General features: G+C 30.1%; 56 protein-coding genes and 2 pseudogenes (1 of these 58 running past the window's edge). 50 read left to right on the top strand and 8 right to left on the bottom strand.

Going from position 1 to position 57,671, the window contains the following annotated elements; translation table 11 throughout:
- Positions 1-311 precede the first annotated feature (311 nt).
- The 16 genes from NSA23_RS02890 to NSA23_RS02815 all read left to right on the top strand — a co-directional run bounded on the left by NSA23_RS02890 (position 312) and on the right by NSA23_RS02815 (position 17,886).
- Positions 312-1,658, top strand: coding sequence for a beta/alpha barrel domain-containing protein (locus tag NSA23_RS02890; RefSeq protein WP_042681197.1), 1,347 nt, complete (start codon positions 312-314; stop codon positions 1,656-1,658).
- 20 nt (positions 1,659-1,678) lie between these two features.
- The gene (locus NSA23_RS02885; protein ID WP_042681199.1) at positions 1,679-3,604 is read left to right on the top strand and encodes an aconitate hydratase; all 1,926 of its coding nucleotides are present in this window, start codon (positions 1,679-1,681) and stop codon (positions 3,602-3,604) included.
- A 36-nt stretch (positions 3,605-3,640) separates the two neighbouring features.
- Positions 3,641-4,642, top strand: a complete 1,002-nt coding sequence (locus NSA23_RS02880) for an isocitrate/isopropylmalate dehydrogenase family protein (protein WP_042681201.1) — start codon at positions 3,641-3,643, stop codon at positions 4,640-4,642.
- A 36-nt stretch (positions 4,643-4,678) separates the two neighbouring features.
- On the top strand, positions 4,679-8,110 hold the full coding sequence (locus tag NSA23_RS02875; RefSeq protein ID WP_042681204.1) for a pyruvate carboxylase: 3,432 nt from the start codon (positions 4,679-4,681) through the stop codon (positions 8,108-8,110).
- 159 nt (positions 8,111-8,269) lie between these two features.
- Positions 8,270-10,099, top strand: a complete 1,830-nt coding sequence (gene ftsH, locus NSA23_RS02870) for an ATP-dependent zinc metalloprotease FtsH (RefSeq protein WP_042681206.1) — start codon at positions 8,270-8,272, stop codon at positions 10,097-10,099.
- 155 nt (positions 10,100-10,254) lie between these two features.
- Positions 10,255-10,920, top strand: coding sequence for a rhomboid family intramembrane serine protease (locus NSA23_RS02865; protein WP_257490097.1), 666 nt, complete (start codon positions 10,255-10,257; stop codon positions 10,918-10,920).
- A gap of 394 nt (positions 10,921-11,314) precedes the next feature.
- Positions 11,315-11,611 (top strand): IS3 family transposase, encoded by a 297-nt coding sequence (locus NSA23_RS02860; protein ID WP_050069777.1) that lies wholly within the window; start codon positions 11,315-11,317, stop codon positions 11,609-11,611.
- Entirely contained in the window at positions 11,604-11,813 is a 210-nt protein-coding gene (locus tag NSA23_RS02855) for a hypothetical protein (RefSeq protein ID WP_257490096.1), read from the top strand. The genes NSA23_RS02860 and NSA23_RS02855 overlap by 8 nt, the downstream gene beginning before the upstream one ends.
- Before the next feature lie 427 nt (positions 11,814-12,240).
- Positions 12,241-13,311 (top strand): methylcobamide--CoM methyltransferase, encoded by a 1,071-nt coding sequence (locus NSA23_RS02850; protein ID WP_042681210.1) that lies wholly within the window; start codon positions 12,241-12,243, stop codon positions 13,309-13,311.
- A gap of 64 nt (positions 13,312-13,375) precedes the next feature.
- Positions 13,376-13,855 (top strand): Na+/H+ antiporter NhaC family protein, encoded by a 480-nt coding sequence (locus NSA23_RS02845; protein WP_042681212.1) that lies wholly within the window; start codon positions 13,376-13,378, stop codon positions 13,853-13,855.
- Positions 13,856-14,945: 1,090 nt separating this feature from the next.
- Positions 14,946-15,773: a TraX family protein gene (locus NSA23_RS02840; protein ID WP_042681216.1), complete on the top strand. Its 828-nt coding sequence runs from the start codon at positions 14,946-14,948 to the stop codon at positions 15,771-15,773.
- A 147-nt stretch (positions 15,774-15,920) separates the two neighbouring features.
- Positions 15,921-16,064: a hypothetical protein gene (locus NSA23_RS02835; protein WP_246119196.1), complete on the top strand. Its 144-nt coding sequence runs from the start codon at positions 15,921-15,923 to the stop codon at positions 16,062-16,064.
- Between the two features lie 277 nt (positions 16,065-16,341).
- Positions 16,342-16,620 (top strand): winged helix-turn-helix domain-containing protein, encoded by a 279-nt coding sequence (locus tag NSA23_RS16580; protein ID WP_338080853.1) that lies wholly within the window; start codon positions 16,342-16,344, stop codon positions 16,618-16,620.
- A 78-nt stretch (positions 16,621-16,698) separates the two neighbouring features.
- Positions 16,699-17,064 (top strand): transposase, encoded by a 366-nt coding sequence (locus NSA23_RS02825; protein ID WP_050069778.1) that lies wholly within the window; start codon positions 16,699-16,701, stop codon positions 17,062-17,064.
- Positions 17,065-17,213: 149 nt separating this feature from the next.
- Positions 17,214-17,573 (top strand): helix-turn-helix domain-containing protein, encoded by a 360-nt coding sequence (locus NSA23_RS02820; RefSeq protein ID WP_050069779.1) that lies wholly within the window; start codon positions 17,214-17,216, stop codon positions 17,571-17,573.
- 94 nt (positions 17,574-17,667) lie between these two features.
- Positions 17,668-17,886: a transposase family protein gene (locus tag NSA23_RS02815; RefSeq protein WP_257490107.1), complete on the top strand. Its 219-nt coding sequence runs from the start codon at positions 17,668-17,670 to the stop codon at positions 17,884-17,886.
- Between the two features lie 239 nt (positions 17,887-18,125).
- Here NSA23_RS02815 and NSA23_RS02810 read toward each other — a convergent pair whose 3' ends face one another.
- Entirely contained in the window at positions 18,126-19,028 is a 903-nt protein-coding gene (locus NSA23_RS02810; protein WP_042681217.1) for an AraC family transcriptional regulator, read from the bottom strand.
- A 128-nt stretch (positions 19,029-19,156) separates the two neighbouring features.
- On the opposite strand from NSA23_RS02810, the gene NSA23_RS02805 reads away from it, so the two are divergent.
- From NSA23_RS02805 to NSA23_RS02735, 17 genes are all read left to right on the top strand, one after another.
- Entirely contained in the window at positions 19,157-20,347 is a 1,191-nt protein-coding gene (locus NSA23_RS02805; protein ID WP_042681219.1) for a diaminopropionate ammonia-lyase, read from the top strand.
- A gap of 21 nt (positions 20,348-20,368) precedes the next feature.
- A complete protein-coding gene (locus NSA23_RS02800; RefSeq protein WP_042681221.1) occupies positions 20,369-21,541 on the top strand; it encodes a YgeY family selenium metabolism-linked hydrolase in 1,173 nt (390 codons plus the stop codon).
- Positions 21,542-21,688: 147 nt separating this feature from the next.
- A complete protein-coding gene (locus tag NSA23_RS02795; RefSeq protein ID WP_081915216.1) occupies positions 21,689-22,363 on the top strand; it encodes an IS3 family transposase in 675 nt (224 codons plus the stop codon).
- The gene (locus tag NSA23_RS16695; protein ID WP_081915239.1) at positions 22,315-22,503 is read left to right on the top strand and encodes an IS3 family transposase; all 189 of its coding nucleotides are present in this window, start codon (positions 22,315-22,317) and stop codon (positions 22,501-22,503) included. Before NSA23_RS02795 ends, NSA23_RS16695 begins: the two co-directional genes overlap by 49 nt.
- A 47-nt stretch (positions 22,504-22,550) precedes the next feature.
- A complete protein-coding gene (locus NSA23_RS02790; protein WP_257490106.1) occupies positions 22,551-22,802 on the top strand; it encodes a dihydrofolate reductase family protein in 252 nt (83 codons plus the stop codon).
- A gap of 150 nt (positions 22,803-22,952) precedes the next feature.
- Positions 22,953-23,798 carry a GNAT family N-acetyltransferase gene (locus tag NSA23_RS02785; protein WP_042681223.1) on the top strand — a complete coding sequence of 282 codons (846 nt, stop codon included), beginning with the start codon at positions 22,953-22,955 and terminating at the stop codon, positions 23,796-23,798.
- A gap of 304 nt (positions 23,799-24,102) precedes the next feature.
- Positions 24,103-24,504, top strand: coding sequence for a GNAT family N-acetyltransferase (locus tag NSA23_RS02780; protein ID WP_042681225.1), 402 nt, complete (start codon positions 24,103-24,105; stop codon positions 24,502-24,504).
- Between the two features lie 315 nt (positions 24,505-24,819).
- Positions 24,820-25,074, top strand: coding sequence for a hypothetical protein (locus tag NSA23_RS02775; RefSeq protein WP_147524982.1), 255 nt, complete (start codon positions 24,820-24,822; stop codon positions 25,072-25,074).
- A 169-nt stretch (positions 25,075-25,243) separates the two neighbouring features.
- On the top strand, positions 25,244-25,369 hold the full coding sequence (locus NSA23_RS02770) for a zinc ribbon domain-containing protein (protein WP_147524983.1): 126 nt from the start codon (positions 25,244-25,246) through the stop codon (positions 25,367-25,369).
- Between the two features lie 11 nt (positions 25,370-25,380).
- On the top strand, positions 25,381-25,488 hold the full coding sequence (locus NSA23_RS16690) for a zinc ribbon domain-containing protein (protein WP_147524992.1): 108 nt from the start codon (positions 25,381-25,383) through the stop codon (positions 25,486-25,488).
- Positions 25,489-25,825: 337 nt separating this feature from the next.
- Entirely contained in the window at positions 25,826-26,359 is a 534-nt protein-coding gene (locus tag NSA23_RS02765; RefSeq protein WP_042681227.1) for an RNA polymerase sigma factor, read from the top strand.
- Complete coding sequence (locus NSA23_RS02760; protein WP_050069783.1) at positions 26,346-27,443, top strand: DUF4179 domain-containing protein; 1,098 nt, start codon at positions 26,346-26,348, stop codon at positions 27,441-27,443. Before NSA23_RS02765 ends, NSA23_RS02760 begins: the two co-directional genes overlap by 14 nt.
- Positions 27,444-27,755: 312 nt before the next feature.
- Entirely contained in the window at positions 27,756-28,772 is a 1,017-nt protein-coding gene (locus tag NSA23_RS02755) for an excinuclease ABC subunit UvrA (RefSeq protein WP_257490095.1), read from the top strand.
- 109 nt (positions 28,773-28,881) lie between these two features.
- The gene (locus NSA23_RS02750; protein ID WP_257490094.1) at positions 28,882-29,913 is read left to right on the top strand and encodes an ATP-binding cassette domain-containing protein; all 1,032 of its coding nucleotides are present in this window, start codon (positions 28,882-28,884) and stop codon (positions 29,911-29,913) included.
- An 11-nt stretch (positions 29,914-29,924) separates the two neighbouring features.
- Entirely contained in the window at positions 29,925-30,344 is a 420-nt protein-coding gene (locus NSA23_RS02745; protein ID WP_042681230.1) for a MarR family winged helix-turn-helix transcriptional regulator, read from the top strand.
- 310 nt (positions 30,345-30,654) lie between these two features.
- Positions 30,655-30,777 (top strand): hypothetical protein, encoded by a 123-nt coding sequence (locus tag NSA23_RS02740; RefSeq protein ID WP_257490093.1) that lies wholly within the window; start codon positions 30,655-30,657, stop codon positions 30,775-30,777.
- A gap of 1,077 nt (positions 30,778-31,854) precedes the next feature.
- Positions 31,855-32,187, top strand: a complete 333-nt coding sequence (locus NSA23_RS02735; RefSeq protein ID WP_042681232.1) for a histidine kinase dimerization/phospho-acceptor domain-containing protein — start codon at positions 31,855-31,857, stop codon at positions 32,185-32,187.
- Positions 32,188-32,226: 39 nt separating this feature from the next.
- Here the strand turns inward: NSA23_RS02735 and NSA23_RS02730 are convergent, their stop codons facing one another.
- Positions 32,227-32,676, bottom strand: a complete 450-nt coding sequence (locus NSA23_RS02730) for a zinc ribbon domain-containing protein (protein ID WP_042681234.1) — start codon at positions 32,674-32,676, stop codon at positions 32,227-32,229.
- Positions 32,677-33,140: 464 nt separating this feature from the next.
- Between NSA23_RS02730 and abc-f the strand changes: the two genes are divergently transcribed.
- Positions 33,141-34,610 carry a ribosomal protection-like ABC-F family protein gene (abc-f, locus tag NSA23_RS02725; protein WP_042681236.1) on the top strand — a complete coding sequence of 490 codons (1,470 nt, stop codon included), beginning with the start codon at positions 33,141-33,143 and terminating at the stop codon, positions 34,608-34,610.
- Between the two features lie 396 nt (positions 34,611-35,006).
- On the opposite strand, the gene NSA23_RS02720 is transcribed toward abc-f, so the two are convergent.
- Entirely contained in the window at positions 35,007-35,417 is a 411-nt protein-coding gene (locus tag NSA23_RS02720) for a cupin domain-containing protein (protein ID WP_246119197.1), read from the bottom strand.
- A 559-nt stretch (positions 35,418-35,976) separates the two neighbouring features.
- Between NSA23_RS02720 and NSA23_RS02715 the strand changes: the two genes are divergently transcribed.
- Both NSA23_RS02715 and NSA23_RS02710 read left to right on the top strand, forming a co-directional pair.
- A complete protein-coding gene (locus NSA23_RS02715) occupies positions 35,977-36,435 on the top strand; it encodes a PDC sensor domain-containing protein (protein ID WP_042681240.1) in 459 nt (152 codons plus the stop codon).
- A gap of 60 nt (positions 36,436-36,495) precedes the next feature.
- Positions 36,496-36,645 (top strand): hypothetical protein, encoded by a 150-nt coding sequence (locus NSA23_RS02710; protein ID WP_147524984.1) that lies wholly within the window; start codon positions 36,496-36,498, stop codon positions 36,643-36,645.
- Between the two features lie 683 nt (positions 36,646-37,328).
- On the opposite strand, the gene NSA23_RS02705 is transcribed toward NSA23_RS02710, so the two are convergent.
- Positions 37,329-38,045 (bottom strand): hypothetical protein, encoded by a 717-nt coding sequence (locus tag NSA23_RS02705; protein ID WP_042681244.1) that lies wholly within the window; start codon positions 38,043-38,045, stop codon positions 37,329-37,331.
- 204 nt (positions 38,046-38,249) lie between these two features.
- Positions 38,250-38,432 (bottom strand): annotated as a pseudogene (locus NSA23_RS16685) (hypothetical protein); the annotation flags it as partial.
- A gap of 1,038 nt (positions 38,433-39,470) precedes the next feature.
- On the opposite strand from NSA23_RS16685, the gene NSA23_RS02700 reads away from it, so the two are divergent.
- The 3 genes and pseudogenes from NSA23_RS02700 to NSA23_RS16680 form a co-directional block, all read left to right on the top strand.
- Positions 39,471-39,773: a hypothetical protein gene (locus tag NSA23_RS02700; protein WP_042681246.1), complete on the top strand. Its 303-nt coding sequence runs from the start codon at positions 39,471-39,473 to the stop codon at positions 39,771-39,773.
- Between the two features lie 99 nt (positions 39,774-39,872).
- Positions 39,873-40,100: a hypothetical protein gene (locus NSA23_RS02695; protein WP_257490092.1), complete on the top strand. Its 228-nt coding sequence runs from the start codon at positions 39,873-39,875 to the stop codon at positions 40,098-40,100.
- A gap of 1,453 nt (positions 40,101-41,553) precedes the next feature.
- A pseudogene (locus NSA23_RS16680) lies at positions 41,554-41,730 on the top strand (transposase); the annotation flags it as partial.
- A 222-nt stretch (positions 41,731-41,952) separates the two neighbouring features.
- On the opposite strand, the gene NSA23_RS02690 reads toward NSA23_RS16680, so the two are convergent.
- Both NSA23_RS02690 and NSA23_RS02685 read right to left on the bottom strand, forming a co-directional pair.
- On the bottom strand, positions 41,953-42,618 hold the full coding sequence (locus tag NSA23_RS02690) for a P-II family nitrogen regulator (RefSeq protein WP_050069827.1): 666 nt from the start codon (positions 42,616-42,618) through the stop codon (positions 41,953-41,955).
- Positions 42,602-44,095 carry a DUF1538 domain-containing protein gene (locus NSA23_RS02685; protein ID WP_042681252.1) on the bottom strand — a complete coding sequence of 498 codons (1,494 nt, stop codon included), beginning with the start codon at positions 44,093-44,095 and terminating at the stop codon, positions 42,602-42,604. Before NSA23_RS02685 ends, NSA23_RS02690 begins: the two co-directional genes overlap by 17 nt.
- Before the next feature lie 557 nt (positions 44,096-44,652).
- On the opposite strand from NSA23_RS02685, the gene NSA23_RS02680 reads away from it, so the two are divergent.
- From NSA23_RS02680 to NSA23_RS02660, 5 genes are all read left to right on the top strand, one after another.
- A complete protein-coding gene (locus tag NSA23_RS02680) occupies positions 44,653-45,204 on the top strand; it encodes a GNAT family N-acetyltransferase (RefSeq protein WP_246119198.1) in 552 nt (183 codons plus the stop codon).
- Between the two features lie 140 nt (positions 45,205-45,344).
- The gene (locus tag NSA23_RS02675) at positions 45,345-46,670 is read left to right on the top strand and encodes a glycine/sarcosine/betaine reductase component B subunit (RefSeq protein ID WP_042681253.1); all 1,326 of its coding nucleotides are present in this window, start codon (positions 45,345-45,347) and stop codon (positions 46,668-46,670) included.
- Positions 46,671-46,682: 12 nt separating this feature from the next.
- Entirely contained in the window at positions 46,683-47,993 is a 1,311-nt protein-coding gene (grdH, locus tag NSA23_RS02670) for a betaine reductase selenoprotein B (protein WP_081915217.1), read from the top strand.
- Between the two features lie 52 nt (positions 47,994-48,045).
- Entirely contained in the window at positions 48,046-49,548 is a 1,503-nt protein-coding gene (locus NSA23_RS02665; RefSeq protein ID WP_042681260.1) for a glycine betaine uptake BCCT transporter, read from the top strand.
- Positions 49,549-49,893: 345 nt separating this feature from the next.
- Complete coding sequence (locus tag NSA23_RS02660) at positions 49,894-50,748, top strand: 4Fe-4S binding protein (RefSeq protein ID WP_042681262.1); 855 nt, start codon at positions 49,894-49,896, stop codon at positions 50,746-50,748.
- Positions 50,749-50,827: 79 nt separating this feature from the next.
- Here NSA23_RS02660 and rocF read toward each other — a convergent pair whose 3' ends face one another.
- A complete protein-coding gene (rocF, locus tag NSA23_RS02655; protein ID WP_042681264.1) occupies positions 50,828-51,748 on the bottom strand; it encodes an arginase in 921 nt (306 codons plus the stop codon).
- A gap of 856 nt (positions 51,749-52,604) precedes the next feature.
- Here rocF and hydA point away from each other — a divergent pair.
- The 6 genes in view from hydA to NSA23_RS02625 are tightly spaced (at most 59 nt apart) and all read left to right on the top strand, a layout consistent with a single transcriptional unit that may run on beyond the window.
- Complete coding sequence (gene hydA, locus NSA23_RS02650) at positions 52,605-53,990, top strand: dihydropyrimidinase (protein ID WP_042681265.1); 1,386 nt, start codon at positions 52,605-52,607, stop codon at positions 53,988-53,990.
- Between the two features lie 14 nt (positions 53,991-54,004).
- Positions 54,005-54,478: a DUF1097 domain-containing protein gene (locus NSA23_RS02645; RefSeq protein ID WP_042681267.1), complete on the top strand. Its 474-nt coding sequence runs from the start codon at positions 54,005-54,007 to the stop codon at positions 54,476-54,478.
- A gap of 43 nt (positions 54,479-54,521) precedes the next feature.
- Positions 54,522-55,751 carry a Zn-dependent hydrolase gene (locus NSA23_RS02640; protein ID WP_042681269.1) on the top strand — a complete coding sequence of 410 codons (1,230 nt, stop codon included), beginning with the start codon at positions 54,522-54,524 and terminating at the stop codon, positions 55,749-55,751.
- 18 nt (positions 55,752-55,769) lie between these two features.
- A complete protein-coding gene (locus NSA23_RS02635; RefSeq protein WP_042681271.1) occupies positions 55,770-56,219 on the top strand; it encodes a hotdog family protein in 450 nt (149 codons plus the stop codon).
- A gap of 27 nt (positions 56,220-56,246) precedes the next feature.
- Positions 56,247-56,648, top strand: coding sequence for a hotdog fold domain-containing protein (locus NSA23_RS02630; protein ID WP_042681274.1), 402 nt, complete (start codon positions 56,247-56,249; stop codon positions 56,646-56,648).
- 59 nt (positions 56,649-56,707) lie between these two features.
- Positions 56,708-57,671, top strand: the 5' portion of a protein-coding gene (locus NSA23_RS02625; protein ID WP_042681276.1) for an FAD-dependent oxidoreductase. It continues 269 nt past the right edge of the window; 964 of the gene's 1,233 nt are visible here — the first part of the coding sequence; its start codon is at positions 56,708-56,710; the stop codon falls past the right edge of the window.

Below are 57,671 nucleotides of genomic sequence, written 5' to 3'. Positions count from 1 at the left end.
AAATTTATAAAAAAGATAAAAATGCAAGTTTTAAATTAAAACTTGCATTTTTGCTTGCAAAATATAAATATATATGTTAAAATCATCTCAAGTCTTAAAAAGGATATAAGAATAAAAAATAATATACACACACTAAATAGCTATAATAACTTAAATGCTTGCATAAAAATAAAAAAGTCATATCTATAGAAATATCCATAGCATCTCATAATAAAATTTAAAAATTAAAATTATAAAAAAAGTGAAGGTTGAAGTAAATATACTTGCAATATATAGGAAATTAAAACAATAATGAATAAGGAGGAAAATTTATGAATTATTCAGGAGTGGATACTTTAAGACCAAATCTTTTCAAGGAGGTTTTTCCTTATGAAGAGATTCCAAAGGTTTTATTTAACAATATTCAACAACCAATGGAAATTCCAGAGGATATATGGATTACTGACACTACATTTAGGGATGGGCAACAATCTATATCATCTATGACGGTAGAACAAATTGTTAAAATCTATGATTATTTACATGAGCTTGACAATGGTTCAGGGATTATAAAACAAACGGAGTTTTTTTTATATTCAGATAAAGATAGGAAGGCAGTAGAGAAATGTATTGAAAAAGGATATGATTTTCCAGAAATAACATCATGGATTAGAGCCAATAAAGAAGATTTTAAGTTAGTTAAAGAAATGGGAATTAAAGAAACAGGAATACTTATGTCTTGTTCTGATTATCATATATTTCACAAATTAAATATGACCAGAAAGGAAGCAATGCAAAATTATCTTTCCATAGCAGAAGCTGCATTGGAAAATGGCATAATTCCTAGATGTCATTTTGAGGATATAACAAGGGCAGATTTCTTTGGATTTGTTGTACCATTAGCAAAAAATCTCATGAGATTATCAGAAGAGTCTAATATACCAGTGAAAATAAGAGCTTGTGATACATTAGGATTGGGAGTTCCACATCCTGGGGTAGAGCTTCCTAGAAGCGTACCAGCTATTATTCATGGATTAAGATATTATTCAAATGTACCTTCTAAATCAATTGAATGGCATGGACACAATGATTATTATTCAGTAGTTACAAATTCAGCTACAACTTGGCTTTATGGTGGGTCATCTGTAAATACTACGTTGTTTGGGATTGGAGAAAGGGTTGGAAACTGTCCTTTAGAGGCTATGATAATTGAGTATGCACAAATAAAAGGAAATACTAAAAATATGAATCTTAAGATAATATCTGAAATAGCAGATTATTTTGAGAAAGAATTAAAACATGAAATACCACCACGTACCCCTTTTGTTGGCAGTGAATTCAATACTACTAGAGCAGGAGTTCATGCAGATGGACTTTTAAAAAATGAAGAAATATATAATAGTTTTGATACTAGGAAAATATTAGGCAAACCAGCAACAGTAGCAGTAAATTCTTATTCTGGAATAGCTGGTATAGCAGCTTGGATAAATAGTTATTTTAATTTAGATGAAAGTGAAAGAATAGATAAAAAAGATAAAAGAATACTTCCAATTAAAAAATGGATAGATCTTGAATATGAAAACGGAAGAATTTCAAATATAAGAAATGAAGAACTTAAAGAATTAGTATATAGATATATACCAAATATTTTAGAAAATGAAAATGTAAAAGTTATATAGTAAAGATTGGAGGAAAAAACATGGGATTTACAGTAGCAGAAAAAATCATAAGAAATCATTTAAAAACTGGACAATTGGAAAGAGGAAGAGAAATAGGTTTGAAAATAGATCAGACTCTTACTCAAGATTCTACTGGTACCATGGCTTATTTGCAATTTGAAGCCATGGGTGTAGATAGGGTAAAGACTAAAAAATCTGTAGCATATATTGATCACAATATGTTGCAAGCTGGCCCAGAAAACGCAGATGATCACCTTTATATACAAAGAGTAGCAAAGAAACATGGTATATACTTTTCAAAACCAGGGAATGGAATCTGCCATCAAGTCCATTTAGAAAGATTTGGAGTACCTGGCGAAACTCTTCTAGGATCGGATAGTCATACTCCTACTTGTGGAGGTATAGGTATGTTGGCTATAGGGGCTGGTGGATTAGATGTAGCAGTAGCTATGGCGGGAGGAGAGTATTTTATAACTATGCCTAGAATAGTTAAAGTAGAGCTAAAAGGTAGATTAAATCCTGGAGTTTCAGCTAAAGATATCATATTGGAAGTTTTAAGGATATATGGAGTAAAGGGTGGAATAAATAAAATATTTGAATACTGTGGAGATGGAATTAAAAGTTTGACTGTACCGGAAAGAGGGACTATAACTAACATGGGGGCAGAACTAGGAGCTACTACTTCAATATTCCCTTCTGAGGAAAATACTTATAGGTTTTTAAAGGCTCAAGGAAGGGAGAAAGATTTCATAGAATTAATTCCAGATAAAGATGCATATTATGATGAAGAAATCATTATAGATCTTAATAAATTAGAACCACTAATAGCTTGTCCTCATAGTCCTGATAATGTAGTAAATGTAACTAGTATAGAAGGTACTAAGGTAAATCAAGTGGCTATAGGTAGTTGCACTAATTCGTCTTATATGGATTTGATGAAAGTAGCTGAAATTTTAGATGGGAAAACTATAGCAGAAGATGTATCTCTAGTTATTTCTCCAGGCTCAAAACAAGTACTAAATATGCTTGCACAAAATGGAGTTTTAGGAAAACTTATATCATCGGGAGCTAGAATATTAGAATGCGGATGTGGTCCATGTATAGGTATGGGACAAGCTCCAAATACTAATGGCATTTCATTAAGAACTTTTAATAGGAATTTTAAAGGTAGATCTGGAACAGTCTCAGCTAATGTGTATTTAGCCAGTCCAGAAGTAGCAGCAGTTTCTGCTCTTACAGGATGTATTACAGATCCAAGAAAATATGTTAATAAATTAAGCATAGATATGCCAGAGATATTCATTGTAAATGATAATTTAATAGTAGAACCAGCAGAAGTAGACAATAATATTGAAATCATACGAGGACCAAATATTAGGCCATTTCCTAAAAATAAACCATTAGGAAGAAGAATAAGGGAAAAAGTTCTTATAAAAGTTGAAGATAATATAACTACAGACCATATAATGCCTTCAAATGCAAAACTTCTACCTTATAGATCTAATATTCCTTATTTAGCAGATTATTGTTTAACACCTTGTGACTCGGAATTTCCAAAGAGAGCTAAAGAATATAATGGAGGCATTATTATAGGAGGTCATAATTATGGTCAAGGTTCTAGTCGTGAACACGCAGCATTAGCACCATTGTATTTAGGAATAAAAGCTGTTATGGCAAAATCTTTTGCAAGAATACACAAACAAAATTTAATCAACAATGGAATACTTCCATTAGTATTTCAAGATGAAAGTAATTATGATGACATAGATTTATTAGATGAATTAATTATAGAAGATATTTTAAATCAAATAAAAAAAGATATGGTAATCGTAAAAAATAAAACAAAGGCTACAGAATATAAATTATTATTAGATGTAAAAGATAGACAAAGGAAAATATTAGAATTAGGAGGACTATTAAATTTGATGAATTTTCAAAATAAATAAGGAAACAACACTATTTTACTTGAAAGGAAGGTTTAAATGGCGTATAACATAACATTAATTCCAGGAGACGGTATAGGACCAGAAGTAATAGAATCTGCACGAAAGGTTATTGACGCAACAGGTGTAAATATTAGTTGGGAATCTGTAGAGGCTGGTGCAATTGCTAAAAAAAATCTTGGCACTCCTCTACCTAATTATGCTATAAATAGTATAAAGAAAAATAAAATAGTATTAAAAGGGCCTATAACAACACCTATTGGAGAGGGATTTAGAAGTGTTAATGTGACTCTAAGGCAAAAATTAGATCTCTTTGCCAATATAAGACCAATAAAATCTTACGAAGGAATAAAAAGTCTTCATGATGATGTTGATTTTATAATTGTGAGAGAAAATACTGAAGATCTATATAGTGGTATAGAACATATGGTAGGTGAAGATGCTGCAGAAAGTATTAAAATTATAACTAGAAAAGCTAGCGAAAGGATATGCAGATTTGCTTTTGAATTAGCTAGAAAGGAAGGAAGAAAGAAAGTTACTTTAGTTCATAAAGCAAATATTATGAAACTTTCTGACGGTCTTTTTCTAAAATGTGGTAAAAAAATAGCGGAAGAATATACAGATATAGAATTTGAAGACATAATAGTAGATGCAATGAGCATGAAATTAGTTCAAAATCCACAAGATTATGATTTGATAGTGGCGCCAAATCTATACGGAGATATATTATCAGATTTATCAGCAGGTCTTGTAGGAGGACTTGGATTAGCTCCAGGGGCAAATATAGGAGAAGATATAGCTATATTTGAATCAGTTCATGGTTCAGCGCCAGATATTGCTGGAAAAAACATTGCTAATCCTATATCAGCGATACTATCAGGAGCAATGATGTTAAAATATATTGGAGAACTAGAAGCTGCAAGTAAGGTGGAAAGGGCTCTAGCTAATACAATCAAAGATGAAAGAAAATTAACTGCAGATTTAGGTGGTACTTTTGGGACAGAACAGTTTACAGAAGAGATTATTAGTAATATAATATAATATTAATATTTAGTCCTTTTAAATGGAGGTATGTTTATGAAAAGAAAAATAAAAAAAGTCTTAGTTGCAAATAGAGGAGAAATTGCTATAAGAATATTTAGGGCTTGCAGTGAACTTGGAATAAGGACTGTAGCTATATATTCTGATGAAGATAAGAATTCCCTTTTTAGAACAAAAGCTGATGAATCTTATTTAGTAGGAAAAAATAAAAGTCCTATAGAAGCGTATTTAAGTATAGATGAAATCGTAAATTTAGCATTAAATAAAGGGGTAGATGCCATCCATCCTGGCTATGGATTTTTATCTGAAAACCCAGAGTTTGCAAGGAAATGTAAGGAAGTGGGCATTGAATTTATAGGACCTGATTACAAAGTAATGGAAAAATTAGGAGATAAGATTCAGTCTAAACTAGTAGCAAATAGTGTTGGAGTGCCAACTATTCCAGGAGTGGAAAAAGCAGTTACTTCTGAAAAAGAAGCTATAGAATTTGCTAATTATTGTGGATATCCTGTTATATTAAAGGCTGCTGCTGGTGGTGGTGGCAGAGGTATGAGGGTAGTAGAAGATGAAAAAGATTTATTAGATGAATACCATAGTGCTAAAAATGAAGCTAAAAAGGCTTTTGGTATAGATGATATATTTATAGAAAAATATTTGGAAAAGCCAAAGCATATAGAAGTTCAAATACTTGGAGATAAATATGGAAATATAGTCCATCTCCATGAAAGAGATTGTTCAATTCAAAGAAGGCATCAAAAGGTTATTGAATATACCCCCGCTTTTTCTATTACAGAAGAAGAAAGAGAAAAAATATCTAATGATGCAATTAAAATAGCAAAAGCTGTTAATTATAGTAGTGTAGGAACTGTTGAATTTTTACTTGATAAACATGGAAATCATTATTTCATAGAGGTAAATCCAAGGCTTCAAGTGGAACATACTGTTACAGAAATGGTAACAGGAATTGATATAGTTCAAAGCCAAATATTAGTTGCTGAAGGACATACCCTAGATTCAAAAGAAATAGGTATAAAAAATCAAGATGATGTAAATATAAGGGGATATGCAATTCAATGTAGAGTTACTACAGAGGATCCATTGAACAATTTTGCACCAGATACAGGAATGATAGATATTTATAGAACTGGTTCTGGTTTTGGAATAAGACTTGATGGAGGGAACGGATTTACTGGAGCAAATATAAGTCCCTACTATGACAGTCTATTAGTAAAAATAACTGCTTGGTCTAGAACTTTTGAAGATGCTACAAGGAAAGTTAGCAGAGCACTGAGAGAACAGAAAATAAGAGGAGTAAAGACAAATATACCATTTTTAATAAATGTATTAAATCATGAAGATTTTACAAATGGAAAATGTCATACTGGATTTATAGCGGACAATCCAGAACTATTTGATATTAGAACTAAGAAAGATAAAGAACTTAAAGTACTCACATTTTTAGGTGAAAAAGTTGTAAATGAAACAAAAGGTCAGAAGCCAGATTTAGATATTCCTAAAGTTCCAGAAGTAGAAAGACCAGAAAAGTTGTATGGAACTAAGCAAATATTAGATGAAAAAGGTCCTGAAGGTCTTGTAAAGTGGATTAACGGAAGAAAAAATCTATTGTTAACTGATACAACTATGAGGGATGCTCATCAATCTTTAATGGCTACTAGAATGAGAACTATAGATATGTTAAGAATAGCAGAAGCTACATCGGTATTAGGAAAAGATTTATTTTCATTAGAAATGTGGGGAGGAGCTACTTTTGACGTATCCTATAGATTTTTAAAGGAATCTCCATGGGAAAGATTAGAACTATTAAGGAAAGAAATACCTAATGTATTATTTCAAATGCTAATTAGGGGAGCCAATGGCGTTGGATATAAAAACTATCCAGACAATGTTATTAGAGAATTTGTAAAAGAATCTGCTAAAAGTGGAATAGATATTTTTAGAGTGTTTGATTCATTAAATTGGATAAAGGGAATGGAAGTAGCTATAGATGAAGTATTAAAAGCAGGAAAAGTAGCAGAAGCCTGTATATGCTATACTGGTGATATATTAGATGATAAGAAAGATAAATATACTTTAGATTATTATGTAAAAACTGCAAAGGAAATTGAAAAAACAGGAGCCCATATATTAGGAATAAAAGATATGTCATCTCTTTTAAAACCACAGGCTGCATATAAATTAATAAAAGCATTGAAAAATGAGATAAGTATTCCAATCCATCTTCATACCCATGATACTAGTGGAAATGGAATAGCTACAGTCCTTATGGCTAGTATGGCAGGAGTAGATATAGTAGATACAGCCTTTAATAGTATGGCAGGATTAACTAGTCAGCCAGCTTTAAACTCTGTAGTTGCAGCCCTTGAGCATACAGACAGAAGTACAGGATTAGATTTAGGTAATTTACAAAAAATATCTGATTATTGGTCAACTATAAGGCCAATATATAATCAATTTGAATCAGAGTTAAAGTCAGGTACTACAGAAATATATAAATATGAAATACCAGGCGGACAGTATTCAAACCTTAAGCCACAAGTTGAAAGTTTTGGATTAGGTCATAGATTTGAAGAAGTAAAAGAAATGTATAAAACAGTAAATGAAATGCTTGGAGATATAGTGAAGGTAACACCTTCTTCTAAAGTGGTGGGAGATATGGCTATATTCATGGTTCAAAATAATTTAACTCCTCAAAATATATATGATAAAGGTAAGGATATGGCTTTTCCAGATTCAGTAGTTTCATATTTTCAAGGTATGATGGGTCAACCTATGGGAGGATTTCCTGAAAGACTTCAAAATTTAGTTTTAAAGGGAGAAAAACCTATTACATGCAGACCAGGAGAATTGCTAGAACCTGAAGATTTTGGAAAGATTGAAAAACATTTAAGGGAAGATTGTGAAATAGAACCTACAAATAAGGATATTTTATCTTATGCTCTATATCCAAAAGTATTTGAAGACTATTTAAAAGATGTTGAAGAGCATGGAGATTTTAGTAGGATGAGTAGTGATATATTTTTCCATGGAATAAAAGAGGGAGAAACTTGTGAAGTTGAAATAGCTGAAGGTAAAATATTAGTTATAAAACTTCTTGAAATAGGTAGGCTAGATAATGAAGGCAATAGAACATTATATTTTGAAGTAAATGATAGTAGAAGAGCTATCAAGATTCATGATGAGGCAAGTATAGTAACAAATGAAGCAGTATATACTCAAATGGCAGATCCAGAAAATAAAAAGGAAATTGGAGCTAGTATTCCAGGTACTGTAGCTAAAATATTAGTAGAACCTGGAGATAAAGTAAAGGCAAAAGAAACAGTAGCTATTATAGAAGCTATGAAAATGGAGACAAATGTAACTAGTCCTATTGACGGTATAGTAAATTCAATAGTTGTAAAAGAAGGACAAAATGTGGAGAGTGGAGAATTATTAATAAGATTAGATTAAAAGGAGCTGAAAAGCTCCTTTTAGTCATGGTTTCAAAAAATATAGATTAAAAATCATGAAAAATTGGTAAACATTAATATACATGATATAATAAAATATATAAAAGTATTAAAACATAGATAAATAATTCTAAAAAGGATATGGAGGAAAATATAGAAAATGAAGGGAAATAAAAAATTTGATAAAAATAAATTCCTTATATATTATCTATTAATTATGTTGACGGTAATCTTTGTATTTAATGGATATCTTAAACAAAAATTAATTCAAAACGTAAGTTATAGTGAATTTGTGAGACTTGGTGAGGATGGAAAAATTGTGGCAGTAGAAGTGGACAATGACGAAATTATATTTGAAGTAAAATCAGATAATGAAAAATCAGGAAAATTATATAAGGCTAATAATATGAAAGACCCAAATCTTGTTGATAAATTAGATAAATGGGGAGTTAAAGAATATACATCTAAAAATCAACAAGTATCTATAGCTCAACATTTTCTCACATCATGGGTTATACCAATAATATTTATAATGATGATATGGAAGTTTATATCTAAAATTGTTAGCAAACGTATAGGTGGAAATGTTATGAATTTTGGTGAAAAAGTTGGGAAGATTTATGCAGAAGATGAAGCAAATGTTACTTTTGAAGATGTAGCAGGACAAGATGAGGCCAAGGAATCTTTGGAGGAAATTGTAGACTTTATTAAAAATCAAGAAAAATACAAGAAAATAGGTGCTAAACTCCCTAAAGGAGCATTACTTGTAGGGCCACCTGGAACTGGTAAAACATTACTTGCCAAGGCTATTGCAGGAGAGGCCAAAGTACCTTTCTTTTCTATTTCAGGTTCAGAATTTGTTCAGATGTTTGTAGGAATGGGAGCTTCAAGAGTAAGAGAATTATTTAAACAAGCTCAAGAAAAATCACCATGTATAGTATTTATTGATGAAATCGATGCTATAGGTAAAAAACGTGATGCCCAAGGGTTAGGTGGAAATGATGAAAGGGAACAGACTTTAAATCAACTTTTAACAGAAATGGATGGTTTTGATTCATCTAGTGGCGTAGTTATTTTAGCTGCTACTAATAGACCAGAAATTTTAGATCCAGCTTTATTAAGACCAGGTAGATTTGATAGGAGAATTATTGTTGATATACCTGATCTTACTGGAAGATTAAAAATATTAGAGGTTCATTCTAGGGATATAAAATTAGGACCAGATGTCAATTTGGAGGATATTGCAAAAGCTACTCCTGGGGCAGCTGGTGCAGATTTGGCTAATATAGTAAATGAAGCAGCCCTTAGAGCAGTTAGATTTAGAAGAGAAGAAGTTATACAGGAAGATCTAATGGAATCCATTGAAACTGTAATTGCAGGAGCAGAGAAAAAGGATCGTATCATGTCTAAAAAAGAAAAAGAAGCTGTGGCATATCATGAAGCAGGCCATGCTATAGTAGCAGCAATGCTTGAAGGTACAGATCCAGTAGCTAAAATAACTATTGTTCCAAGGACTATGGGTTCTCTTGGATATACATTACAACTACCAGAAAGAGAAAAATATCTTATATCCAAAGAAGATCTTCAAAATCAATTAAGTATATTATTTGGCGGCCGTTCAGCAGAGGAAGTGAAATTTAATTTAGTATCAACAGGAGCGTCAAATGATATTGAAAAAGCTACTGAAATAGCTCGCAATATGGTTACAAGATATGGTATGAGTGAAAAGTTTGGCATGATGGGTCTTGAAACTGCCAGTGGACAATATTTAGATAGTGGCACATATAAAAATTATAGTGAAACAACTGGAAAAGAAATAGATGAGGAAGTACTAAATTTAATTAAATTTGCCCATGAAAAATCAAGAAAAATATTAAGGGATAATATAGAATTATTAGATTCAGTAGCAAAGAGACTCCTTGAAGTCGAAACAATTACTGGTGAAGAGTTTAATTCTATGGTAGTAGAACATAAGACAAAAAATATATAAAGTTAAATAGGCACCAAGATTAGGTGCCTATTTACATTTTAATTTTAACATAATATATGGATAAATAGTTTAGCAAAAATAAAGGGTATAAAGAGTATAGATTTATAATTAAGGTATAATAAATATAGTCAACAGAAAAGAAAGTAGGCGATAATATGCTTCCACTTAGAGATACTATACCAAGTCGGAAAATTCCAATAGCCACATGGCTTATTATAATTATAAATATATTTGTATTTTTTCATCAGATAACATTACCTCATGATGATGCTTTGTATATGGTATATGAATATTCTTTTATACCACTAAGATTTGTTAGGGGGATATACAATCCTAAATCTTATATACCATTGTTTACAAGTATGTTTATGCATGGGAATTTATTACACCTTATTAGTAATATGTGGTCACTATGGTTATTTGGAGACAATGTAGAGGACAATATGGGGGCATTTAGATTTATTGTTTTTTATATACTTACTGGTTTAATAGCAGGGTTTGCTCATTTTATTTCTAATCCAATGTCAAATATACCAACAGTAGGAGCTTCAGGAGCTATTGCAGGAGTAATGGGAGCTTATTTTTTAATGTTTCCCCATTCAAGGATTGTAACATTAGTACCTTTTATTCCATTTTTCATACGTGTACCAGCTCCAATTTTCCTATTCATATGGTTTGTAAGTCAACTTCGCTCAGGTCTCATGTCTGGAGTTTATGGGAAAGTAATAGGTGGGGTAGCATGGTGGGCACATATTTTTGGATTTTTAGGAGGAGTATTTTTATATAAGAAATTTATAAAGAAAAGATATGGTAGGCCTTAATGTGGCATATTATATATGTGAGAGGGAGCTAGTTATATATCTCCCTCTTTAAAATTTATCTTTTATTTTATAAAATATAAAATTCATCGTATTAAAAAATAAAGGAATATTCTATATTTTGTGGAAATAGTATTTTAGGAGGTAAAGCAGACAGTATTAGATATTACAAAGATGGAAAGACATTAAATTAAGGAATATAAGTGGAACAATCTTAGAGGATTTTAAAGGTGGATTGATTTAGGGTATACTGCAGCTACTGTTCTTAGGATTGTTAGATTAAATAGGTCTACCTATTATTATAATATTAAAAATAAAACTAAAGACGAAGATGTAAACGAAGATATAAAAGTAAATAAAGGTGGTAGATCGATTCCTAGTTACTCTTTTGATAAAGATGGCAATAGAATTTATTGAAACAGAGGGATTATGCTATGGTTATTACAAAATAACAGTATTATTAAGAAGAAAATTTAATTTAATCATAAATAAGAAAAAAGTATATATATTATGTAAAGAACATGGTATTTTAAGGCCTCAAAGAAAAATCAAACCTAAATATCCTAGAAAAATTGCTATAAATAAAGAAACAACAACACTTAACTCTCTTTGGGAAGTAGATGTTAAATATGGTTATATCCATGGCGAAGACAGGTTTTTCTATATAGTTTCTTTTATAGATGTATATGATTAAAAATATAGTTAATTACCATATTGGACTTTCATGTAAATCTGAAGACATTATCATAACCCTTAAAAGGGCATTAATGAGAAGCTACCTTAACAACAAAGAAATAAATCTAGTAATAAGATCAGATAACGGTTCTCAATTTATCAGCCATAAGTTTCAAGAAACCTGTAAAAAACTGCTTCTTGAACATGAAAGGATACCTTAAGAATATTATCAAAAAATTATAGAAGAAACCCATCAAAAACAAGTAGTAAATCTTTAATATATATACTTCTCATCCTTAAGTGTTTAAATATTAATATTTAGATGAAATCAAGGGTCTGCGATAGCAGGAACTTAGTCTTTACCCTTGATTAGGATAAATATTAATGTACAATAGGTTTTGGATGAAAGTGAAATATTATGACTGAGAAAGAATTAGTAAGTTTTTGTCCAAAATTAAGAGGTCAATCCGTCCTATAACTATGTACAGTTGGAAGAAGTATCCTTCAGTATATTAAAAATATAAATAAAGATAGATTTATTATAAAATAGTTTAATTGTAACAATATTACAATATATTATATAATGATTTTAGGTTAGATTTATAAATTAATTATCAATGATTATTTTATATTAGAAAGGAGATTTAAGTGAGAAAAGAAGAAATGACTCCAAGAGAAAGAATGAATGCCTTTGTTAAGGGGCAGGAAATTGACCGTGTAATTTGTGTTCCAGATATGGGAGCTACGATGACACCTTTTATTGGTGTAAAAGTAAGTGATTATTATCATTCAGCAGAGCTTATGGCAGAACTGGAAATAGCTTTGTTTAAAAGGCTTCGTCATGATAGTGTAGGGATATCTACAAGCCTTAGAGGTGTTGCTGAGGCTATGGGTGCTAAGGTAGCTTATCCTGATTATAATATTTCCTATTTATTGGAGCCAGCTATTAAATCCGTAGATGAAATAGAATCTCTTAAGATTGCTAATCCACTAAAGGATGGCATTTTACCAATTTTAATTAAGGCTATAAAACTAACAAAAGATGCACTTATAGATGAAGTAGATGTTAGTGCTTCGATGTCTGGACCTTTTAGTGTTGCAGCTTCTGTAGTAGGAACAGAGAATTTACTAAAATGGATGATCAAATATCCTAAAAAAGTCCATACTCTAATGGATATAGTAGTAGAATCTAATAATAGATATATAGAGGAGGTGGCAAAACTAGGTGTATCCATTGGTTTTGCTGATCCAGTTTCATCTACAAGTCTTATAAGTCCAAAACAATTTAGAGAGTTTTCTTTACCAGCTCTTCAAAAAAATGTTGATAAGATAAAGGAAAAGACGGGTAGCGCTCCAGGTATACATATATGTGGAACAAGTAAAGAAATTTGGGAGGATGTGGTGAATACTGGTATTTCCAATTTTAGCATAGATAATGTAGAGGATTTAGAAGAAGCTAAAGAAATAATGGGAGATAGAGTGATAATTACAGGGAATGTTCCTCCTGTTGATGTAATTTATGCAGGCAATAAAGAATCTATTCTTAAATCAGTTAAAGAATGTATTAGAAAGGGCCATGATTCCAAAAAGGGATATATTTTAAGTACAGGCTGTCAAATTCCAATGCATACGCCAATGGAAAATATTGAAATGTTTATGGAAGCAGGTAGCACCTATGGCAAATATCCAATAGATTTAGAGTTACTAATGAAAGATTAATTTAAATTAAGGAGGGCATTAAAATGGAAAAGTTAAATGAAAAAGAGGTAATGAGGTAGCTTTATTGTCTTTTCTTATCTTTGTATTAGTATATTTGATTTCAGGTATTATATTACAAACTAAAGGAATTGAAATGGCATTTTATCAATTTCCAGCTCCGATTGCGGCTAGTATAGGAATAGTATTTGCTTTTATTTTAACAAAAGGTTCATTAGATGAAAAGTTTAATGTATTTATCAAAGGTTGTGGTGATGATAATATAATAATCATGTGTATTATATATTTATTGACAAGGGTTTTTTCTGCAGTTTCTAGTGCTATGGGTGGTGTTGAATCTACAGTAAAATTAGGACTCACTTTAATACCAGTTAAATTTATTACAGCAGGAATATTTATAATGGCTGCATTTATTTCTGTTTCAACAGGAACATCAGTAGGTACTATTGTGGCTATAGGTTCTATAGCTGTTCAATTAGTAGAAAAAGCAGGCTTAAATTTATCTTTTTCGTTGCTAAGATCTTTTAGAGGTTTATCAGTATTATAAAGCTCTAGAATTGTATTTTAAAATTCTTCTGTGTATCTTTTTGCCACTTTAGATACTCTTCCTTAACTATATTTTACAGCGTTCGGAAAATCGTGTCTATAATATTATACTAACATCAAACCATCATCAATTGTATTACTACCCCTATCTGCATTCAGCGTCAGGATTCATAGTTTATTATGGTATTATGAAACATGAAATTTTGGATTGTTTTTCAAAATAGAGTAAATCACTATAAGAAAAGTACATTGTATACAGAAATAAAAATCTATCGAGGTTTGATAAAATTACATTTTATCAACTGCTACTGCTATATGAGCCTTTTATCGCAAATTTTTAAAAGATGAATCCAAATTTTCATGTGAAGATTTTATTGGAATATAATATTAGTGACTTAGATGATTTTATTAAAAAATTTTATAAATAATATAAAAATTAAAAATGAGGAATTTAAGAAATTATTTGTAACAAGTCTTAACAAAGGTGAAGTCGAAGTAATGATATTGGTTCTACTTTACATCAAGGGGATACTAATACGCAAAGCACCTATTTCTGCGTATTAGTATCATTACCTCGTCCTAATCCACGTTGGGACGGTGGTGCTGATAGAGAAGAAATAGGTTGAAATAGCTAGGTTGAGATCATTTTAAATGAAAATTGGTTTATGTTTTATGTTTCCCCAGACTTAGGTTTGGGGAATTTTGGGTAGAAGGGTTCTTTCGATACTCAAAAGTATATTTTTACGCAGTAAAGAAAGGTTAATAACTAAATCTATATTAAGATTTGCAAGAAATACATTAGATTGCCTAAACTATATAGGGAAACAAAAAGAACTAGGAGACAATTCAAGCAGGGAAAAATCAGAGTTAATCATAAAAAGTTCCTTGGATATGATAAAGGTGAAGATGGAGGACTAAAGTAATTGGGAAAATATCATTTGAAAAATAAGAAGTTAAGGTTTATGTAAGGTTTATTTCATAACCAATTAAGGATGAAGGTCTATAATATATTTAATAAAACTATAAAGTATAATTAATAAAAATAGAGGAGGTGAAAATCTAGTTTTACAGATATAAAACTAAAAGGTTCAATGGAAGAAAAAAAATTAGAAGCTAAAAAAGGATTAACTGGATTTCAAATAAAATTAATAGCTATGATACTAATGGTATTTGATCATATCCATGCTTATTTAAATTACAACAAAAATATTCCAATACAGTTTAAATGGGTAGGTAGGATAGTGGCACCATTATTTATATTTATGACAGTTGAAGGTTATTATCATACAAGAAACAAGAAAAAATATATGATTAGACTTTATATAGCACAATTAATTATGTCTATAGGTAATAATTTCTTGGATAAGTTTTTTCCAAGACCAGATGGTGTAATGCTAATCAGTAGTATGTTTAAAACATTATTCCTTATTGTAGTCTATCTTTCAATAGTAGATTTTTTAAGAGATGCTTTTAAGGATAAAAATATATCTAAAGTATTATTAGGAATAGGTTTTTTAACAATTCCTATACTATTAAGTTTTGTTATTATGATAAATATAAGTAATCTTCCCATTTTATTTATTCGTATATTTATGTTGTTGGTTCCAATGCCACTATTTGTTGAAGGAGGTATTGTGTTTATAGCTATTGGAATAGTTCTATATTTGTTTAGAGATAATAAAACTAAACAGGTAATTAGTTATATTATAATGTCTATTGTTATTATGTTATCATCAGGAAATTTTAGTGTACAAAGCCTTCTATACACAAACTTCCAGTGGATGATGATATTTGCTGCACCATTAATGTATCTATATAATGGAGAAAAAGGTAGAGGTATGAAATATCTATTTTATATATTTTATCCAGCCCATATATACCTGTTCCATATGATTTCTTATTATATGTTGACTAGATAAATCAAAAATTAAATGATAAATATGAATATTAATACTGCACCCATTGAAAATATAGTGAGGGCAGTATTTTTATTTTAGAATTAATTATTGTATAATTATATCTAATTTATATTAGCTGATTCATAAATAAGAAAGGAGTAGTTTTATATGTCGCTAGATAAGAAAATTTTGATTATAGATGACGAAAAGGATATATTGAATTTAATAGAAACAGTTCTACAAAAAGAGAGATTTACAAAAATATACAAAAATCTTAATGGGAAGAGGGTTTACACTTATTTAATAAAATAAGCCATGATTTAGTTATTCTTGATATCATGCTTAGAGACATGGAGGACTATGAAATATGTAAATATATAAGAGAAAAATCTAATATACCAATATTTTTTTATCGGCAAAATTAGAGGAGTTAGATAAGATCTTAGGGTTTTCATTAGGAGCGGATGATTATATAACAAAACCCTTCAGTCCAAAAGAGTTAGCATATAGAGTAAAAGCTCATTTAAGAAGGAGTTCTTACATGGAAAACTTTGTAAAAGATGAAATTTTTAAAATTTGACCCTTTGTTATAAACATAAGTGGTGGAACTTTATCGAAAAATGGTACAATAATAGATTTAAAACCAAAGGAGTTAAAAATATTAGAATATTTAGCTAAAAATCCTAACCAAATAAAAACCAAAGAACAAATATATGATAAGGTTTGGAGTGAAGAATATATTGGTGGTGATAATACTATAATGGTGCATATTAGAAGGCTAAGAAAAAAGATAGAAGATAATCCATCTAATCCTAAATATACATTAACGATTAAAGGATTAGGTTATAAGCTTACAATAGGGGATTAACGTTATGTGTTAGGATAGTTGTCGTATAGAAAAAATAATATATAATAGAATTACGACAATAACCTAAGGAGAATGATTATGTCTAAAGATAATAAAAAGAAGAAAAGCTATACTAAAGAATTTAAAGCATTGGTACTTAAAAGATTAGAAGAACCTACAACTGATACTATCACAAGTCTTTCAGAAGAGTTAGGCATCCCTAGAACTACAATATATCAATGGATTAAAAAAGCTGAAACTGATAGCAATACAATCTCAATTAATCGTAAACCAACTAGCAAATGGACTTCTAAAGATAAATTCCATGTAGTCCTTGAGACATCTACACTTACAGAGACAGAAATAGCAGAATATTGCAGAAGAAAAGGAATCTTTGTTGATGAAGTAAAATCTTGGAAAGAACAATGCCTTAAGGCTAACCAAGCTACTATGGAAGATCCATAAGAATTAAAGGAATCACTAAAACAAGAAAGAGAAAGAAATAAAAAGCTTAAAAGAGAGCTGAGAACTAAAGAAAAAGCATTAGCAGAAACAGCCGCATTACTAGTACTAAGAAAAAAAGCAAATGCGATTTGGAGGAACTCCGAGGAAGAATGATCAGTGACCCAGATCGTGAAAAAGCAGTAGAGCTGATCAATGAAGTAAGAGAACATGGTGTAAAACTAAAGCCAGTCTGTGATGAGCTAAATATCAGTGTAAGAACCTATCAAAGATGGACTAAAGAAGGAGAGGTAAAAAAGCACCAAAGACCTTTAACTAAAAGACCAACCCCTAAAAACAAAATAACTGAAGAAGAACGTATAGAAATAATTGAGACAGTTAATAGCCCTGAACATACAGATTTAGCACCATCTCAGATAGTTCGGAAATTAGCAGATGAAGGTAAATACATAGCATCAGAATCAGCCATCTATAGAATTCTAGAAGAAAAAAATGAATGCTCACCGCAGTAGAACAAATGCACCAGTAAAGCGAGATACACCAACACATGTAGCTACAGCTCCAAACCAAGTATGGGCTTGGAATATTATCTAATTAAATGCATTTATCAAAGGACAGTACTATAAACTTTATTTAATCATAGACATGTTCAGTAGATTAATAGTAGCATATGAAGTCTGGGAAGAAGAAAAATTTGAACATGCAGAATACCTAATAAAAAAGGCTGCTTTATCACAAAGAATAGCCGGTAGACCATTAGTATTACATTCAGATAATGGTAGCCTTATGAAAGCAGCAACATTCCAGGTAACACTACAAAATTAGGGGTACAAAGATCCTTTTCAAGACGAAGAGTAAGTAATGACAATCCTTACTCAGAAGCACTTTTTAAAACAATGAAGTATAGATCTAAATATTCTTTTTCAAATTGATCACTTCATTTGCGGCAATACCTTTCGGTATGTTTGAGGACTCCGAGAATATCCTACTAATTTTTTATAGAGGATGAAAACAACAGCAAAGCGGTAGGTATGAATAAAAAGCAGTCATCCAATCTAATTTAGCTACTTTCCTATTATGCTTTTTCTATATTCTTTAGGTGTACACGAAACCTTCTTTTTAAAACTTTCTATATAATAACTGGTACTTCCAAATCCCGTAAGATCTGCTATTTGGCTTACAGTCATATCTGTAAGTCGCAGCAATTCTATGCTCTTATTGATTCGATAATTGAGAATATATTCGAATACAGTACATTTCACCACACGCTTAAAAGAACGACAGCATTCACCTTTGCTTATATGAACTACGGCTGCGATTTCCTGCAGAGTAATCTTTTCCATATAATGTTCATGAATGTAACTCATTATGGTCTTGATTCTCTGTTGATCAATATATTTATTGATATTTTCTTCCCTTATTGTTTTGTTTTGATTCGTAATAAGCAACCTCCACATATCTGCCAACTCTAGACATATATCAAGTTCATAGCCATACGCTTTTTGGGAATAGAGGTCATAGATTGTATTAATTTTGTTTAGTACTTTATTCTGCCACTCCATCTCGCATTTCATCACGATCATAGAATAGGTATGTGACTTTAAAAAGGGTTTCACATACTTTTGCTCGATGGCACTTCCCGGAAAGAATGTAAACATCTTAGGGTCTGCATTTATGCATATATACGTGCTATCAGAGTTTGCAACTGGTTTTGACATATGGAGGCACGCACTATTGATAAAAATCCCTTGTCCTTCTTTTAATGTATATGCATTTTGATTAACTAAAAACTCTACTTCTCCTTTTGTAACCATCGAAAACTGAATCTCTTCATGCCAATGCCAGTTAATGAATCCCAGAACATTTTTATCCAGCTGATTCACGTAAACAGCCATCGGAAAATCATAGCTGCCATGCAGCGTTGTCTCTTTATGATTCTCGTCAATTTGTATATCTTTTATCTGCATAGTTTACCTCCTGAAATCAATATAGCGATATTTTTAATTAATATTTATATAGAAATTAAATTTAGATATCAATATAATTATATAATAGATATAGAGATTTTCAATGTAAAAAAGGAGGTGTTAATAAAATGGTATCCAGTATTTCGATTATTAAAGGAAAAAAGTACAGCGATGAATTATCAAATTTATTATCAATCGAAGCAGCTGAAGCGGTAGCAAGATTTCATCTTTCTATACCGATGTATCAAAAGACTCCATTGATTGCACTTCCTAGTCTTGCTAACAAATTAGGAGTGCAGAAAATTTTTATTAAAGATGAATCACATCGATTTGGATTAAATGCATTCAAAGGTTTAGGAGCTACTTATGCTATTGCAAAGATTATTTCCAAGATTATGAATTTAGATGAAACCTACCTAGATTATTCCTTTCTTACATCTGAAAGTATTCGAAATAAAATTAATCATCTAGTGTTCGTTACAGCAACAGATGGCAATCATGGAAAAGGAGTAGCATGGGCTGCATCTAGCTTTGACTGTAAAGCAATTGTCTACATGCCGAAGGGCTCTAAAGAATGTCGTGCAGAAGCTATAAGAAGCATTAATAATACTCAAGTACAAATTACCGATTTGAACTACGATGATACGGTGCGCTTTGCCTATGACTATGCAAAAAAACATGGATATTATTTAGTGCAGGATACAGGATTTGCAAGTTATGAAGAGATACCGAGTTATATCACACAAGGCTATACAACTATGGTATCTGAAGCTATTGCGCAGTTATCCGAATACCAAATTGAAAAACCTTCCCATGTATTTCTTCAAGCGGGGGTCGGCTCTATGGCAGGCAGTGTTCTTGGGTATATGACACATTATTACCAAAAGAGGCCGCCAATCACGACGATTGTAGAGCCTTCTACTGTTGCCTGTATCTATGAATCAGTTAGAGATGGTAATGGAAAACCCCACGCAATTGGTGGAAATCCGAAAACTATTATGGCTGGATTAAATTGTGGTGAACCCAACCCATTTACATGGCCGATTTTAAGAGACTATGCTTCCTTTTATGCCAGTTGTCCAGATTGGGTAACAGAATGCGGCATGAAAACACTTGCTCATCCTGTCGGCAATGACGCAAAAGTGATATCTGGTGAATCGGGTGCAGTTGGGTTAGGGCTTCTTGTATCTTTATGTAAAGATGATAGTTTAAGTTACTATAAGCAATTGCTTAATTTAAATGAGGATTCAATTATTCTCATATTCAATACAGAAGGGAATACAGATCCAGAAGCATATGAAACCATTATAAATCAATAAAAAATGAAAAGGAGAATTCTTATGAATCAAAAAATACGGGAAACGATTGATTCTTTAGAACGTCAATTAATATCCTTTGCTCAAGACTTAGTTCGGATCGAAAGCAGAACTGGTCAAGAAGGAAATCTAGTACAACGTGTAAAACAGGAAATGGAAAAATTGAACTATGATGATATTATCATCGACAAAGTAGGAAACATTATCGGCATAATTGGAAATGGACCGGTAAAGTTGTTATTTGACTCCCATATAGATCATGTAGATGTCAACGATGCAGACGAGTGGCTTCATGGCCCTTATAGTGGAGATATTGAAGATGGCAAGCTGTATGGAAGAGGTTCCTCTGATATGAAAGGTTCTTTTGCTTCCGCAGTTTATGCTGGACATATTATGAAAAAACTCGGTTTGGCGGAGGGAAAAACAATCTTTATCTGCGGTTCTGTCATGGAAGAAGATTACGATGGAGAAGGGCTATATCATGCCATTGTGGACAATAATCTGAAACCGGATTATGTTGTTATTTGTGAGCCAACCCATCTCAATATCTCTATGGGGCATTCGGGAAGAGCCATTTATAAAGTTAATGTAAAAGGTACCTCTTCTCATGGTGCGGCTCCTGAAAAAGGAGATAACACAGTATATAAAGCGATAAAAATTATCGAACGTATTGAAGAACTCGGTAAAAAGTATATGGCGATGCCGTCGGAACGTCCTTCCATAGCACTTACCAAAATTGAAAGCACATCCGCTTCTATGAACGCAGTGCCGGGAAGTTGTACAATTTACATCGACCGTCGCATTTGTTTACATGAAACCGAAGAATCCATTGGAAAGGAAATGGATTTGCTAATCGGTGACATTGATGCTGATTGGGAGATCTATGACGCGATTGGAAAAAGCTATACTGGAGAGGACATTATGCTGCATTCTTATCTACCAGCCTGGGAAATAAAGAAAGAGCATCCTCTGGCTCAAAGCTGTTTTCAAACATATCAGGAAGTGTTCGGCCAATATCCAAAGCCATATAAATGGAACTTTTCAACCAATGGTGTCGCTTCTGCTAAGTTAGGAATACCAACCATAGGGTTTGGAGCAGGTATAGAAAAAATGGCGCATATGGCAAACGAATATTGTCCTATTTCTGATTTAATACTTGCATGTCATTTCTTTTCCCTGTTACCGCTTAAACTGTAAACCAGAAAAAAAGGGACTTGATGCACATAAAAGCTTAGCATCGGTCCCTTTGATTTTCAGTAGACGTATCTTTTCTTATACACAAAAGCCAATTGGTAGTGTTCGGATTTCTGTGTCTACAATATTATACTAACATCAATTAAACTAATGTGTAAAGTGTTAAAGGTATCTAGAAGTTCATATTACAAACATCTTAATAAAAAAGAAAGCAAAAGAAGCATTGAAAATAAATTTCTAGAAGAACAAATTTTAAATATATATAAGGCTAATGAATGCCGATATGGAGCCCCTAAAATATATGAAAAATTAAAAACAAAGGGCATATTTATAAGCCTTAAAAGAACTCAGCGACTCATGAGTAAGTTTGGTATAAAATCAATAGTATGCAAGAAGTTCAGACCATTTTCTTCAAGAAATAAGGTTGAAAGTAGACAAAACATCATAAATAGAGACTTCTCTACAACTGGTATTAATCAAAAATGGGTAACCGATATTACCTATATTCATACAATTAAAGATGGTTGGTGCTATCTAGCTTCAGTTATGGATCTTAACAGTAGGAAGATAGTTGGATACTCTATGTCTAAAAATATAGATACAACATTAGCTATAAAAGCTTTAGAAAATGCCTATAAACTCCAAAAACCTAATGAAGGTCTAATTCTTCGCAGTGATTTAGGGAGCCAATATACAAGTTATGAATTTGGAGAATATATTAAAGGTCTTAAAATATCTCATTCCTTTAGTGGTAAAGGGAACCCTTATGACAATGCTTGTATAGAATCTTTCCACTCAGTATTGAAGAGGAAGAAGTTAATCTAGTTAAATATTTTGATTTTGATGCTGCTAGATTAGCAATATTTGAATATATAGAGTCATGGTATAACAGAGAAAGAATACATAGCTCTCTGGGCTATATTTCTCCCCAAGAGTGGGAAGATAAAGCTAAGAAGGTTGCATAAAATTTATTTGAGGAAATGTCTCTACTATATTGACATAGGTCCAAGATATTGATAAAGTTATGGCCGAACTAAAAGATGAAAAAGGAAAGAATATTTGGATATGTAGTGGAGCTAATATAGCAAATCAGCTTATTAAGGTAGATTTAATTGATGAATATCATTTAACGATTATACGTATTATTCTTGGAAATGGTATAGAACTATTTTCAGATAATAACCCGACTACTTTACTAGAAGTAGAACAGGTGAAAGAAATAAATGGTGTTGTTGATATAGTTTATACTCGCCGAACAGAATGATCATAATTTGAGAACAATAAGAGAAATTATATTTTGCTTAGAGAGGACTTTATTATGAATAATTAACTTGCAATCTTCATGATATGTCAATGGCTATTAGAAATCAGCTTATAGATAAGTTGTTATGTAATAGAAAGGAGAAGATAACAAATGTTTATTTATAAGATATTAGACAAAACAAGTACTGAAATACTTCATAAAACATTTTTAGATGCATTTTCTGATTATCAAGTTAAAATAGATTTGCCCTTTTGGAAGTTTAAACAAATGCTTCAAAGAAGAGGCTATGTCCCTGAAATGTCCATAGGTGCATTTAAAAATGAGATGTTAGCTGGATTTATTTTGAATGGATTTAGAAATTGGAATGGGAAACCAACTGTGTATGACCTTGGGACAGGTGTTGTAGGTGAGTATAGAAGACAAGGTATAACAAGTAATATGCTTTTAAATATCAAAGAGGTACTTAAAGAAAAACAAGTGGAGCAATATTTGCTTGAAGTAATTAAATCTAATACATCTGCAGTTCAACTTTACAAAAAACAAGGGTTCGAGATTCAAAGAGAATTTACATGCTTTCAGCTAGACAAAAATAAATATAACCCAATAGCAACCTATAAAGTTGAGCATGTTGACAGAATTAACTGGAGACAGTTAACAGAATTTCGGGACTTTAAACCCTCCTGGCAGAATTCTATTGATTCAATCAATGCTGTACCAAAAGCATTCTTATATTCTATTGTACGTTTTGACAATACCATTGCTGGCTATGGCATTATTGATAAAAAAACAGGAGATATTCCTCAAATAGCAGTAAATAAGCATTATAGGGGTAAAGGAATTGCAAGAAGTATAATGACAGATATGATAAAAAATACAGAATCACATAAAATTAGTGTTATTAATGTAGATGATCAATTTAAATCTACTAAAGATTTCTTACTTGAATTAGGATTTGAGTATAGCGTTGGTCAGTATGAAATGCTTTTGAAAATATAATTTATTTGACTTGCCATAGTATTTTATTATGAATAGTATTAAAATAATGGAGGTCATCAGATTGGCAAGATCGCCATATAATGTTTATGTTATTTTACTTACTATATGTTAAAAATATTAATAAAATGGTAAACTTTAAATGAAATAGGGAGGGTGCTTTATGAATGAGGTAGCTCTTGACTAGTCAACTGAATAGTTGTTTCTTGTGAAGTTTTTTAAGAGTAAGTTAAGATACAAACAGTACTCAACCTTATTACATATTTGAGTATGAAAAACTAATTTATATTTTGTGAGGGTGATTTTCATGGAGAAAATAAAAAGTTGTAGCGAAGAAAAGGCAAATTATATCCACAGACGTTTGCAAGAGTATAATAGCCGATATATTACAGATTGTGAAGATCTGTCTTATTGTATTGAAAATGAGAATGGTGAATGTATTGCTGGTATTGTTGCATCAAGGGATATGGATTGTATTACGGTTGACTATTTATTTGTTGATGATACATATCGAAAAAATAGCTATGGTTCAAAATTATTGACCTATCTTGAAGCACAGGCCATTTGTTTGAATGCAAAAAGAATCATCTTAAATACATTTGAATTTCAAGCGCCAGCTTTTTATAAGAAAAATGGTTGTCAATTATTTGGAAAAATCGAGCCATGTTTTAGTAACTATGGACAATATTTTTTCAAAAAAGAGCTGTAACAAAAGGTTATGAGCATAATATTTCACCAAGATACTAATTTTATATAGAGGGATATATTTGACTTATTCTGAAGTTATAGCAGTTTACTTAGTCATAAGCGTATTTATATTTTGCAAGGTATAATTATATGAATGAAAGATTTAATTTTAGTTTAGCCCAAGAAAAAAATATTGCTGATATTTTATTTCTAATTAGAAAAAGAATTCGATAGATGGATAATTGCGGTTATTGAGTGATAGTATAAGACAAATTACATGAAATGCTATTCAAAAGAATACTTTAATGATTGTATTTTAAAACACAGATTGTATGCTTTGAGGGAAAAGGAATTTGATAAAATTGTTGGAGTTGTTGTATTGAATGATATAGATAAACGATGGGGAGATGAAATGCTTGCTTATTACATACATAATTTGGTAACTGATTTGGAGACAAAGAGTACGGGTGCAGCAATCATAAAATATTGGGAAGATGTAGCAATTGGGCATAGCAAAAGAAAACTACGCTTAGACTGTCAAACGGAAAATGTTAAATTAATATTATTAAAAATTAGGCTTTCTTTATATTGAAGAAGTAAGAAATGGGTTGTATGTTGGAACAAAAGAGAAAAATTGTTGTAATATAGATTATAAGCATTATACTTGGTTAATTTAATTCATAAAAAATCTAATAAGAAAAATAATCTTTAGAGAGATTATACATTCACTCTTTTTTGATAAAAATGGGAAGAAGTTCTGTATGTATAAATTAATAAGACAATTAGAATATAAGTCAGATTGGAATGATAGAACATACCATAAAGTAGACAGGTATTTTGCTAGTAGTCAAATATGTAGTAATTGTGGATATAAAATGGAGATGTAAAAGATTTATCTATTAGAGAACGGATTTGTTCTGAATGTAATACAAAGTATAATAGAGATTTAAATGCTAGTATAAACATATTAAATCAGGAATTAAAGGATTTAATATTAGTAAGTTAAGTATAAATTATGCAAAATAGGATAGGGACTATCTTAATTAACGCCTGTAGAGCCAGTAGGTTGCGAGGTTAATGAAGCAGGAACTTTTAGTAGTGATGCTAGAAGTACTTGATTTTAGTCATGCAGGGTTCACAATACTGTTATAATTAGACTAAATTAGAAAACCTTTATATTACAAGGTTTTTACTAAGTTAGTCTATTTTTATATCACAAATAATAAAGTTTTATGAACCAGATTAGAAGTTATTACAATATATATATGAAGGGGTAATTAATACATGGACTTTCTTTAAGTTTGAAGAAGTTGTAAAACTAGAGAAAAGGAGGGGATAACAGATTGGATGTTACAGAGTTAAGTCATTTAATTGAAAGCTTTGGTAAAGACGTCTATGGATTTTGTTATAAGTTAACAAGGGATAAACATCAGGCAGATGATTTGTATCAAGAGACTTTTTTAAGAGCGACGGAATTGTGTCATAAAATAGATAATGCTCAAAATCCAAAAGGCTTTCTTATCGCTATTGCAGCCAATACTTGGAAAAATCAAAAGCGAAAATTTGGTTGGCGACATAATATTGCAAAAATAGTGGCGTTTCAAGATGATTTTAATAATGCGTCTCATATGATTGATACAACCACGCCAGAGCTTGTTGCACTAACTAATGAACTTCACACAATGATTGATATGGCTTCGGAATCATTGAATGACAAATTGAAAATACCCCTATATATGTATTACACTGTTGGATTATCAGTTGAGGATATTGCTTCCTCACTTAAGATTCCAACTGGGACCGTAAAGAGTAGACTTTACAAGGCTAGAAAAATAATAAAAGAATATATGGAGGTTAATGGCTATGAAGGATTTTGAAAAATTAGATGAATTGCTATGGCAAGTAATGTCTTCTAATAATGAACCAGAAGACAGTTTGAATCAACAAATTATTGATAAAGTAAGGAGGAAAAATAGTATGAAACGTGTAAATAAAAAAAGAATATCAGTTGCAGCGATGTTTGCAATAATTATTGCAACAACATCAATTTCAGCATTTGCGGCTTGGCATTTACTTACACCAAAACAGGTTGCAGAAAACTTGGGAGATAAAGGTCTTGCTACTGCCTTTGAGGGTGAAGATGCGTTATCCATCAATAAGACTCAGGTTAGTGGTGATTATAAAGTGACTTTACTTGGCATTATATCAGGTAAAAAAATAAGTGATTTTCAAAGCAATGTTGAGAACATTTATCCCGAGAGAAGTTATGCAGTAGTATCTATTGCAAATGTAGATGATACACCAATGCCAGATACACGTGATGAAGAATACGGCAAGGTACCGTTTTTTGTTTCGCCGCTTATAAAAGGTCAGGATCCTAATAGATTTAACATTATTACAATGAATGGTGGTTACAGTGAGTTTGTAAAAGATGGTATAATGTACCGAATTATAGAGTGTGATGATATAGAAATTTTTGCAGATAGAGGTTTATATTTAAGTGTTACCTCTACCCAATTTTATGATGCTAAAGCATATAATTTCGATTTAGAAACGGGTGAGATTACTCGTAACGTTGATTATGAGGGGGTCAATGCCTTATTTGATTTGCCTATAGATCCATCAAAAGGTAATCACGAGAAAGCTGAAAAATATCTTCAGAAATTGGCTGATCAACAGACGTCAGATCAAGAGGACATAGAAGAGGAATTAGTAGATATAGAAACTTTATTAGCAGGAGCTACACTTATTCCAGAATCTGTGCAAGAAGTTACTCCTGACAAGGAGGGTATGATTATTTATAGTTTTAATAGACATGAAACTGTAACACCAGCTGAGATGTTATTTAAAGAAGGTCAAGTTGGATTTTCTGATATTAGATATACTGATGAAGATAATATTTTAGTTTTCTCAAGAGACACAGATGGCGTTATTACTGGTATGGCGTATAGAAAAAAATAATGATGATGTATTAAGGTAATTATCGCAAGGACAATAATATGTTATTTTTTATAAAAAAGAAGATAATAAAAACAACGGTGTCAAGAATAGCTATTTTTGACACCGTTGTTTTAACATTCTTTAATGATAATAATTACAATATTTCACTAAATGATATTCACCTCCATAGTGACAAATACATCAAAACTGTAAGTTTCAAAATTGTTATTGCAAACTAAAAAGAAAAGTAGTAAAATTAAATAACTCAGTTATATATTTACTAGGTTATTCAATTTGATTTTGAGATATTAATTTTTTTGAAAGGTGATTTTTATGGATAAGAAAAATAATGAAGGATATATACACGTAGTTGGAGCTAGAGAGAAGAATCTTAAAAATATCGATGTGAAAATTCCCAAGAAAAAAATAACTGTCTTCACCGGAGTTTCAGGTTCAGGAAAATCATCTCTAGTATTTGATACAATAGCGGCAGAATCACAAAGACAGCTAAATGAAACTTATTCAAGTTTTATTCGTCATCGCTTGCCTCACTATGGTCAGCCCAAGATAGATGCTATTGAAAATTTATCTGTTACAATTATTATAGATCAAAAACGCATTGGAGGAAATGCAAGGTCAACTGTTGGAACGATCACAGATATATACTCATTGCTAAGATTATTGTTTTCTCGTATAGGGAAACCATTTATTGGTTACTCTGATGCTTTCTCATTTAACAATCCTTCGGGAATGTGTCCAAAATGTGATGGGTTAGGCAGAATTGATATGATAGATATTGAACGGTTGTTAGATAGAAATAAATCTCTCAATGAGGGTGCAATTTTATTTCCAACTTTTGAGCCAGGGGGATGGAGATTAAAAAGATATATCCATTCAGGTTTTTTTGATAATGATAAAAAGATAAAAGATTTTACAGATAATGAATTGGAACTGCTTTTATATAAGTCAGATATTAAAGTAACTACTTCTAATCCAGAATGGCCTAAAACTTCACTATATGAAGGCCTTATTCCAAGAATTGAAAGAAGTTTCATAAAAAAAGAAGGGGGCGAGTCAACCAAATATAAAAGAGAAATTGATAGGATCGTTATTAAAGAAATATGTCCTGTTTGTGGAGGTACTCGATTAAATCAAACTGTTTTGCAGTGTAAAATAAATAATAAAAATATAGCGGACTGTGTTGAAATGCAAATTACTGATTTGCTAGATTTTATCAGCACTATTAAAGACCCAAAAGCAGCAACCATGGTTATGGCTATAACTAATCAGCTAGAGCATTTAGTTTCAATTGGCTTAGGTTATTTAAATTTAAGTCGTGAAACATCATGATGTAAATAAAATTAACACTCTATTAAAACTTTTACGTGATAAGGGAAATACCGTTCTAATAGTTGAACATGATCCTGATGTAATTAAAATTGCAGATCATGTCGTTGATATGGGACCGCGAGCTGGAAGAAATGGTGGTAAAATCATGTATCAAGGTGATTTTAATGGCTTGGTGCACTCAGGTACAACTACAGGAAAATATTTATGCACTCAAACACAGTTAAAAAAGAATGTCAGAAACTCAAATGGATGGTTATCTCTGAAAGATGCAAATTTGCATAATCTAAAAAATATTAGCATATCTATCCCAAAAGGGGTTATGACAGTAGTAACTGGAGTTGCAGGTTCAGGGAAAAGTACATTAATCAATCATGTGCTACCTAAATTTTATCCTGAAACGATTTTTATTGACCAGAAGCCAATTCGAGCCTCAAAACGTTCTAATATTGCTACTTTTACGGGAATGTTTGATATAATAAGAAGGCTGTTTTCGAAAGCGAATAATGTAAAACCTGCTCTATTCAGCTTTAATTCACAAGGAGCCTGTCCAAATTGTAAAGGGTTGGGAGTAACATATACAGATTTGGCATTCATGGATACGGTGGTAAATGTATGTGAAGTTTGCCAAGGTAATAGATTTATAGATGAAGCATTAAGTTACAAATTACATGGCAAAAATATAAGTGAAGTTTTAAACATGACAGTTGATGAAGCTTTAGATTTTTTCCATGAAAAAGAAATATCAACAGTATTAAAAAGACTGGCAGATGTAGGAATAACTTATATTACACTTGGGCAGCCATTAAATACTTTGTCTGGTGGTGAGTTGCAAAGAATAAAGCTTGCCGATGAGCTTGAAAGTAATGGAAATATCTATGTATTAGACGAACCAACTACTGGACTCCATATGTCAGATATATCACAGCTTCTTAAAATTTTAGACCGCCTTGTTGAACAAGGCAGCACCGTAATTGTGATAGAACATAATTTAGATGTCATTAGTCAAGCAGATTGGATTATTGATTTAGGACCTTTTGCAGGACAGAATGGTGGTAGGATTATGTTTGAGGGATTACCAAAGGATTTAATAAATTGCAATTCCTCTATTACAGCACAATATTTAAAGAAATATATTAAGTAAGGAGAATCTTTATGACGAAAAAAGAACTAGAAGATCACTATATACCTTTTCAATGTATGATTATAAGTAATATTAATCGCTTTAATATTGAGGGAGTGACAACAGCTCAGTATAATGTATTAGATATTTTAGATAAGCAAGGCCCTAAAACTACTAAAGAGTTAGCTGAAATTCGAGGGATTTCACAGGCTGGAATATCTAAGTTAACAAAAAGACTTTTAGAGAAGAAATACATCATACAAAAACGGAAGGAAACTGATCGACGAGCTTATGATATTTTTATTACTCCTGATGGTAAGAATTTTCTTTTGAGATCAGAAAAGTTTAGAAATGAAATCATGCATTTAATTGAGAATACATTGACAGAAGAAGAATTGAATTGTTTTATGAAACTATGTAAGAAAATTACTGATTCATATGTGGAAAAATAAGTATATAAATTTGAGTACTTTAATTATTCGCTTATACCCATTTTCAAAGATTTATAATTATTAACGAGCATAGTTCAATAGAATTGTAAGATATACCATTTACTCTTAATTAAAAGGTGATTAACATTCTTGTAGACCATATACTTATAAATTTTCTGATAGTTTTAGACAATTGTTCTAAGCAATGATATACTAGAATCAGAAGTTGAATAGAAATGCAAATAAGAAGGTTTAAATAGGGATATTTAATTGGTAAAAAATAAATCATGTAAACAAATTCTACTTAAAACCAAAGATTTTAAGTAGAATTTTGTTTACAGAAATTCAGATTTTAGATTACATAAAACAGACAGGTATTATAAATAAAAAGCTTTTTAAAAGAGGTAAAAAAGCTACTTATGATGCTATGGTAAATACAACAAATGTGCCATAGGGATGTTTTGTTTGTCATAGCAGATATTTAAAATAATCTTCATCGTCTTAATATGAGAGCTCTATGTTAGTATATTTACCTATAAAAACAAATTGATTTATCTGCTTATTTCTATTATTATAAATATTACTATCATTGATATTAAAATAATAACTAAAATTAACTTTGTATGTGGAGCAATAGTTGCTCTAAGTATATTGAGAAGTTCAAATAAACTTAAAAAAATAAATGCAAATATTATTGTTCGGTTGTTAACATTAAGATATGGAAAGAATTAGCCTGTTAAACGTCATAACATTATACGAGTCTATATGGAATAAAAAGAATTGACTTCCATAAATATAAAAATGCTCCCGTTGATGAGAGCATTTTAAACATTATATGAAAATTATGCATTTTGCTTTTTAATATCTTCTGGTCCAAGTACTATAGGTTTCCATCCTGATTTTCTTTGAACTAAACATCTGTCATTTCTATCTATTTTAAAATAGCTTTAAAAGATTTAAACCCATCTAAAAAACAGTTTGGACAAAACCGTATTATGATTGGGCAGGTAGGGGCTGGATAGTTACTTGTGTTTATCCTGTTTATATAGATAATGAACTTTCTTATGTAATTTTTGCAGATATAACTTTAAAACGTTTACAGGAGACTATTGCTGATTTTCAAATAGATAAATTTGGTTATGGTTTTCCTATAGATTATGATGAGGAGATTATATACCATCCTAAATATGAGTTTGAACCTTTAGGTAAGGGTGAAAGATTTTATAGAAATATTTTTATTTTAAGTGATAATATTTAATATAAAAATATTATGAAGGATATGATAGAGGGAAAAGAAATAACTAAAAATCTACAAGAGGATTTTACATCCTATAAATGTTATGAATTTTTTAAATCTGGATAAAAACCCTATAAAGATTGTCCTATAAATGATACTCTCAATATAGGAAAAGAATCTTTTAGAGAAATAATATTTGGACAAGATATTCTCCATGTTTGGACTTTCTCTATTTTCGATAATAAAAATAATTTAGATGAAGTCTTAGTTTATAGTGTAAAAGCTATAGAAAAAGTGGTAATTGATAAGCAATTTTATCAGAGGGAAAAATTAGCAAGTATTGATCAAATGGCAGTAGGTATAACTCACGAATTAAAAAATCCTTTATCTGTAATAAAAGGTTGTAGCTATTTATTGAAACATACTGTAGAAATCGAAGATATAGAAAATGATTCGGGAGAAGAAATAATAGAGATAATTAATGAGATAGATAATAACATAGAAAGTTCGCAAAATATAATATACAATTTATTAGATTTTTCTAGGAAGGCTGATAAAGAAAAAGAATTAATAAATGCGGTAGGACTCTGTTTAGATAGTTTTTATTATTTAATCCATCCACCTTAAGAGAAGCATATTATTTTCTTCCTGTAACATAACGAAGTTTTAAATTTTCTTTCCGCAGGATTTACAAAAAATTGCATCCTCGTCATTAAGTGTACCACAATTCTTACACTTAATTTTTATTATTTCTTTAACTTGACTTTCTCCTTTGCTTTCAGCCATATCTTTAGCCATATCAATGTTTTCTATAGTGTCATTTATCATTCTACCTTTAGCAGCACTATAGGGTTTTAGATCTTCTCTGGCTTTTTCTGGATCTAGTATTAGACCTGACCCTGCTGTTCCTTTAGCACCAATACTCATCAGTATATTACCTATAGTTATAAAGACCATTCCAATTAATGGTCTACGAATAAAACTTGATGGACCTTCAACAAAATCAGATTCTATATCTATAAAGAAATTAGAGATAAACAATATAATTCCAATAATTATGAGAACTAAACCTATGTAATAAATAGCTTTTCTTTTTTTTGAAATCTTATTGGACATTTTACTTCCCCCTATAATAAGCTTTTATGATGATTTTATTATATAATATCTTTTTTCTTTAAGTATTGATGTATATTTTTAATATATCATGATAAACTTAATTGGTAAATAGATTAATTTTCGTTTTTTAATACTAATTTTTAAAATAGTACTTGTAGCTTTATGTTAAATATGATAGAATTGATTTGAACATAAAATTTGGAGGTTGCTAATGATTTTATTTCTTGCTAAATAAGAAAATTTTATAGAGGCAAAAATATAGTAGTTGTATTTTTGTGTCTAATTTTAGCGAGAAATCTCTTTTGAATATATTTATGTCGTAAAAGATGATTTTATCATCTTTTTTTTATATCCTTTTTTGTACAGCTAAGAGAGTTTGCTCTTAGCTGTATTTTTTATGGAGATGAGGTATAGGAATAAGTTTTTTGAAATTAAAATTCTTTATAAAAAAGGAGTGAAATAAATTGTCATTAATAGATATTAAAAACTTAACATTTACTCATATTGGGAGTCTAAAACCAATTTTTGACCATGTAGATTTACAATTAGATACAAATTGGAAATTAGGTTTTATTGGTCGTAATGGATATGGAAAATCTACATTTTTAAAACTTTTGATGGGAAAATTCCCCTATAAGGGTAGTATTCATTCTTCTGTAAATTTTGAGTATTTTCCTTATGTGGTAGAGAATCCAAAAGATATGACTATAACGGTTATACAAACATTGAAGGGAGAATTTCCACTGTGGAAATTACAAAAAGAAATGAATTTATTGGAACTTAAAGAAGAAGTATTATACCGTCCTTTTTCAACATTAAGCCATGGAGAGCAAACTAAAATACTCCTTGCCACCATGTTTATTGCAGAAAACCAATTTCTTTTAATTGATGAACCTACCAATCATTTAGATGTTCATGGTAGAAAATTAGTGGCTGAGTATTTCGCGAAGAAAAAAGGATTTATAGTGGTATCCCATGATAGAGAGTTCTTAAATGTTTCAATTGACCATGTATTAGCTATTGAAAAGAATAAAATTGTTCTTACTAAAGGTAATTACGATACATGGCAACATAATAAACATTTAGAAGATAAATTCGAGCTAGAGCAAAATGAAAAACTTAGAAAAGAAATACGAAGATTAAAAGAATCTGCAAGAGAAAAAGCCACATGGTCAGACAAGGTAGAGAAAACGAAGATTGGGCAAGGTCCTGTAGACCGAGGATATATTGGGCATATGTCAGCTAAAATGATGAAACGTTCTAAAAACATGGAAAAACGCTATGAAGTTGCTATTGAGAAAAAACATAAGTTGTTAAAAAATATTGAAGAAATTGATCCTTTACAAGTTGTTTCCTTAGAACATCATGCAGATACTCTTATAGAAACAGAAAACTTTACATTATACTATGATGGTATTCAAACATTAGAACCAGTATCTTTTACGGTAAACCAAGGAGAGTGTTTAGTTCTACAAGGCAATAATGGTAGTGGAAAATCTAGTATTATAAAAGCCATTTTAGGTGAAAAGTTGCAAACAAGTGGACATTTATGGAAAGCAAAAAATCTAATAATATCTTATGTGCCACAGCATTTTAATTTTTTAAAGGGTAATCTATTTGAATTTATTAGTGAATGTAATATCGATAAGACACAGTTTCTAACTATATTCCGCAAAATGGGTATTCAGCGAGAACAATTTGATATTCCTATGGAATGCTACAGCAGTGGTCAAAAGAAAAAGGTGCTGTTGGCAAAATCTCTATGTGAACAGGCCCATGTATATATTTGGGATGAACCTTTAAATTATATTGATATTATATCTAGAATTCAGATTGAAAATATGATATTAGAATATGCTCCTACAATGATTCTTGTAGAGCATGATAAAAAATTTATTGATAAAGTTGCTACAGACATTGTTGAATTGCATTAAACTTAATTTGCCACTGGGGTGTTTTGTTTGTTATATTAGTGGATATTATAAAATATGGTCAATTTCCAATGGACTAAAACTCTAGGAAGTTGACCACTTTTTTTATAATATTTATGTTTCACATATTTTACCAATAACCTGTCATTACTATATTTGAATATGATATAAGAAAGGATAGCAAAATATCAAATAAGATATTAATATTTCCGTTTAAATATTAGCTTATTGAGTAAGAAAAGACTCAAGTCTACTTTTAATACACATAGTTAGAGAAATAAATTTGAGGTATTGATAAAAAGGCTTCCAACAAAATGTTGAATATGCAAACCAAGTGCTACAATATTATTTTTAATGGACAGGAAACCTATTTTGTCTATCTTTTCAAACTCTAATTATCTAGTAGTGGTCGTGATGCATTTCGGCATCTTCTTTAGTTTTATGGACTGTACCATGAGGATGCTCAGGAGGAGCATATATAGAATATAGTTTAATTGGCACACAACCTGTATTGATTAGATTGTGCCATGTACCTGCAGGTATAAATATCACATAGTTATCATAGACCCTTGCTTGGAAATCTAAGCTATCCATTCTATTTCCCATTTGAACCATTCCTTGACCTTTTTCAATACGGATAAATTGGTCTAGGTCAGAATGCATTTCTAAGCCAATATCATCACCAACATTAATACTCATTAATGTAAGCTGTAGGTGTTTTCCTGTCCATAATGCTATACGGAAATAGTTGTTTTGCTTTGCAGCCTCCTCAATATTGGTTACAAAGGGACATGGGCCATAATCTTTCAATTTGATGGGATATCTCCAATAGTCTGGATAGGGTGTTGGTCTATTATTCCAGTAAGGACAGGAATATGATCTGTAATTATCATACATAATGTCCACTCCTTTCATAGTTCTATAATATTATATGTTTCATATTAATAAGAGGTTCTTTAAAAGAAAAGTGTTATTATTTATTTTTATATATTTGCATATTTGAAAAATATATCAGGATTATATGCTGAAGCTCTAAGACTAGAGATTATACTGTTTGGGGAAACCTTATCTAGTGAAGTGTGGGGATAAAGTAATTGAAGATATTCAAAGGGCAGATTATAATTTTGATTTAGAAATAATAGGGTGGCTAGAATGACTTTATATGGATAGAAGAAACTTTAAAAGATAAATAAGGGATTTTTCTATAGAATTTATTAAGAACAAGGTATCTAATTGGTTATCACACTATTTGTTAAAAAATTACAAGGTTTCAAATTATTATTTATATAGAATTAACTAAATGTAAAGAAAATAGTAAATATTTTTAAAAAAATGTTGCCGACAATAAAAATGAAAGAAGAAATTATATGTGAAATTAAAAGGAAAGATGGTATTATTTACGGTATTAGTATGTATTATAAGCGTTTTATCTATATCTATAATTAATTATTTAATAGATTTAGTATTTTTTGTAAAGCTAGGAAAAGGTTCTTATGCTTTTTTAATTGATGATCAAGGAAATATTGTAACCCATTTAAATGAAAAATTTAAACCAAAGGAGGAAAAATTATATAATATTGATGAAATATTATATGGGAAAACGAAATACATAACTAAAGGCAAGAAATTAGATATAAAAGATAGAAAAATAAAAGACTATGATGGAGCGGATAGATTTTTCTTTTTTGGAAATATAGAAGAATCAAATTGGAAAGTAGGGGTAGGAATTTCTACTGATTATGCTTTAGGAAATATAAATAAGACAATTAAACATACAATAATAGCAGTATTAATTGTCTTGATAATATCTATAGCTATATCTACATAAAAAAATTCTGAGAGTGATTTAGAAATAGTACTTTTAAAGATCGTCAATGATAACCATGAAATGAATTTAATAAAGGATCTATTAGATAAAAATCAAATTTCTTATATTATAAAAGAACGTGAAAGTGGAGGGTATATGAAAATATATACTGAAGCCTCAATTTATGGAACTGATATTTTAGTAGAAAAATCACAGGATATTATTAATTAAGTGTTCAAGCTAAGCCACATTTTCAACCCATAATTTCTATGAGATAATACCTTTAAACAATAATAAGAGGGTTATTTCAGATGAAAGATGAAGATAGAAAACTTTGGACTGAACGAATTCAAGATTGCAGAAGTAGCAGCTTAACGGCTGTTAAATGTTCTGAATAAAAAGGTGTTTTTTTCATAAACTTAGGTATTATATTAATAAATTCAATAAAGAAAAGAGATAAAATCCTAACGGGGATTCTAAAGAAACAAAATGGGTATCTGTTATTCCTAAAGAAATAGCAGTGAATAAAGAAACATTTTTAGCATTAAAAATTACCGTAGGTAAGGTAACAATTGAAATACGTTCTTAACTTTAATGAAAGTACTTTTAAAGCCGTTATAAGGATTTTTTTACAATGTTAAATCGAAACCGTTTACTATTTAACATATCTATTAGAAAAATCACCTAATATAGATCTAGAAAATTTAGAAGAGTTGGATTAGCTATTACCTTAGTCAGATTCAATTCTAGAGAATTACAAAATTCCTAACAGAAAATAGTATAATATATATCCCCTATCTTTTGAAGTTGGAGGATAACTTATGCTTTCATATATAAATAATATAGAAAAAAGAGCCTGAATCTCAGGCTCTAAAGATATAGACTTAGGTTTTCAAATTTTTTACTTGATATATTTAAACGTCAAATATATCGCGGAAATTACCAAAATGAATAGGATATCCTATTTCAAGATCGCCAATAGGGATACCTAAAGTTGCGTTCATGTTATAACTTCCTGTAAAAGTAAGCCTCATTCCAGAGTTAGAAAGCGAATAATTGGTACGTATATTATTAATACTAGGGACAAATGCAGCCCCAAAATTTGTATTAAAAGAGATTGTTGGACTACTAGCTGAAACAATGCGACGGGTGTTAAAATTATATGAATATTTTCCAGTTAAAGTAGAGGTCCACTCTTTCTTGAATTTATGTTTTAAGTCCCATTCATTATGATAAAAAGTTTTCTTGACAGTTTGTGTTTTAATACTCATTATTTGTGAATCTGAATTATAATTTTTTTCAGGTATTATTTTTTCATAAGATACTAAAAGCTTTTTACTTATGATTAAGTTTTGAATAGCCTCATAATCTTTCGAAGAATAATAGTGTGAGGTCTCATTAATAAAGTTTTTAGTAACATCTAAGCCGTTAATATCGATCACCTGTACCCCATCTAAATTCATAAAACAATTATTTATAAAATTGAAAAATAATGAACTAACACCAAACTCATTTGTTTCTAACTCAAAATATTCTTTATTTTGTGATAATTTTTTAGCATATACCATCTGATTCGATAAGCAAGTTAAACTAATAAAAAAAGCTAATACGATAATAAGATTTTTTTTCATAAATTTAGCCCTCCTATGATCTAAATTATATATAGATTATTGAATAATTAGATTTTTATTTAACTTTAAAGAATATATTATAACAACAAATTTAACTACATTATATAGATAAACAAGTTCAAAAATTACAATATTTATAATAAGATCTAGCATTAACGAGAGATTTAGTTTCGGATTTGTTAAAATTCGTGTGATTAAAATAATTTAAATAAAGTCTTTAATGTCAATTAATAGAAGATCTTGCTTTATATTCATAGAAATAAGATTTTGGCTTATTTCATACATTTTTTGTGGATTCGACATTGGTGAATAAGGTGGAAGATTCAATATAAATAGATCTTCTTCATGTTGTTTGATAAATTCTTCAACAGCTTTTGAAGTATGAACTCTACCATTATCTCAAATCATAAATACTTTTTTATTCTTGTTAATGTATAGTAAGTGTTTTAAAAGTTTAATAATTTCATTAGAATTAATTCTTTCATCAGAAAGATATATTTACAACGGAGTTAAAATTTTTACTAGTTTCAGTAGCTCCAATAATATTAACGCCCTTAAGAGTACCATTTCTTTCTATTGCAGGTGGGTGCTCTATTGGACTCTACTCTAACTTTGGTTCATCTTGAACATACAATACTGTACCTGAGGTGTTCTCAATAATGTCTAGTAGACTAGCAGTTTTTTTAAAAGCTTCTTGAAGCTTTAGATCTCCTTTTTTTATATGATTTACTAGCAGTCTTTGAAAATATCAAAATGAAATACATTTATTATTTTTTAATTATTCATGTTGTTTATCTATATTATGAATATTGAATTTTTAAATTAATAGACATAAAATTTATTAGCATTTATGAATATTTTTTAACGTGTATTGATATTTTTTCATGAATTCATCTATTGGGTATAAAAGAAAAGTTTATTTGTTTTTACAATTATTGTTTATTCAACAATCTATAAATAGAATACCATATAAATCCTGAGTTTACAAGTTTATCTGGTTATGATAATATATTCTCATAAATATTAAATTAATAATAGGATTCGTTTAATTGATTTGAAGATTAATTCCCCATATAAAGAATGATGTAGAAACAAATAAATTATCAACCTAGGTTGCTATAATTTTCTCTGAAAAATAGGAAAGACATTTATCTATGATAACCTTAACAATAAAAAATGGAGGTTATAGATAATGAAATTAACATCATTTGGGGAACGAATCATATAAATTTTAAGGAAACATAAATTAGATATTAAAGAAGCAAGACTAGCTGAAAACTAACTATTGATAAAATAGAAGATATCATCATTCAAACATCAGATAATATTGATCATGAATTATTAAAGGATGCTGGAGAAGAATCAAGTGATGAGGAAGAAGATGATGATTGAGAGTCCATAAGATGTCCAACATGTCGAGGTAAAATGAGATTTAATAAAGCAAATGTTCCTATAAGCATATTGACTATAAAGGGACCATTGACCAGTATAAGAGATTATTATTTTTGTAGGTATTATCATAAAAGTATTGGATATACTGATGAGTCGCTTAATATTAATAAAGAACGTTTAGTAATAAAACGATTTATGGAGTTAATTGCTTACTCAGGGCAAAATTCCAGATATTTTGAAAGAGCTTCAAAATATCTGGAAAAATACAAAGGACTTAAAATAAGCTCTACCACCATTGAACAGGTTTCTGAACAAATTGTAAAAAAAGTATACTAAAGGGATCTTAAAGAGGCAGAAATATTATACAAAAATCCTGAAAAAGTATATGAAAGGTTTTTAGATAGAGATAAAAGTGATGAAACTTTATACATTGAAATGGATGATCTTATGGTTTTCACTAATATTATGGAAGAAGACGAAAAGCTTTTATGGAAAAAAACGGAGATTATATTATTACTAAAAATGAGTACATTACACATTTTGGAAGTGCTGAAGAATTTTAAAAAAATGCTTTTTTTACTAGGAATTAAAGCTGGATATGGATATATTAAAAAAGTTTTAGTTATTGGAGATGGAGTTCAATGGGATAACAAAGATTTGTGAGAAATTATTTCCTGATAGAATACACATACTTTATTATTATCACCTTAGTGAAAATATACACAAGTATGTTTACTGTTTGTATCTCATGGATGAAGTTTTTGGTAGAAGGTAAGTAAATCAAGTTTTAGAATCTGTAACTGAAGGAAGAGTTGAAGAAGCTATTGATAAGGTTACTGAAAAAAAGATTACTGATTTGTCCGAAGGGGTGGTAAAATTACCAGAGTATATGATAAAAAAACAACATAAAATTGATTATAAAAATTTTAGAGAACAAGGGTTTTTATTGGTAGTGGTGCAATTGAAAGTGGCAATAAAATGGTTATACAAGAGAGGATGGTTCAATCAGGAATACATTAGAATATTCAAGGTGCACAGTATATTACTACTTTAAGTACAAAGCATGAAAGTAATCTATGGAATGAATTAATGGCAGTTATTGACGTATAAAATGTAATTTTAATATAATATATGGTTTAACCTAGAAAATAAAATTCTGCTTTTATGTCTATTTTTTTGTTACATAGTTTTCCTTCGACTCAAGATATATATATATATATAGAAGCACAAACTATGATTATTTATATTTTATGGGATAAATTTAATTTGTGCGCCCTCAATAATAGCAGGTATTGACAATATATTATTAAAATCGTAGTTGTAAAAGTAGATAGCCGTTAGTTATAAACCGTGATAGAAACTTAAAATCAGTAGATATTTATAAATTTTTTGAAATACGTTTTTTTAATAATTGGATAGTTGCAATTGATTAATATAGTGTTTAAAAAAGGAGGCCTATATTCATGAAGAAATTATTATGTAGTTTAAAACAAAATATTAACTATAAAAATAAAAAAATCTTAAAGTTTTATTTGTTGATTTTTTCTTTACTTAATTTAATATATGTATGTTTAGAAATATATAATTTGAAATTAAGAGAATCATTTTCTTCATTAGGGAACTCATTTCCATTAATCAAAGAAACATATCCTTCAGAGTTTATTATTAGTACTAATATATCCAAAGCTAATAATATTATAGTATATATAATTTTTTGTATTAACTTATTTTGTTTTATTATGCTTATAAATAAGAAGTTCAATATAAATGCAAAACAATTTTTGATAATCCATATTGTTTTTTTATTTTTAGCTTCTCTTATTAGCTACATACTTGCAGCTATTTTTTTAGTTCCTATTGGGAACTTAATTGAGCAACTTTTCACATCATATTTGATAACATTTATAGTTTCAATATATTTTATTGTAAAAACTGTGTATCGAAAAATTAAATCATTTATTAATTAAGTCAGGCATCCAAGTACTATTAGTCTACCTATAAGGAATAGTGTAAATAAATGCTCTTTTTTGGCAAGAATTAAAATAGGAATAAAAACCAGAAAGGAGTATTTTTATCATTACATTACTAAAAGAAGTTCTAAGAGAAATGATTAACTATGATTCATCAGTTTAGAAATTTTTTAAAAATATGTTATAGCTATAAAGATAAATAAGACTTTGTAAGAGATTTTAAAGGCGTGTACACAGCTACCAATGAAGAGGTTGTCTATGAAGCATTAGGAGAACTCGAAGAAAAGTGGAATACCAAATATCCTTTTGCAATTAAAAGTTGGATTATATCTTTAATCAATTAACTATTTAAGCCCACTTATCCATTATAAGAATTATTGCCAAAGTTATAAGAGTTTATGTATATTATCCTAAAACTTTGGCAAACTAAAATCAAGATACAAATTTATCATTTATTTCCAATTGAATATTTTTTGTTAGAAAGAGCTATAGCTCTTATACTAAAAGCACGAACTTAAGATTGTAAGGTTCTATTATTATGAATGTTATTTTTCAAATAATCCTAGTGTCTTGTTTACATCTAGTACAAAGATTATACCTTTTCCAGGATGATTAATATTCAGCTTCTCTTTAATGGAATTTACTATTGATTCTGTTTTTTCAATTGTTGATAGGATTAGTACAATTTCTTTTTCAGGTTCTATTTCAATGTTAAATAATCTTGCATTTTCTCGTGTTCCGGATCCTCTCCCATGAATAACTGTGCCACCTGTTGAACCAGCAGATTTAGCTGCTTCTAAAACTTCATCTGACAACCCTTTATCAACGATTGTAAATATTGCTTCATATTCCATATTTTTCACACCTCGCTTTTCAGGATTTGCTATATATCTAAAATTTTTAAGCCCTATACAATTTTTAATCGGCATAGAAAAAGCTATACCATGATTAGGTTTGTCTAATGAAAATTTTTTATTTAATCCATTATAAATTGTATCTTCTAATTCCTCATTAATAATTATTATAAGTATCTCTTTTCTAATTTCATTAAGACTCAATATATCAAGCAAGTGATCATTAACTGTTCCCTTTCCTAGAAAGAAGGTTCCACCAGTTGCACCTAATTTTTTTGCTTCTTTTAAAACTTTGCTTCCTTTTTCAAAATCTACTATTATGCAAAACAACGAGTACCTTTTATTCATTAAATTCATCAAGATCAGCACCTCCTTTGTTTGCTTTAATTTTAAATAGAAGACCAAGGATTTGTATAGCAACTAATGGAGTCATGGCAACCATTGCAATAACACCAAACCCATCTATTAGTACATTTGCTGTTGGAATTGCATTAGCAGCTCCCTGGGCAAAGGCCAAGATAAATGTAGCTGTCATTGGACCTGAGGCAACACCGCCAGAATCATAAGCTATACCTACAAAAATAGGTGGTACTTTATAACTTAAAAAAGTAGCTAACCCAAATCCCGGTAGTAAAAAATGCCATAGTTTTAAGTTGGGTATCATTATTCTTAGCATAGATATTGTTACTGCAAAGGCAATTCCAAGAGATAATGTTCCTAATATCATGTTCTTTCTAATATGTCCTGATGTTACATCTTCTACTTGTTCTGTAAGTACATATACTGCTGGTTCTGCAAGTACAACTACCATACCTAATATAAATCCAATAGTTGGAAGCATCCAAGAAGATTCAAGATTTGCAATACCATGACCCATAACTCTACCAACTTCCATAAATCCTGCATTGACCCCTGATAAAAACAGTACTAGTCCAATATATGTGTATATAAGTCCCTTTAGAATTTTATTTCTATTTTTTTTACTCAGTTTAAATTTAATTAGGTTAAAAATTAAAAATAATATAAATATGGGTAATAGTGTTATAATTGATTCTCTCATTAACTTTGGAAGCTCTTGTAGATAGGGAGTAAATATTCCAGTATATGGCACAAACACTTCTGCTTGCCCTTGTATATTATTTGTACCTGTTATTATATTCATTATCATAACTGCAAGTATTGGTCCAGTTGATGCAATGCCTACTAGTCCAAAACTATCTTCTTCTGATGTTTTTCCGCCTTTTAATTGTGAAACACCAAGTCCTAGGGCTAATATAAATGGAGTAGTCATAGCTCCAGTAGTAGCCCCTGATGCATCTACAGATATGGCTAGAAATTCTTCAGAAACACAAATACCTAATAATAAGAGAATAGAATATACAATTGTAAATAATTTGTTTAATGGCTTTTCATATAGTATTCTAAGTAGTCCTATGGCTACCATAACTCCTACTCCTATGGAAACAATAATAAGAATTAAAGAGCCAGATACAATTCCTCCAGTTGCATTATTTACTTGGCGGGCAAGTATTTGAAGATCAGGTTCTGCTACTGTAATAAGAAAACCTAAGACAAAACCTAAAAGACCTACTAAATATGATTTATTGGTTTTTGCAATTGTTTCCCCCATAAGATTACCTATAGGTCCAATACCGATTTCAGCTCCAAATAAAAAAATGCCCAGTCCAATAATAACAAATATTGCACCTATTATAAATCTAATAAGCATTTCTGTCTTAATCGGTACTACAGTAAAGTTTAGTATAATTACTATCAAGGTTATAGGCAGGACTGATAAAGATACTTCCTTAAATTTATTGATTAATACACTCAAGCATCATCACCTTCATTCTTTAATATTTTATGGTTTTTCTGATAAAACTGTATTTTGAACAATACAATATTATCATTTATACCCAATAATGTAAACCGAATAAATATTAATTTGCCACTAGTATGTTAAATTGCTTAGAAAATCCAACAATTGATTAACATATTAGAATTTGAAAATTCTATACTATAAGGGAAGATTACCATATTGTTCGAAGGACCTAATTAAACTATATATTTATGTATATATGAATAAAATTACATTATTAAGAAGGTTGGAAAAAATTATCTGCAGACAGAAATACAGAAGTAATGCAGCTATTAAGAAAATTAACACGAATCTAAAGAAGATACTTTAACATATGTTTCAAAAAAATTTAATGTATACATTGGATTATATTAAATAGTTGTAATAATTGAAGGAGTTCTTGCAGATTGACAAAAAAATCAAAAAATAGTAATATCAACATATCTAAGTATTACTAGACTACCTATGAGGAACTAAAATTAAAAAAATATTAGCATTATTAATATTCAATTTGGTGGAAAGGATTTGATCCTGTGGCTAAAAATAAGAAAAAAATAGAGTGTTTAGGTCAAAAATTGGAATTAATAAGGCCTAATATTGATTTAGAGAAAGAGTATCATGATTTTGCTAAAGAGTGGAAGAATTATGGAGAAGAAATCATTCCATTCTCCGCAAGGCTGTTAGATATGGATTATAGAGAATGGTTGAAATATACGTATAAGATTGAAGAAGAAGAGACTTGTCCATCTCATCTAGTTCCTGCTTATACATATTTTTTAATTTCAAAAAATAAAAGAATCATAGGTGCTATAAATATTAGACATTCTTTAAATGATTATCTATTTAATTATGGTGGACATATTGGTTATGGTGTTCGTCCATCTGAAAGAAGAAAAGGATATGCTTCTCTAATGCTATCTTTGTCCTTACTTATAGCTAAAAAACTTGGAATTGAAAAGATTTTGATAACTTGTGATAAAGAAAATATAGGCTCTGCCAAAACTATTTTAAATAATGGTGGAGTGCTAGAAAATGAAGTTAAAGAAGATGGGAAAATAATTCAAAGGTATTGGATAGAACTTTAAATTATGTGATTGGAATGTTTTATTTGAATTTTTAAATTTAATTTAGAAAATAACTAAAAACATAATTAGTTCTATAAGAGGAATAATAAAAGTGTATTTTTATAAATCAAGAAAACTATATAAAGGAAAGGAGTGGAAAAATGAAATTAGAAATAGGCAATTTTTATGTAAAGGATGTAGCTTTTGGAAATGAGACTAAATTTGAAAATAATGTTCTAGTAATCAACAAAGAAGAAGCATTAAATTATATTAGAGAAGATGAACATATTACAGAAGCAGATTTAATTATTGCTAAGCCAGGAGAAAATGTAAGAATAGTTCCTGTAAAAGAAGCAGTAGAACCAAGAATTAGGCCAGATGGAAGACCAGTTTTTCCAGGAGTTACTGGAGATGTAGAAAAGACTGGAGAAGGAAGAGTGCATGCTCTAAAAGGAGTAAGCGTATTGGGAGTAGGTAAACATTGGGGAAGTTTTGGAGATGGACTTATAGACATGAGCGGTGAAGGAGCAAAATACACTCTTTTTTCTCAAACTATTAACATTTGTCTAGTAGCAGACACTGATGAAGAATATGAAAGATATGAACAACAGAAGAAAAACCATGCTATTAGATGGGGCTCTCATAGATTGGCAGAGTATATTGGAAGAACAGTTAGAAACTTAGAACCAGAGGAAGTAGAGAAATATGAATTAGAGCCAGTAACTAAAAGATCAGAAAACATGCAAAACTTGTCTTCTGTAGTATTGGTTATGCAGCCCCAGTCCCAGATGGAAGAATTAGGATATAATGATTTGGTTTATGGATGGGATATGAATAAATATGTGCCAACTTTCATGCATCCTAATGAGGTATTAGATGGAGCTATTATTTCAGGAAGTTTTATGCCAGCATCTTCAAAATGGTCCACTTATGATTTTCAAAATTTTCCAATTATTAAGGAACTATATAAAGAACATGGAAAGTCTATTAATTTCTTAGGAGTTATTATGTCAAATCTAAATGTATCACTAGAACAGAAAAAACGTTCATCAATATTCGTAGCTCAAATAGCAAAGTCTTTAGGAGCAGATGGAGCAATAGTTACGGAAGAAGGATATGGAAATCCAGATACCGATTATATTATGTGTATTGCTGCTTTAGAAGATATAGGAGTAAAGACTGTAGGTATAAGTAATGAGTGTACAGGGAGAGATGGAGCTTCCCAGCCATTAGTTACTTTAGATGTAAAAGCTAATGCATTAGTTTCAACAGGAAATGTTTCTGAAATTATTAAATTACCTCCTGCAGAAAAGGTAATAGGAGAACTTCAGGCTTTAGCAAGAGATGGCTTATCTGGAGGTTGGGCTTATGATGAAATATTAGGTCCTTCAGTTAAAGAAGATGGTTCAATTATTATGGAAAATAATGCTATGTTCTGTGGAGATAGAATAGCAGGATGGTCTACTAAAACAGTTAAAGAATTTTAAGGAGGTGGAAAAATGAAGAAAGCAATACATTATATAAACCAATTTTTTGCAGGAATAGGTGGAGAAGAAAAGGCTGATTATAAACCTGAAATAAGAGAAGGATTAGTAGGACCAGCAATGGCACTAAATAGTGTAATTGACGCTGAAATAACTCATACAGTTATTTGTGGTGATAATTTTATGGGCTCAAATAAAGATGAGGCAGTAGATAGAATTTTAAATTTTTTAAAGGATAAGGAATTTGATATATTTATAGCAGGACCAGCATTTCAGGCTGGGAGATATGGAGTAGCTTGTGGAACAATATGTAAAGCTGTAAAAGAAAAATTTAATGTACCAGTTATCACATCAATGAATGAAGAAAACCCTGGTGTAGAAATGTTTAAAAAAGATATATATATATTTAAAGGTGGAAAAAGTGCTGCTAAGTTAAGAAAAGATATAAAAAGTATGGCAGATTTCGCTAATAAAATATTAAATGGAGAAGAATTAAGTTCAGCAGATGAAGAAGGATATTTCCCCAGAGGTATTCGTCATCAGGTATGGTTAGAATCTGGTAAAACTGCTGCCGAAAGAGGAATAGAAATGCTTGTTAAAAAACTTAATAACGAGCCCTTTGAAACAGAGCTAGTAATACCAGAGCCAGATAGAGTACCTATAGCTAAACCTATTAAAGATTTAAGTAAGGCAAATATTGCATTGGTTACATCTGGAGGCATTGTACCAATAGATAATCCTGATAAAATACAATCTGCTTCAGCTACTAGGTGGGGAAGATATGATATATCTAAATTAGACAATTTAGAGTCTGGAGTATTCAAGACTATTCATGCTGGATATGATCCTGCAGCTGCTGACGAAGATCCAGATAGAGTAGTTCCAGTAGATGTTATGAAGGTATTTGAGAAGGAAGGAAAAATAGGCAAACTTCATAAGTATTTTTATAGTACTGTAGGTACAGGAACTACTCAAGCTGAAGCAGCTAGAATGGGAAAAGAAATGCTAAAATATCTTCAGGATGATAAAGTAGATGGAGTTATACTCACTTCTACATGAGGTACTTGTACTCGTTGTGGAGCAACGATGCTAAAAGAAATAGAAAGAGCAGGAATACCTATAGTTCATATGTGTAATTTAATACCAGTTTCATTAACAGTAGGAGCAAATAAGATAGTTCCAACAATCTCCATTCCGTATCCTTTAGGAGATCCATCTACTTCTGAAGAAGAACAGTGGAAACTTAGGTATCATAGAGTTGAAGTAGCTTTAAATGCTTTAACTGAAGATATAAAAGATCAGACAGTTTTTAATGTAAAAATTTAAAATAAAAGGGTGATAGTTTTTATCACCCTTTTAAACAAAGGTGGTGTAATATTTGGATAATGAGAAAAAGAGAGGGAACTATGTTTTTTATATATCCTTATTCTTTGTCATATTTATAGTGGCATGGGGAATATTTTTTTCTAATAGTTTCACAAAATTAGTAAATAATATTTTTAGGTTTTTAACAAATAGATTTGGTTGGTTATACTTAATAGCCATGTTTTCTTTTGTATTATTTGCTATTTACTTAGCTTTTAGCAAATATGGAAATATAAAATTAGGTCCAGACAATTCTGAGCCAGAGTTTAGCAATCTTTCCTGGTTTGGAATGCTTTTTGGGGCAGGTATGGGAATTGGATTAGTATTTTGGGGTGTAGCTGAACCTCTTAGCCATTTTGCCAATCCTCCTTTAGGAATAGAACCAGGTTCTACTAATGCAATGAGTTTCTCAATGAAATCTTCTTTTATGCATTGGGGAATTCACCCCTGGGCTAATTATAGTGTTATTGGATTAGCTCTTGCTTATATGCAATTTAGAAAGGAAAGACCTGGACTTATAAGTAGTATATTTATTCCTCTTATAGGGGAAGAAAGAGCAAAAGGAGCACTAGGGAAATTTATAGATATTTCTGCTGTATTTGCTACTGTTGCAGGTGTAGCTACATCTTTAGGTTTAGGAACTTTACAGATTAATAGTGGTCTTGATTATTTATTTGGAATACCAGTTAATATATTTGTTCAAATAATTATTATTTCTGTTATAACTTTAATATTTATATGGACAGCTGTAAGTGGAATAGAAAAGGGAATAAAAATTTTAGGAGATTTAAACTTGGTTCTTGCCACTATTTTATTAGTTTTAGTTATATTATTAGGACCAACTCTTAAAATTGTTAATATGTTTATTAGCAGTTTAGGTAATTATTTACAGTATTTTATAGAGGATAGTTTATCTATAAATGCTTTTGAAGATAATACATGGTTGAATACATGGAGAATATTTTATTGGTCTTGGTGGATTGCTTGGGCTCCATTTGTGGGAACATTTATTGCTAGAATTTCAAAGGGTAGAACAATTAGAGAGTTTATTATTGGTGTAACATTAGTTCCAGCTCTAGTGTCTCTGGTTTGGTTCGCAGCTTTTGGAACTATGGGACTTAATTATGGAAGGAATATAGATTTAACTCAATTGAGAGACATTGTATCTACTCCATCTATCGCTTTATTTGAAGTATTTAAACATTATCCCTTAACATCTATTTTATCTATAATTACAATATTTTTGCTATGCACATTTTTTATTACATCTGCTAATTCAGCGACTTTTGTATTAAGTATGTTAACTTCAAATGGAAATTTAAATCCTTCTAATAAAAAGAAAGTATTGTGGGGACTGATACAATCTCTTCTAGCTATAGCTTTACTTCTTTCAGGAGGATTGGCAGCTCTTCAAACAGCATCCATAGTTGCAGCTTTTCCATTTATTTTTATAATGATATTTTCAATAGTGTCAATAATAAAGTCCTTAAGAGAGGAAAAAACAGATAAGGTATAATAAAACTAAATAGAAAGAAATTAAAAGAAGAGGAAATTTCACATAAAATTTCCTCTTCTTTTAAAATCCTAAAATGAAATATCTAATTATGTAGATGAAATAAATATTAGTGTAAGAGAAAAAGAAAGAGCAAAAGAAAGAGCAAAAGATAATCTAATTAAAATAGATAATATAATATATTCTATATTCAATCTGACAAAAGATGAAATAGATAGAGTAGAAAGGGAATGAAAAATTTAGAATTAGCTTAATAATAGTAAATAAATTTTGGACAATTAAAGACTATTTTAGTAAAATATTATAATATGATTAGAGAATAAAAGATATTGTACAAGGAGAGATATAGTGGACATACAGGATATAAAACAGTTAAGAATGGAAGGATTCTTGCCATTAAAATATGATGGATATTTTAGAATAAGAATTTCTAGTGAAGCTGGGAAAATGACTGGGGAAGACATAGAGCATATTGCATATATATCCAAGGAGTATGGGAAAGGATATGTGAATTTTACTACAAGATTATGTGTAGAAATACCTTGGATTAAATATGAGAATATAGAGAAAGTGAAAGAAGAGATAAAAAACTTTAATCTTTTATTATTAAGACCAAGGCATAAATTTCCATCTATAATTTCTTGCGGAGGGAAAATATGCACTAATGGTATCATAGATACTAAAGATATTGGAGAAAAAATTTTTAATAAATATAAGAATTGTAACTTACCTGGGAAAATAAAAATTGGTATTATAGGATGTCCTAACAATTGTTTAAAAGTGGAATCAGAGGATTTAGGAATAGTGGGAAAGAGAATACCAAAAATTATAGAAGAAAATTGTATAAACTGTGGTTTATGTGTTAAATCTTGTAGGAAAAATGCAATTTCTTTTTCAAATACTAAATTAATATTAAATAATTCTAAATGCATAGATTGTGGAAAATGTATAGAGGTTTGCAAATTTAATGGAATAATTGAAGAGGATATAAGGGTATCAATATATGTAGGAGGAAATATTTTAAAACTTAAAGATAAAAAAGGAAGGCCTAGTACATTATATTCTCTTGAGGAAGCAGAAAAAATTATAGATAGAATTATAAAGTATTATAAAAAACATGGGAAGAAAAAAGAAAAGTTTAACAATATGTTAGATAGATTAGGAATGGAAAATTTGTTAAAAGACCTAGAAGGATATATTTAATAAAAGAAACTGTCATCTATAAAAAAACAGATGACAGTTTTTGTAGTTTATCTTGTATATTTATTAGTGGTTTGCATATTTATGCATTTTTAAGCAAAAAATTATTTAGGTATTTAAATGTCCAATTTATTAAATCAATACAAAGATCTGCAGTAGTATCGTTTTCATCAAGAAGTGGGTTTAACTCAACAAAATCCATTGATTTTACAAAGTTGGTGCTTAATAAATCTTTAAGTATTTTCTTTGTTTCTTCTAAACTAAATCCTCCTTCAACTGGTGTTCCAGTACCAGGGACTAAACTTTTATCTAAAGCATCTATATCAAAGCTTAAATGTACTCCATCAATATTAGTAGATTTTATACTATTTATAACTTCATTCATAACAGCATCAAGTCCAATTTTGTTAATTTTATCCATAGTGTATAAGTTTAAATCTAAATCTTTTGCAAGTTTAATTTCTCCCTCATCTAAATCTCTAGCACCAATAATATATACATTTTCAGGCTTAACTTTTGGACCGTCAAAATATACATTTGTTAATAATGGATTTCCTACACCTAATGCTGCAGCTAATGGCATTCCATGACTATTGCCAGAAGGAGATGTTTCTTCAGTATTTATATCCCCATGAGCATCCACCCATATTACGGCTAAATTTTCAAAATATTTGCTAGCTCCAGATATACTTCCCAGTCCTAATGCATGATCTCCACCAATTATAAATGGAAAATTTTCTGAATTAAGAGAATTATATACTAAATGAGCAAGATTATTATTTATATTTGTTATAGATTTTAAGTATTTAATATGATCATGGTCAGCATATTTTTCTGATTCAGAAATTTCAGGTATGAATAAACTTCCAAAGTCATAAACTTTATGGTTTTGATTTTCTATAGTTTTTACTACATTTTTCTCTCTTAATTTTTTAGGGCCATATTGAGCACCATTTCGATCGCACCCATACATAATAGGTACTGTTAATAAATTAATATCCATATTTTAAAATTCCTCCTTGAAATTTTGTATAATAAACAGATTATATACCTATATATTCTATTGTATCATTTAAAATAGCTAGATTAAAGTAATAATATGGGTTCTTTTTTTAAAAAAACCATAATGAATTCTTATACATCTCATGAATACTTAATCATGTCTTTTTAGGAATGTATTTATATAAAAATTCTCTATCTTTCTAATTCCATCTAAAATCAAAGGATCTCAATAATTAGAGAGATTATATTAAATAATTTTAATAATTACAATATTATTATTGAGTTTTTTAATAGCAATAGTATATTAACTCCTTAATTCTTAAAAGGGAAATTATTCATATTGCGATATAATATTTAGTAAAATATAAAAATAATTAAAAATTTAATGAAGTCTTTAAATATACATATGATTCAAACCAATTCTATATATTTAGTACATGTAGCGAGACTTGATTCAGGTCAAGCAGCTATTAAAAATTATATAACTGTAGAAAGTATCTGATTTTTTTAGTTCGAATGGTAGTATAAATAAATGCTCCTTTCTAGCAAGATTAAACTAGAAAGGAGCATTTTATAATCTGGCTTGGGTGATAAACTATTTTTGAATTTAATAATAAATATAATTTGAATATGAATTGAATTAAAATAATATAATTCAAATATGGTTTATAAAACTTTTTATTTATATTTTAATTTATGTATTGGTATTTAGAATATAAAATAATGGCTATATATAGCTAGTGTATGCACTATTTTTATTTATAAGAAATTAAACATATATTGGTATAAATATTGCATGTAGATATGAATGAAAAGTTTGGCAGTGTAATTATATTACTGAAAAAGGAGAGGATTTTGTGAAAGACTTTGATCTAGTAATTAGGAATGGGACTATCGTTACATCCTCCGATATATTTAGTGGAGATATCGGAATAAAAAGGGGGGAAATTAAGGAGCTAGGAAGAAATTTATCTGAAAGAGCAGAAGACGTTTATGATGCAAAAGGAAAATATATATTTCCTGGAGGTATAGATGCACATACTCATTTAGACATGCCTTTTGGTGGAACATTTTCAAGTGATGATTTCAATACTGGAACTAAGGCAGCTGCTATTGGAGGAACTACAACCATAGTTGATTTTGCAGTTCAACCACAGGGAAAAACTTTAAATGAGACTATAGAAATGTGGAGAGAAAAGGCGGACGGAAATGCTTGTATAGATTATGGACTACATCTTGCTATTACTCAAATGAATGATAAAACAAGAGAAGAAATACCTCAAGTAATAAGAGATGGGTATTCAAGCTTTAAGGTATTTATGATTTATGAAGGAATGATGGTTGATGATTTAACATTTATGGAAGTACTAGATATAGCCAGTGAAAATAATGGACTAATTAGTGTTCATGCTGAAAATCCTTTTGTTATAGACTATTTTACTAAGAAATTATTAGAATCTGGTAAGACAGCTCCTAAATATCATGAAATATCAAGACCAGCATACTGTGAAGGTGAGGCAACTAATAGGGCTATTAGTTTAGCTAAAATGACAAATGCACCACTTTATGTAGTACATTGTAGCTGTGAAGAATCTGCATCTGAAATTAAAAAAGCAAGAGAAGAAGGATTTCCTATCATGGGTGAAACATGCCCTCAATATTTATTATTATCCAGAGACAATTATGAAGAAGAAGGATTTAATGGTGCAAAATATGTAATGTCCCCACCACTTAGAGATAAGAAAAACTGGAATTATTTATGGAAAGCTTTAAATGATGGAGTATTGCAAACAGTTGCCACTGACCATTGCCCTTTTTTCATGAAGCAAAAAAGAATGGGATTAGATGATTTTACTAAAATTCCAAATGGAGCTCCAGGGATAGAATTGAGAATGGCTTTAATGTATTCATATGGTGTAGATAAGGGAAATATTTCTATTGAAAAATTTGTTCAATTAACATCAACAAATGTAGCAAAAATTTTTGGACTATATCCTAAAAAGGGCTCTATTGTTGTAGGAGGAGACGCAGATTTAATGATATTTGATCCTGAAAAGAAAGTAAAGATAAGTAAAGATATTTTGCATGAAAATGTAGACTATACACCTTATGAGGAACTTGAATTGAAGGGATATCCTGTAGCAACATTTTCTAGAGGAGAGCTAATAGCTGAAGATGGTGAATATATTGGATCTGAAAATAGAGGAGAATTTATTAAAAGAAGTGGACCTAAAATTATTTAATAAAGGAGGGTTCCATGACTTATTTAATGGCTTTAAGTATTAGTACAGGAATTTTATGTGGAATATGGTCTCAGATTAGTATACCTATGGGTATGTTTACTTGGGCTGGTTTTGCAGGATGTACTACTTATTTTGCATCAGGTAAACATAAGATGGAAGGATTTTTATTAACCATTAGACAAAATATTTTTGGAGTGTTTTGTGGAATGATGATTATAGTTTTGGGCGATCATTTTCCCTTTCCCGGTTCAATAATTATCTTTAGTGGATTAGTTACATTTATAATGTGTATAGCAGGGAAATATAAATACTTTGCATTTATACCGGGAACTTTCGTGGGATGCTTCTCAACATTTGCTGGAAATGGGGATTGGAAAATATTGATACCATCTTTATTTTTAGGTGCATTATTAGGAATTGGGTGCGAATTAGGTGGAGATTTGCTATTTTCAATATTTGGAAAAAATGAAACAGAAAAGCAAGATTAAAAAGTATAAAGGTAGGATGAATTAAAAAAGGGGGTCCTATATTATGTATATTTGTAATGCAAATAGAATGAAGGATAAGATAGAGACTTTTTCAAATTATGGAGATACAGGTAATGGTGGAATTACTAGATATTCATTATCTAAAGAAGCTATTCAGGCTAGAGAAGAATTTATAAGGAGAATGGAGGCTATTGGTGCTGAAATAGCTACTGATGACATGGCAAATATATATGCTATTATTCCAGGTTCAGATCCTAATGCAAAGAGAATTGTTATGGCATCTCATGTTGATTCAGTAAAAAATGGAGGCAATTATGACGGTATATTAGGTGTTATATCAGCTATGGAAGTTTTGGAAACTATTGTTCATGAGAAAATTCCTCATAAGCATCCACTTACAGCTATGATTTGGACAAATGAAGAAGGTTCATTATATCCACCTGCAATGATGTCATCAGGAGTGATTTGTGAAAAGTTTGATAAAGATATAATGCTTGCGTCAAAAAGTATATTAGATGGAAAGACTACTTTTGGTGAAGCTTTAAAAGCAAGTGGTTATATCGGGAAAGAAGAAAATAGATTAAATCCTTTTGACTATAAATGTATGTTTGAACTTCATATAGAACAAGGTCCAATACTTGAAAAAGCTAATAAAGATATTGGTGTTGTAACTTGTGTACTTGGTATGGTTAATTATAGAATTAGAACTTATGGTCAAGCTGATCATGCTGGTACGACCCCTATGAAATATAGGAAAGATGCTCTTTATGCAGCTGCTCAGGTTCTTATTCATCTTCACAATGAATTAGATAAACTTGACTCGGAACTTGTTTATACAACTGGTGAAATTAAATGCAATCCATGTGTACATACAGTAATTCCTGATTTTATTGATTTTTCAATTGATGCAAGGCATGAAGATCCTAAAGTAATTGAACAGGTTGTTAATATTATTGAAAATATACCTAAAGAATTTGCTAAATGTGAGGTTGGCTATGAGAAAGCTTGGGCTCGTGAAACAGTATATTTTAATGAAGAATTAGTAGGCTTTGTCAAAGACTCTGCTGATGAATTAGGTGTTTCTAATCAGTATATAAATAGTGGAGCAGGCCATGATGCTCAGTTTGTATCAGAAATGATTCCTACTACTATGATTTTCGTTCCTTCAAAGGATGGGCGTAGTCATTGTGAGTCTGAGTTTACATCTGTAGAAGAATGCACAAATGGTGCTAGTGTAATGCTAAATGCAGTTCTTAAAGCAGATGCAAAATAAAAAATAGGAGGTTAGACAATGAGGGATACTTCAGTGTTGAGTTATAAAATTACAACAGCAGATGGGGCAAATCAGGAGGGTATTATATCAGTTGGAAGACAATTTGACTTTTGGGGAGATGCAGAAACAGAATTAATGATATTAAATGATGGTGATGAATCGCTATGCTTAGGTTATAAAGATGTACATTTTTATGATGATATATATGTAGGAGATCAAATTGAATTTAAAGCTACAATGGCAAGGATAGGGAATACTTCAAGAACTTTAAAATTGGAAACTTTTAAAATAGCTACTCCATCAAAACGGATTGGCATAAAAGATGCTAAAGACTCTGATATGTATTATTATGATGAACCTAAATTAATTTCAGAAGGTAGTGTTGTGCTAGTAGTCAGAAAAGAATTACAAAGGGGAAGACAACCTGATGGAATAATAAGAAATCCGTGGAAAGAAATTGCTGATTAATAATTGAAATTAAAATGGAGGGTTAATATGAGTGCTAAAAGTGATTATAAATCAAATGAGAGTGCTACTCTACGCTACAGAATGTCTAGTAAAGATGAATTTTATGGAGGCGGTATAGTAAATGGGTCAAGAGCTATAACTCTTATGTGTGATGTTGCAGAAAAATTGGTAAATAAGGTATTTGGAAACAATGGACGGTGTACTGAAGTTGAAAGTATTCGTCTACATTCCCCCATTCATGCTGGAGATTATATGGAATTCATAGCAAGAGTTATAGATAGAAAAGATGACTGTATAAAAATAGGATGCCGTTCTTTCAAAATTGCAGGTATACCAGAAGAGCCAGAATTTCCGAGTTCAATAGATGTATTGGAAGAACCTACAATTTCAACTGATATGATTATAGTTTATAAATCTAGAGATGACTAAGTGTAGTGCAAGTTTAGAGATAATTAAGAATCGGAAATAAAATATTAGGGGGAAAGATTATGACAAGAACAATAGATTTAGAATATGGAAAGTCTATGAAGAGGAAACTTAATATTAGGACTGCTATGGAGGAAGCATCCCGTTGTCTTTTATGTCATGATGCACCTTGTAGTAGAGACTGCCCTGCAGGAACCGATCCAGGAAGCTTTATTCGTTCTATTAGATTTAGAAATATAAAAGGTGCAACAGAAACAATTAGAAAAAATAATATATTGGGAGGATGCTGTAGTCTAATCTGTCCACGTGAGAAATTATGTGAGGAAGCTTGTAGTAGGACTGGTATAGATAAGCCAATTAGAATTGGAGAATTGCAAGAATTTGCTATTGAACAAGAAAAGATCTTTGGAATGGAAGTTTTAAAAGCACCTAAAGATAAGAAAAAGGGAAAAATAGCATGTGTAGGTGCAGGACCTGCTTCACTTGCATGTGCGGCTAAATTATCTTTAGAAGGGTATGATGTAACAATTTTTGAAGCTGAAGAAAAACCAGGTGGGGTTCTAACATATGGAATAAATCCTTCTAGACTACCACAAGGAGTTGTTGAGCATGATATAAAAAAGATAAAGGATCTTGGGGTAAAATTTGTAATGAATAAAAGAATTGATGGAAAGAAAGATATTAAAAAATTAAAAGATGATTTCGATGCCATACATATTGGTGTTGGTCTTGGAAAATCTAAAGAGATAGAAAATAAATATATAAATAAAAACATAGATGGAGTCATAAATGCATTAGATTTTTTAAAAACTGCAAGAGAAAATAATGGAAAGATTGATATAGGAGAAGATGTAATAGTTGTTGGCGGTGGGGATGTAGCAATGGATTGTGCAATGACAGCTAAACAAATAGGTACAAATATTTCAATTGTATATAGGAGAACTATAGAGGAAGCTCCTGCAAGTTATGAAGAATTAGAAATTGTTCAGAAGATGGGAATACCTATTATTACTAATTTTGCACCAG

It is taken from the genome of Anaerosalibacter massiliensis (assembly GCF_024623155.1).
Classification (GTDB): Bacteria; Bacillota; Clostridia; order Tissierellales; family Sporanaerobacteraceae; genus Anaerosalibacter; species Anaerosalibacter massiliensis.
This window is presented reverse-complemented; position numbering and strand designations above follow the sequence as displayed.

What these genes read in the sequence shown, in the direction of transcription:
- NSA23_RS02805 (WP_042681219.1), top strand. Translation starts at nt 19,157, where the DNA reads ATGGTATCCAGTATTTCGATTATTAAAGGAAAAAAGTACAGCGATGAA.
- NSA23_RS02770 (WP_147524983.1), top strand. Translation starts at nt 25,244, where the DNA reads ATGTATAAATTAATAAGACAATTAGAATATAAGTCAGATTGGAATGAT.
- NSA23_RS02855 (WP_257490096.1), top strand. Translation starts at nt 11,604, where the DNA reads ATGATTAAAAATATAGTTAATTACCATATTGGACTTTCATGTAAATCT.
- NSA23_RS02695 (WP_257490092.1), top strand. Translation starts at nt 39,873, where the DNA reads ATGGATGATCTTATGGTTTTCACTAATATTATGGAAGAAGACGAAAAG.
- NSA23_RS02880 (WP_042681201.1), top strand. Translation starts at nt 3,641, where the DNA reads ATGGCGTATAACATAACATTAATTCCAGGAGACGGTATAGGACCAGAA.
- NSA23_RS02810 (WP_042681217.1), bottom strand. Translation starts at nt 19,028, where the DNA reads ATGCAGATAAAAGATATACAAATTGACGAGAATCATAAAGAGACAACG.
- NSA23_RS02645 (WP_042681267.1), top strand. Translation starts at nt 54,005, where the DNA reads ATGACTTATTTAATGGCTTTAAGTATTAGTACAGGAATTTTATGTGGA.
- NSA23_RS02630 (WP_042681274.1), top strand. Translation starts at nt 56,247, where the DNA reads ATGAGTGCTAAAAGTGATTATAAATCAAATGAGAGTGCTACTCTACGC.
- NSA23_RS02700 (WP_042681246.1), top strand. Translation starts at nt 39,471, where the DNA reads ATGAGATTTAATAAAGCAAATGTTCCTATAAGCATATTGACTATAAAG.
- NSA23_RS02635 (WP_042681271.1), top strand. Translation starts at nt 55,770, where the DNA reads ATGAGGGATACTTCAGTGTTGAGTTATAAAATTACAACAGCAGATGGG.
- NSA23_RS02710 (WP_147524984.1), top strand. Translation starts at nt 36,496, where the DNA reads ATGAATTTAATAAAGGATCTATTAGATAAAAATCAAATTTCTTATATT.
- NSA23_RS02705 (WP_042681244.1), bottom strand. Translation starts at nt 38,045, where the DNA reads ATGAAAAAAAATCTTATTATCGTATTAGCTTTTTTTATTAGTTTAACT.
- NSA23_RS02885 (WP_042681199.1), top strand. Translation starts at nt 1,679, where the DNA reads ATGGGATTTACAGTAGCAGAAAAAATCATAAGAAATCATTTAAAAACT.
- NSA23_RS02820 (WP_050069779.1), top strand. Translation starts at nt 17,214, where the DNA reads ATGATCAGTGACCCAGATCGTGAAAAAGCAGTAGAGCTGATCAATGAA.
- NSA23_RS02675 (WP_042681253.1), top strand. Translation starts at nt 45,345, where the DNA reads ATGAAATTAGAAATAGGCAATTTTTATGTAAAGGATGTAGCTTTTGGA.
- NSA23_RS02780 (WP_042681225.1), top strand. Translation starts at nt 24,103, where the DNA reads ATGGAGAAAATAAAAAGTTGTAGCGAAGAAAAGGCAAATTATATCCAC.
- NSA23_RS02835 (WP_246119196.1), top strand. Translation starts at nt 15,921, where the DNA reads ATGTCGCTAGATAAGAAAATTTTGATTATAGATGACGAAAAGGATATA.
- NSA23_RS02800 (WP_042681221.1), top strand. Translation starts at nt 20,369, where the DNA reads ATGAATCAAAAAATACGGGAAACGATTGATTCTTTAGAACGTCAATTA.
- NSA23_RS02840 (WP_042681216.1), top strand. Translation starts at nt 14,946, where the DNA reads ATGGAAGAAAAAAAATTAGAAGCTAAAAAAGGATTAACTGGATTTCAA.
- NSA23_RS02690 (WP_050069827.1), bottom strand. Translation starts at nt 42,618, where the DNA reads ATGAATTTAATGAATAAAAGGTACTCGTTGTTTTGCATAATAGTAGAT.
- NSA23_RS02640 (WP_042681269.1), top strand. Translation starts at nt 54,522, where the DNA reads ATGTATATTTGTAATGCAAATAGAATGAAGGATAAGATAGAGACTTTT.
- NSA23_RS02825 (WP_050069778.1), top strand. Translation starts at nt 16,699, where the DNA reads ATGTCTAAAGATAATAAAAAGAAGAAAAGCTATACTAAAGAATTTAAA.
- NSA23_RS02785 (WP_042681223.1), top strand. Translation starts at nt 22,953, where the DNA reads ATGTTTATTTATAAGATATTAGACAAAACAAGTACTGAAATACTTCAT.
- NSA23_RS02875 (WP_042681204.1), top strand. Translation starts at nt 4,679, where the DNA reads ATGAAAAGAAAAATAAAAAAAGTCTTAGTTGCAAATAGAGGAGAAATT.
- rocF (WP_042681264.1), bottom strand. Translation starts at nt 51,748, where the DNA reads ATGGATATTAATTTATTAACAGTACCTATTATGTATGGGTGCGATCGA.
- NSA23_RS02890 (WP_042681197.1), top strand. Translation starts at nt 312, where the DNA reads ATGAATTATTCAGGAGTGGATACTTTAAGACCAAATCTTTTCAAGGAG.
- NSA23_RS02745 (WP_042681230.1), top strand. Translation starts at nt 29,925, where the DNA reads ATGACGAAAAAAGAACTAGAAGATCACTATATACCTTTTCAATGTATG.
- NSA23_RS02750 (WP_257490094.1), top strand. Translation starts at nt 28,882, where the DNA reads ATGGGACCGCGAGCTGGAAGAAATGGTGGTAAAATCATGTATCAAGGT.
- NSA23_RS02755 (WP_257490095.1), top strand. Translation starts at nt 27,756, where the DNA reads ATGGATAAGAAAAATAATGAAGGATATATACACGTAGTTGGAGCTAGA.
- ftsH (WP_042681206.1), top strand. Translation starts at nt 8,270, where the DNA reads ATGAAGGGAAATAAAAAATTTGATAAAAATAAATTCCTTATATATTAT.
- NSA23_RS02795 (WP_081915216.1), top strand. Translation starts at nt 21,689, where the DNA reads ATGTGTAAAGTGTTAAAGGTATCTAGAAGTTCATATTACAAACATCTT.
- NSA23_RS02760 (WP_050069783.1), top strand. Translation starts at nt 26,346, where the DNA reads ATGAAGGATTTTGAAAAATTAGATGAATTGCTATGGCAAGTAATGTCT.
- NSA23_RS02860 (WP_050069777.1), top strand. Translation starts at nt 11,315, where the DNA reads ATGGCAATAGAATTTATTGAAACAGAGGGATTATGCTATGGTTATTAC.
- NSA23_RS02730 (WP_042681234.1), bottom strand. Translation starts at nt 32,676, where the DNA reads ATGTCCAATAAGATTTCAAAAAAAAGAAAAGCTATTTATTACATAGGT.
- NSA23_RS02865 (WP_257490097.1), top strand. Translation starts at nt 10,255, where the DNA reads ATGCTTCCACTTAGAGATACTATACCAAGTCGGAAAATTCCAATAGCC.